Source organism: Methanococcus vannielii SB, from assembly GCF_000017165.1.
Classification (GTDB): Archaea; AGJL01; Methanococci; order Methanococcales; family Methanococcaceae; genus Methanococcus; species Methanococcus vannielii.
The window spans coordinates 1440774-1498070 of record NC_009634.1; the positions used below are offsets into that span (position 1 = coordinate 1440774).

68 protein-coding genes (1 of these 68 cut by a window edge) are annotated in these 57297 nt (G+C 30.1%); 28 read left to right on the plus strand and 40 right to left on the minus strand.

Annotated features, from left to right (window positions below; translation table 11 throughout):
- Positions 1-222: 222 nt before the first annotated feature.
- The 4 genes from MEVAN_RS07265 to MEVAN_RS07280 all read left to right on the plus strand — a co-directional run bounded on the left by MEVAN_RS07265 (position 223) and on the right by MEVAN_RS07280 (position 3465).
- A complete protein-coding gene (locus tag MEVAN_RS07265; RefSeq protein ID WP_012066217.1) occupies positions 223-1191 on the plus strand; it encodes a CBS domain-containing protein in 969 nt (322 codons plus the stop codon).
- A gap of 20 nt (positions 1192-1211) precedes the next feature.
- Positions 1212-2153, plus strand: a complete 942-nt coding sequence (locus tag MEVAN_RS07270; protein ID WP_012066218.1) for a methanogenesis marker 7 protein — start codon at positions 1212-1214, stop codon at positions 2151-2153.
- 78 nt (positions 2154-2231) lie between these two features.
- Complete coding sequence (locus MEVAN_RS07275; RefSeq protein WP_012066219.1) at positions 2232-2663, plus strand: hypothetical protein; 432 nt, start codon at positions 2232-2234, stop codon at positions 2661-2663.
- Positions 2664-2823: 160 nt separating this feature from the next.
- The gene (locus MEVAN_RS07280) at positions 2824-3465 is read left to right on the plus strand and encodes a lactate utilization protein (RefSeq protein ID WP_012066220.1); all 642 of its coding nucleotides are present in this window, start codon (positions 2824-2826) and stop codon (positions 3463-3465) included.
- A gap of 47 nt (positions 3466-3512) precedes the next feature.
- Here the strand turns inward: MEVAN_RS07280 and MEVAN_RS07285 are convergent, their stop codons facing one another.
- The 3 genes from MEVAN_RS07285 to cfbD form a co-directional block, all read right to left on the minus strand.
- Complete coding sequence (locus MEVAN_RS07285; RefSeq protein WP_012066221.1) at positions 3513-4004, minus strand: hypothetical protein; 492 nt, start codon at positions 4002-4004, stop codon at positions 3513-3515.
- 132 nt (positions 4005-4136) lie between these two features.
- Positions 4137-5084, minus strand: a complete 948-nt coding sequence (locus tag MEVAN_RS07290) for a replication factor C small subunit (RefSeq protein ID WP_012066222.1) — start codon at positions 5082-5084, stop codon at positions 4137-4139.
- Between the two features lie 88 nt (positions 5085-5172).
- Positions 5173-6273, minus strand: coding sequence for a Ni-sirohydrochlorin a,c-diamide reductive cyclase catalytic subunit (gene cfbD / locus MEVAN_RS07295; protein WP_012066223.1), 1101 nt, complete (start codon positions 6271-6273; stop codon positions 5173-5175).
- A gap of 318 nt (positions 6274-6591) precedes the next feature.
- Between cfbD and MEVAN_RS07300 the strand changes: the two genes are divergently transcribed.
- Entirely contained in the window at positions 6592-6885 is a 294-nt protein-coding gene (locus tag MEVAN_RS07300) for a DUF211 domain-containing protein (RefSeq protein ID WP_012066224.1), read from the plus strand.
- A gap of 69 nt (positions 6886-6954) precedes the next feature.
- The gene (gene rnp3, locus MEVAN_RS07305) at positions 6955-7650 is read left to right on the plus strand and encodes a ribonuclease P protein component 3 (protein WP_012066225.1); all 696 of its coding nucleotides are present in this window, start codon (positions 6955-6957) and stop codon (positions 7648-7650) included.
- Positions 7651-7740: 90 nt separating this feature from the next.
- Here the strand turns inward: rnp3 and MEVAN_RS07310 are convergent, their stop codons facing one another.
- Positions 7741-9042 (minus strand): MBL fold metallo-hydrolase, encoded by a 1302-nt coding sequence (locus MEVAN_RS07310; protein WP_012066226.1) that lies wholly within the window; start codon positions 9040-9042, stop codon positions 7741-7743.
- Positions 9043-9278: 236 nt separating this feature from the next.
- Here MEVAN_RS07310 and MEVAN_RS07315 point away from each other — a divergent pair, with 236 nt between their 5' ends.
- Together MEVAN_RS07315 and MEVAN_RS07320 are read left to right on the plus strand one after the other, a co-directional pair.
- Positions 9279-10043 carry a TatD family hydrolase gene (locus MEVAN_RS07315; protein WP_012066227.1) on the plus strand — a complete coding sequence of 255 codons (765 nt, stop codon included), beginning with the start codon at positions 9279-9281 and terminating at the stop codon, positions 10041-10043.
- 16 nt (positions 10044-10059) lie between these two features.
- A complete protein-coding gene (locus MEVAN_RS07320; protein WP_012066228.1) occupies positions 10060-10554 on the plus strand; it encodes a flavodoxin family protein in 495 nt (164 codons plus the stop codon).
- Positions 10555-10599: 45 nt separating this feature from the next.
- Here MEVAN_RS07320 and MEVAN_RS07325 read toward each other — a convergent pair whose 3' ends face one another.
- The gene (locus MEVAN_RS07325) at positions 10600-10848 is read right to left on the minus strand and encodes a DUF378 domain-containing protein (RefSeq protein ID WP_012066229.1); all 249 of its coding nucleotides are present in this window, start codon (positions 10846-10848) and stop codon (positions 10600-10602) included.
- 274 nt (positions 10849-11122) lie between these two features.
- Between MEVAN_RS07325 and MEVAN_RS07330 the strand changes: the two genes are divergently transcribed.
- The 3 genes from MEVAN_RS07330 to MEVAN_RS07340 are packed head-to-tail and all read left to right on the plus strand — an operon-like array spanning position 11123 to position 13808.
- A complete protein-coding gene (locus MEVAN_RS07330) occupies positions 11123-11767 on the plus strand; it encodes a RimK-like ATPgrasp N-terminal domain-containing protein (RefSeq protein WP_012066230.1) in 645 nt (214 codons plus the stop codon).
- Complete coding sequence (locus tag MEVAN_RS07335; protein ID WP_012066231.1) at positions 11768-12718, plus strand: ATP-grasp domain-containing protein; 951 nt, start codon at positions 11768-11770, stop codon at positions 12716-12718. It begins immediately after the preceding gene.
- Entirely contained in the window at positions 12705-13808 is a 1104-nt protein-coding gene (locus tag MEVAN_RS07340; protein WP_012066232.1) for a glutamate-cysteine ligase family protein, read from the plus strand. The genes MEVAN_RS07335 and MEVAN_RS07340 overlap by 14 nt, the downstream gene beginning before the upstream one ends.
- A 50-nt stretch (positions 13809-13858) precedes the next feature.
- On the opposite strand, the gene MEVAN_RS07345 is transcribed toward MEVAN_RS07340, so the two are convergent.
- Positions 13859-14632, minus strand: coding sequence for an epoxyqueuosine reductase (locus MEVAN_RS07345; protein ID WP_048059174.1), 774 nt, complete (start codon positions 14630-14632; stop codon positions 13859-13861).
- A 153-nt stretch (positions 14633-14785) separates the two neighbouring features.
- On the opposite strand from MEVAN_RS07345, the gene MEVAN_RS07350 reads away from it, so the two are divergent.
- The 6 genes from MEVAN_RS07350 to MEVAN_RS07375 all read left to right on the plus strand — a co-directional run bounded on the left by MEVAN_RS07350 (position 14786) and on the right by MEVAN_RS07375 (position 17758).
- A complete protein-coding gene (locus MEVAN_RS07350; RefSeq protein WP_012066234.1) occupies positions 14786-15700 on the plus strand; it encodes a dihydroorotate dehydrogenase in 915 nt (304 codons plus the stop codon).
- Between the two features lie 218 nt (positions 15701-15918).
- Positions 15919-16485 (plus strand): DNA-directed RNA polymerase, encoded by a 567-nt coding sequence (locus MEVAN_RS07355; protein ID WP_012066235.1) that lies wholly within the window; start codon positions 15919-15921, stop codon positions 16483-16485.
- A gap of 74 nt (positions 16486-16559) precedes the next feature.
- On the plus strand, positions 16560-16736 hold the full coding sequence (spt4, locus tag MEVAN_RS07360; protein ID WP_012066236.1) for a transcription elongation factor subunit Spt4: 177 nt from the start codon (positions 16560-16562) through the stop codon (positions 16734-16736).
- Between the two features lie 21 nt (positions 16737-16757).
- Positions 16758-17234: a GTP-dependent dephospho-CoA kinase family protein gene (locus MEVAN_RS07365; RefSeq protein ID WP_012066237.1), complete on the plus strand. Its 477-nt coding sequence runs from the start codon at positions 16758-16760 to the stop codon at positions 17232-17234.
- Positions 17235-17238: 4 nt separating this feature from the next.
- Positions 17239-17541, plus strand: coding sequence for a 30S ribosomal protein S24e (locus tag MEVAN_RS07370; protein ID WP_012066238.1), 303 nt, complete (start codon positions 17239-17241; stop codon positions 17539-17541).
- A gap of 1 nt (position 17542) precedes the next feature.
- Entirely contained in the window at positions 17543-17758 is a 216-nt protein-coding gene (locus MEVAN_RS07375; protein ID WP_012066239.1) for a 30S ribosomal protein S27ae, read from the plus strand.
- 136 nt (positions 17759-17894) lie between these two features.
- Here MEVAN_RS07375 and MEVAN_RS07380 read toward each other — a convergent pair whose 3' ends face one another.
- The 6 genes from MEVAN_RS07380 to MEVAN_RS07400 form a co-directional block, all read right to left on the minus strand.
- Positions 17895-18230: a NifB/NifX family molybdenum-iron cluster-binding protein gene (locus tag MEVAN_RS07380; RefSeq protein WP_012066240.1), complete on the minus strand. Its 336-nt coding sequence runs from the start codon at positions 18228-18230 to the stop codon at positions 17895-17897.
- 22 nt (positions 18231-18252) lie between these two features.
- A complete protein-coding gene (locus MEVAN_RS07385; RefSeq protein WP_012066241.1) occupies positions 18253-18534 on the minus strand; it encodes a hypothetical protein in 282 nt (93 codons plus the stop codon).
- 650 nt (positions 18535-19184) lie between these two features.
- Complete coding sequence (locus MEVAN_RS09075) at positions 19185-19313, minus strand: hypothetical protein (RefSeq protein ID WP_269479007.1); 129 nt, start codon at positions 19311-19313, stop codon at positions 19185-19187.
- Positions 19313-19552 (minus strand): NifB/NifX family molybdenum-iron cluster-binding protein, encoded by a 240-nt coding sequence (locus tag MEVAN_RS07390; protein WP_012066242.1) that lies wholly within the window; start codon positions 19550-19552, stop codon positions 19313-19315. The genes MEVAN_RS09075 and MEVAN_RS07390 overlap by 1 nt, the downstream gene beginning before the upstream one ends.
- Before the next feature lie 176 nt (positions 19553-19728).
- Positions 19729-20739 (minus strand): site-2 protease family protein, encoded by a 1011-nt coding sequence (locus tag MEVAN_RS07395; protein WP_012066243.1) that lies wholly within the window; start codon positions 20737-20739, stop codon positions 19729-19731.
- Positions 20740-20869: 130 nt separating this feature from the next.
- Positions 20870-21283, minus strand: a complete 414-nt coding sequence (locus MEVAN_RS07400) for a UPF0146 family protein (RefSeq protein WP_012066244.1) — start codon at positions 21281-21283, stop codon at positions 20870-20872.
- Between the two features lie 153 nt (positions 21284-21436).
- On the opposite strand from MEVAN_RS07400, the gene MEVAN_RS07405 reads away from it, so the two are divergent.
- Positions 21437-21952: a DJ-1/PfpI/YhbO family deglycase/protease gene (locus MEVAN_RS07405; protein WP_012066245.1), complete on the plus strand. Its 516-nt coding sequence runs from the start codon at positions 21437-21439 to the stop codon at positions 21950-21952.
- Positions 21953-22097: 145 nt separating this feature from the next.
- Complete coding sequence (gene taw2 / locus MEVAN_RS07410) at positions 22098-22868, plus strand: tRNA(Phe) (4-demethylwyosine(37)-C(7)) aminocarboxypropyltransferase Taw2 (RefSeq protein WP_012066246.1); 771 nt, start codon at positions 22098-22100, stop codon at positions 22866-22868.
- A gap of 23 nt (positions 22869-22891) precedes the next feature.
- On the opposite strand, the gene MEVAN_RS07415 is transcribed toward taw2, so the two are convergent.
- From MEVAN_RS07415 to MEVAN_RS07455, 9 genes are all read right to left on the minus strand, one after another.
- Positions 22892-23158, minus strand: a complete 267-nt coding sequence (locus MEVAN_RS07415; protein WP_048059175.1) for a hypothetical protein — start codon at positions 23156-23158, stop codon at positions 22892-22894.
- A 221-nt stretch (positions 23159-23379) separates the two neighbouring features.
- A complete protein-coding gene (locus MEVAN_RS07420; protein ID WP_012066247.1) occupies positions 23380-23862 on the minus strand; it encodes a DUF2124 family protein in 483 nt (160 codons plus the stop codon).
- A 152-nt stretch (positions 23863-24014) separates the two neighbouring features.
- A complete protein-coding gene (mfnD, locus tag MEVAN_RS07425) occupies positions 24015-24923 on the minus strand; it encodes a tyramine--L-glutamate ligase (protein ID WP_012066248.1) in 909 nt (302 codons plus the stop codon).
- Between the two features lie 30 nt (positions 24924-24953).
- Entirely contained in the window at positions 24954-25874 is a 921-nt protein-coding gene (locus tag MEVAN_RS07430; RefSeq protein ID WP_012066249.1) for a hypothetical protein, read from the minus strand.
- A 42-nt stretch (positions 25875-25916) separates the two neighbouring features.
- On the minus strand, positions 25917-27569 hold the full coding sequence (locus tag MEVAN_RS07435; protein WP_012066250.1) for an AMP-binding protein: 1653 nt from the start codon (positions 27567-27569) through the stop codon (positions 25917-25919).
- Between the two features lie 32 nt (positions 27570-27601).
- Positions 27602-28009: an acyl-CoA thioesterase gene (locus tag MEVAN_RS07440; RefSeq protein ID WP_012066251.1), complete on the minus strand. Its 408-nt coding sequence runs from the start codon at positions 28007-28009 to the stop codon at positions 27602-27604.
- Between the two features lie 56 nt (positions 28010-28065).
- Positions 28066-28644: a helix-turn-helix domain-containing protein gene (locus MEVAN_RS07445; RefSeq protein WP_012066252.1), complete on the minus strand. Its 579-nt coding sequence runs from the start codon at positions 28642-28644 to the stop codon at positions 28066-28068.
- A gap of 164 nt (positions 28645-28808) precedes the next feature.
- Entirely contained in the window at positions 28809-29702 is an 894-nt protein-coding gene (gene moaA, locus MEVAN_RS07450) for a GTP 3',8-cyclase MoaA (RefSeq protein ID WP_012066253.1), read from the minus strand.
- A gap of 180 nt (positions 29703-29882) precedes the next feature.
- On the minus strand, positions 29883-30560 hold the full coding sequence (locus tag MEVAN_RS07455) for a peptidylprolyl isomerase (RefSeq protein ID WP_048059176.1): 678 nt from the start codon (positions 30558-30560) through the stop codon (positions 29883-29885).
- A 110-nt stretch (positions 30561-30670) separates the two neighbouring features.
- On the opposite strand from MEVAN_RS07455, the gene MEVAN_RS07460 reads away from it, so the two are divergent.
- Complete coding sequence (locus MEVAN_RS07460) at positions 30671-31309, plus strand: molybdenum cofactor guanylyltransferase (RefSeq protein ID WP_012066255.1); 639 nt, start codon at positions 30671-30673, stop codon at positions 31307-31309.
- 365 nt (positions 31310-31674) lie between these two features.
- Here the strand turns inward: MEVAN_RS07460 and gatC are convergent, their stop codons facing one another.
- The 7 genes from gatC to mgtE all read right to left on the minus strand — a co-directional run bounded on the left by gatC (position 31675) and on the right by mgtE (position 36359).
- Entirely contained in the window at positions 31675-31914 is a 240-nt protein-coding gene (gene gatC, locus MEVAN_RS07465; protein WP_012066256.1) for an Asp-tRNA(Asn) amidotransferase subunit GatC, read from the minus strand.
- Positions 31915-31931: 17 nt separating this feature from the next.
- Positions 31932-32801 carry a 4-hydroxy-tetrahydrodipicolinate synthase gene (gene dapA / locus MEVAN_RS07470; protein WP_012066257.1) on the minus strand — a complete coding sequence of 290 codons (870 nt, stop codon included), beginning with the start codon at positions 32799-32801 and terminating at the stop codon, positions 31932-31934.
- 10 nt (positions 32802-32811) lie between these two features.
- Positions 32812-33003 carry a 30S ribosomal protein S17e gene (locus tag MEVAN_RS07475; RefSeq protein WP_012066258.1) on the minus strand — a complete coding sequence of 64 codons (192 nt, stop codon included), beginning with the start codon at positions 33001-33003 and terminating at the stop codon, positions 32812-32814.
- Positions 33004-33072: 69 nt separating this feature from the next.
- Positions 33073-33375, minus strand: coding sequence for a chorismate mutase (locus MEVAN_RS07480; RefSeq protein ID WP_012066259.1), 303 nt, complete (start codon positions 33373-33375; stop codon positions 33073-33075).
- Between the two features lie 99 nt (positions 33376-33474).
- Positions 33475-34194: a 6-hydroxymethylpterin diphosphokinase MptE-like protein gene (locus tag MEVAN_RS07485; RefSeq protein WP_012066260.1), complete on the minus strand. Its 720-nt coding sequence runs from the start codon at positions 34192-34194 to the stop codon at positions 33475-33477.
- 66 nt (positions 34195-34260) lie between these two features.
- The gene (locus tag MEVAN_RS07490; protein WP_012066261.1) at positions 34261-34971 is read right to left on the minus strand and encodes an anaerobic ribonucleoside-triphosphate reductase activating protein; all 711 of its coding nucleotides are present in this window, start codon (positions 34969-34971) and stop codon (positions 34261-34263) included.
- A 44-nt stretch (positions 34972-35015) separates the two neighbouring features.
- Positions 35016-36359, minus strand: coding sequence for a magnesium transporter (mgtE, locus tag MEVAN_RS07495; RefSeq protein ID WP_012066262.1), 1344 nt, complete (start codon positions 36357-36359; stop codon positions 35016-35018).
- A 182-nt stretch (positions 36360-36541) separates the two neighbouring features.
- Here mgtE and MEVAN_RS07500 point away from each other — a divergent pair, with 182 nt between their 5' ends.
- Positions 36542-37324: an MBL fold metallo-hydrolase gene (locus MEVAN_RS07500; RefSeq protein ID WP_012066263.1), complete on the plus strand. Its 783-nt coding sequence runs from the start codon at positions 36542-36544 to the stop codon at positions 37322-37324.
- 42 nt (positions 37325-37366) lie between these two features.
- Here MEVAN_RS07500 and MEVAN_RS07505 read toward each other — a convergent pair whose 3' ends face one another.
- Positions 37367-40027, minus strand: coding sequence for a valine--tRNA ligase (locus MEVAN_RS07505; RefSeq protein WP_012066264.1), 2661 nt, complete (start codon positions 40025-40027; stop codon positions 37367-37369).
- Between the two features lie 368 nt (positions 40028-40395).
- On the opposite strand from MEVAN_RS07505, the gene MEVAN_RS07510 reads away from it, so the two are divergent.
- Positions 40396-40833: a universal stress protein gene (locus MEVAN_RS07510; protein WP_012066265.1), complete on the plus strand. Its 438-nt coding sequence runs from the start codon at positions 40396-40398 to the stop codon at positions 40831-40833.
- A 43-nt stretch (positions 40834-40876) separates the two neighbouring features.
- On the opposite strand, the gene MEVAN_RS07515 is transcribed toward MEVAN_RS07510, so the two are convergent.
- Complete coding sequence (locus MEVAN_RS07515; protein WP_012066266.1) at positions 40877-41575, minus strand: endonuclease III domain-containing protein; 699 nt, start codon at positions 41573-41575, stop codon at positions 40877-40879.
- Positions 41576-41729: 154 nt separating this feature from the next.
- On the opposite strand from MEVAN_RS07515, the gene dph5 reads away from it, so the two are divergent.
- Entirely contained in the window at positions 41730-42497 is a 768-nt protein-coding gene (dph5, locus tag MEVAN_RS07520) for a diphthine synthase (protein WP_012066267.1), read from the plus strand.
- 470 nt (positions 42498-42967) lie between these two features.
- Positions 42968-44497 carry a radical SAM protein gene (locus MEVAN_RS07525; RefSeq protein WP_012066268.1) on the plus strand — a complete coding sequence of 510 codons (1530 nt, stop codon included), beginning with the start codon at positions 42968-42970 and terminating at the stop codon, positions 44495-44497.
- Between the two features lie 3 nt (positions 44498-44500).
- Here MEVAN_RS07525 and MEVAN_RS07530 read toward each other — a convergent pair whose 3' ends face one another.
- The 5 genes from MEVAN_RS07530 to MEVAN_RS07550 all read right to left on the minus strand — a co-directional run bounded on the left by MEVAN_RS07530 (position 44501) and on the right by MEVAN_RS07550 (position 47495).
- On the minus strand, positions 44501-45202 hold the full coding sequence (locus tag MEVAN_RS07530; RefSeq protein WP_012066269.1) for a glycosyltransferase family 2 protein: 702 nt from the start codon (positions 45200-45202) through the stop codon (positions 44501-44503).
- A 27-nt stretch (positions 45203-45229) separates the two neighbouring features.
- The gene (locus MEVAN_RS07535; protein WP_012066270.1) at positions 45230-45868 is read right to left on the minus strand and encodes a hypothetical protein; all 639 of its coding nucleotides are present in this window, start codon (positions 45866-45868) and stop codon (positions 45230-45232) included.
- 9 nt (positions 45869-45877) lie between these two features.
- Entirely contained in the window at positions 45878-46060 is a 183-nt protein-coding gene (locus MEVAN_RS07540) for a hypothetical protein (RefSeq protein ID WP_012066271.1), read from the minus strand.
- Positions 46057-46842 (minus strand): cell division ATPase MinD, encoded by a 786-nt coding sequence (gene minD, locus MEVAN_RS07545; protein WP_012066272.1) that lies wholly within the window; start codon positions 46840-46842, stop codon positions 46057-46059. Before minD ends, MEVAN_RS07540 begins: the two co-directional genes overlap by 4 nt.
- A gap of 77 nt (positions 46843-46919) precedes the next feature.
- Complete coding sequence (locus MEVAN_RS07550) at positions 46920-47495, minus strand: hypothetical protein (RefSeq protein ID WP_012066273.1); 576 nt, start codon at positions 47493-47495, stop codon at positions 46920-46922.
- A 215-nt stretch (positions 47496-47710) separates the two neighbouring features.
- Between MEVAN_RS07550 and MEVAN_RS07555 the strand changes: the two genes are divergently transcribed.
- Positions 47711-49021 (plus strand): ArsB/NhaD family transporter, encoded by a 1311-nt coding sequence (locus MEVAN_RS07555; RefSeq protein WP_012066274.1) that lies wholly within the window; start codon positions 47711-47713, stop codon positions 49019-49021.
- A gap of 173 nt (positions 49022-49194) precedes the next feature.
- On the opposite strand, the gene spcS is transcribed toward MEVAN_RS07555, so the two are convergent.
- Positions 49195-50505 (minus strand): O-phosphoseryl-tRNA(Sec) selenium transferase, encoded by a 1311-nt coding sequence (gene spcS / locus MEVAN_RS07560; protein WP_012066275.1) that lies wholly within the window; start codon positions 50503-50505, stop codon positions 49195-49197.
- A 159-nt stretch (positions 50506-50664) separates the two neighbouring features.
- Between spcS and MEVAN_RS07565 the strand changes: the two genes are divergently transcribed.
- From MEVAN_RS07565 to MEVAN_RS07575, 3 genes are all read left to right on the plus strand, one after another.
- Positions 50665-52137, plus strand: a complete 1473-nt coding sequence (locus tag MEVAN_RS07565; RefSeq protein WP_012066276.1) for a hypothetical protein — start codon at positions 50665-50667, stop codon at positions 52135-52137.
- A gap of 18 nt (positions 52138-52155) precedes the next feature.
- Positions 52156-52848 carry a fibrillarin-like rRNA/tRNA 2'-O-methyltransferase gene (locus MEVAN_RS07570; RefSeq protein WP_012066277.1) on the plus strand — a complete coding sequence of 231 codons (693 nt, stop codon included), beginning with the start codon at positions 52156-52158 and terminating at the stop codon, positions 52846-52848.
- A 165-nt stretch (positions 52849-53013) separates the two neighbouring features.
- Complete coding sequence (locus MEVAN_RS07575) at positions 53014-54303, plus strand: alkaline phosphatase family protein (RefSeq protein WP_012066278.1); 1290 nt, start codon at positions 53014-53016, stop codon at positions 54301-54303.
- Positions 54304-54305: 2 nt separating this feature from the next.
- Here the strand turns inward: MEVAN_RS07575 and cobK are convergent, their stop codons facing one another.
- The 4 genes from cobK to pyrF form a co-directional block, all read right to left on the minus strand.
- Complete coding sequence (gene cobK / locus MEVAN_RS07580) at positions 54306-55055, minus strand: precorrin-6A reductase (RefSeq protein ID WP_012066279.1); 750 nt, start codon at positions 55053-55055, stop codon at positions 54306-54308.
- A gap of 39 nt (positions 55056-55094) precedes the next feature.
- On the minus strand, positions 55095-55778 hold the full coding sequence (locus MEVAN_RS07585; RefSeq protein WP_012066280.1) for a class III signal peptide-containing protein: 684 nt from the start codon (positions 55776-55778) through the stop codon (positions 55095-55097).
- An 84-nt stretch (positions 55779-55862) separates the two neighbouring features.
- Positions 55863-56942: a class III signal peptide-containing protein gene (locus MEVAN_RS07590; RefSeq protein WP_012066281.1), complete on the minus strand. Its 1080-nt coding sequence runs from the start codon at positions 56940-56942 to the stop codon at positions 55863-55865.
- Between the two features lie 118 nt (positions 56943-57060).
- Positions 57061-57297: the 3' end of an orotidine-5'-phosphate decarboxylase gene (gene pyrF, locus MEVAN_RS07595; protein WP_048059177.1), read on the minus strand. Its footprint extends 411 nt past the window's final position; the window shows 237 of its 648 coding nt (coding positions 412-648); its start codon lies off the right edge, out of view; its stop codon occupies positions 57061-57063.

Below are 57297 nucleotides of genomic sequence, written 5' to 3' on the forward strand. Positions count from 1 at the left end.
AATTTTAAAAATTAATTTATATATTTAATTTTAAAATTATATATTTAGTAATTAGTTGATAAAATGAATACTTTGGCCATTAGTTTTTATATTAAATACATTCCTTTTTTAGACGTATTTTGTAGCAGATTAAATTTTAAATACATTGTTTTTATATGTTTTAAAAAATATATGAGTTAATCATTCGATATTTATATTCAAGGTTATCTTTATGGTGGTTTAATGTTATTTAAAAAGCTTTCAACAATTGAACGGGTTTATAATATTGGTTTAGAGCATGAATCATTAATAAATGTCTTTAAATACATTACAACTTTTATAAATGAGTCTGAAAATGACCTTATACGGCTTTACGATTTAAAAATACTTGAAAAGATTTCAGCAAGCGAAATAATGACAAAAAAAGTCATTTCACTAAAAGAAGATGATAGTACTGAGGAATTAGTGCGCCTTATAAAAGAGTACCGGCACATGGGATATCCAGTAGTTGATTCAAATAATAAACTTTCAGGCATAGTTACTTTTGAGGATTTGAGGACTAAAAAACAGAAATTTGGGGCGCTAAAGAAGCTAAAAATAAAAGATATAATGACAAAAAAAGGCAATTTAATAACTATTTCTAACGAAACTTCCGCTTCCGAAGCACAGCGAATAATGGTAAAACACGACATTGGAAGATTAATTGTAGTTGATTCAATGGAAAATTTTGTTGGAATACTAACCAAAGGAGATATTGTAAGGACTTTTGAGATATATGGGGAGAATACAAAGGTAAATGATTGCAGGCACATTACAAACATCTATTTTTACGATGATAATAAATCAAAAGTGGAAAATCTTGCAGAAGACCTCATAGTTTTAATGGGTGCAAGAGGATATATTATTACTGAAAAATCGGATTACATCGAAATATCTGATAGAGAATGGGAGTCCATTGCCAAAATCATGAAAAGAAATAAAAAAATAGACCATATTTCAATAACGACAAATTTATTGAATATTCTTGACCTAAATATCACCAAAGAAATTTTAAATTTGATGGAAAAGCCCAAATTTGAAGAAATAATTATTACTGACCACATCACGTTAGTAGATGAGCGTTCAACTATCCAAAGATTTATCACCGATGTAACAATTTTTGAAAAGAGTATGAAGACTTTTGGGACAATTACTGTCAGGATTGACTTTTAAGTTTCATTTTGGGTGAAAAGATGTATCAGGTAATAAGGTATGAAGGTGGAGTTTATAAAAACAACGTCTTAAAGGAATGGATTGAAGATACGGGCGGATTTATAATACAAGAGCACGTAATGCAACTTGATGTTTACATGACTGTTGCAATTCCGGGAAGTGAAATCGAGAATTTCAGGGAAGAGGCGAAAAAATACAAGGGAAAAATCGTTGAAACCCCGCTAGCAGGGATTGAAATTGCAGTAGTTTCCCCAAGTCTTTCGAGGCATCACTTACCCCATATTGCATGCGATGTTTCAGAATACGTTAGAAAATTTGGTGCAAAGCCAAACATGATAGGTTTAGCACATGGGGCAGGAAAAAACATAAGTCAGCTCCGTGAAAAAGAAAAAAGATTAATTCAAGAGCATGATATTGCAATATACGTTATGGGAAACTTTGAAAGCTGCATAAAAGATAAAATACACCTTTTTAACGTAGATGTACCGCTTGTAGTTACCGGTGGCCCTGAAAAAATAGATATACCTTATACATACGTTGGAAACCTTGGAAGGAGGTCGCATCGACTAAGGCATGGTGAAGAAATAAGGGCATTAAGACAGATGATTGACGAAGTAACAAAGAAAATAGCAGATAAACGTGCTGAGCTTTCATATGACCCGCCAATTATTCCCCCAGTTGTTGTAAAAGATGAAATAGAAAAGAAAGTTGTTGTAAAAGATGAAATAGAAAAGAAAGTTGAAGAAGTAAGGGGACTTTTAGCACCAATGCCGATTGTAACCCAATTGGATGGCCTAAGGATTAAAATGGATTACGATAGGAATTTTGAAGAGATAGAAAATTTAAAAGTAGGAAAATACCTTTTAAAAGATATATCATATATTTCAAAATCAGAAATGAAAAACTATATACTTATAAAATTAAAATCAACATCAGAAGTTAAAAATTTAAATAAATATTAATCTATAGTAACATTAAGTCATATTTAAATAATATTTTAAAACTAACAACCGTGTTAAAAATAAAATCGGGCGAAAAAAATGGAAAACGAGAGAAATTTTGAAAATGAAAACATTGATATTATTGAAATACCCCTTCCCCCAGGTATTCCTCAGTCAGTTATAGGGCGTCTTTCATGTATAAATGGAATAGGCTATGAAATAAGGAAAAATGAAATGATGGATAAGGAGTATCCCGTAATTACTGGAACAAAAGAGCAAATTGATTATGTAAAAGAATACATGGCCCTTTTTACCGAGTTAAAACTTGCATTAAGAGATATTTCAAGGCTTGCAAGAAGATTTAAAACAGAAGTTAAACTTTATTGTGAAGAAGAGGAATTAAGATACATTCTTTCCTTTGCAGTTTCTGATGTTTCTGGAAAAGAACGATTTTTCGTTTTAGATGAAAAACCAGAAGGCGAATATGAAAAAATTGTTATATTAGATAAAGAAATTTTTGTTTACATCTAAATTTTTTATTTTAATACATTTTTTAAAATTTTTTTATTTTAATTTAAATTCATAAATTCAAAAAAAATCTTTTTAAACTAAATCTAAAAATTTTAAAATTACATAGATTATTTACGGAAGTTTTTCTAAAGTATTATACAGAACTTTTTTAGGTGGTTTTATGAATGAAGTTCACGAGTGGCATAATGAACTTATTGGAAAAAAACTCATTGAAAATTTAAAAAAAAATCTTTTTGATGCGTATTACTTTTCCAGCGAAAAAGAAGTTTCAGAATTTATTTTAAACTACATTGGAACCGGGACTAAAGTTGGATTTGGGGGATCAGTTACTGTAAACTCGTTAGGAATTTTAGAAAAAGCAATTGAAAAAGGGGCGGTAATTTTAGACCATAACACACCTGAAATTACAATTGATGAAAAAATGGAAATAATGCGACAGCAGTTAACATCGGATTTGTTTATTTCAAGTACAAATGCAATAACTGTTGATGGAAAACTTGTAAATGTGGATGGCGTTGGAAATAGGGTTTCAGCAATGTCATTTGGCCCAAAAAAAGTAATTGTTGTAGTTGGGTTAAATAAACTTTGTAAGGATGTAAAAACCGCATTTGAAAGGATTAAAATGGAAGCGGCTCCAAAAAATATGAAACGATTGGGATTTTTAAACCCATGTATAAAAACAGGTTATTGTGTAAATTGTGATTTAGAAACCCGTGCATGCAGAATTTATTCAGTAATTAAAAAAAGACCAATGCTTACTGATATTACTGTAATCGTTGTACAAAAAAGCCTTGGATTTTAAATTAAGATGTAATACATAATCTAAAATGAACTACCTCTTTTTAATAATTATTTTTGGATAATGAGACATTCTGGCCCGTTATATCCGTTTACTGAATCTAGAAATGCTAAATCTGTAAGTTTTAATTCGTTAATATTAACTGTTTTTGTGGTTTTTAGTCTATCATCATTTAGCCAGATATTCCATACTTCTATTTCAATTACGGCATTAATCTGATTAGCGATATACTTAAAAAGATGTTCTGCTCTTAATTTTGTGTAATGAAACTTTAATTCCGCAAAATACTGCTTTTTTGAATATTTTTTACAGTATTCTATAGAATAATACGTATTATTTGTAATTTTTAATTCCCCTAAATAATCTTCTGATTCAAAAAAAAGTATGTTTTTTTCATTCCGATTTATTTTCGTATCATTTAATATAAAATCCGCTATTTTTATCTTCTTTTCAAGAGCTTCGTTTATAGATATAACCTCCTTAAATGGGTTATCTAATTCGTCTAATGGGTTATCACTTGCTAAAAATTGAAATAGACTCATATTTATCCCTCTTGATGATAATATTTTAAAATTGCTAGAAATAATTCTAAATTTGAAAGCTTTTAAACAAAAAATTTAAAAAGAACTTTAAATAATTTAAATAACTTAAAAAATAATTTTTAAAAAGTATTTTCACTCTAAAATTCCCATCTTTGCAAGTAGTGCACTTAACTGTATCCTTTCATTTGCACCTTCAACAATTCTAAAATCACATTCTCCGATTGCTTCAACTAAATGCACTTTTTCTTTTTCAGAAATTTCTAAATTTGGAACTTCTCTAAATATCTGTATTATTATATCTTCTCCACTCATTCCCCAGTCAATCATAAGCTTATAAAGCTGTTCACGTGCTTCAACGAATTTTCCATTTAATGCAAGTTCAGTCATTTTTTTAATTTCATCAGGCCTTGCCTTTGATGCGACTTTATAAATTACTGTTTCATTTATATTTTTTGAAACCGCAGCACCGGTTTGTAATACATTAATTGCTTTTCTCATGTCCCCTTCTGAAACATAGATTATTGCATCCATTCCACTTTTTTCAACATTTATACTTTCTTTTTCAGAAATTTCCTTTAAATTTTTAACAAGGTCTTCGGTTTTTAACGGTGAAAATCTAAAAATTGCACATCTTGACTGTATTGGGGGAATAATTTTACTTGGATAGTTACAGCTTAATACGAATCTACATATATCAGAATACTTTTCCATCGTTCTACGAAGTGCATTTTGCGCATCTGATGTTAATGCATCACTTTCATCTAAAAATATTACTTTAAATGGCGCATCTCCAATTGGTTTTGTCCTTGCAAAGTCCTTTACTTTCGTCCTAATTACATCGATTCCCCTTTCATCAGAACTGTTTAATTCAAGGAAATTTTCTTTCCAAGTATTTCCGTAAAGGTCTTTTGCAAGGCATAATGCAGCAGTGGTTTTTCCAACACCGGGGGATCCACTAAATAATAAGTGGGGCATTGATTTTTTTTCAACATAATTTTTGAGTCTTTTTATTATTTCTTGATGCCCAACAACTTCGTCAAGGTTTTCAGGCCTGTACTTTTCAACCCATGGTTTTTGCATAATTTCCCTCGCAAAATTCAACTTGTAAAAATTTAATTAAAATATCTGCTTGATTTTATTAATATCTGTCTATTTAAAAAGAACACCGTTAAAAATTTAAATAACTTAAAATTTCCCCAAGCCTTGACTTTACAATTTTTTCATTTCCCAATACTTTTGCATGGGCATCAAGTTCGATTATGCAAAAGTCGTAAACTTCTTTTATCGGATGATAAAGCCTTGGGCCGTCACTAATTCCTACTGTTATAACATTTGGGTTCATATCCTTTAATTTTTCAATTAAGAGTGCATGTGGAACCCCTGAAACAATTACAATATCAGGATTTAATTCTATTAAATAAGATAGTGCATTTTCACATGCTATTGGGTATTCATCAAGTCCTCCAGTTATATAATCAATTTTAAACCCATTTTCATTAAATTCTTTAACAATGTTTTTAGCATCTTTTCTTATTTTATCGAATCCGATATTTTCATCGAGGTTTGCAATGTTTATGCAATTAAAATGTTTGTTTAATTCCAAAAGTGGGTTTGAAAATAGATACGCAGTTTCTTTTTTAGCATTTAAAATACAGGCTAATTTTAAATTTTTTCCATTTTTAATCTCTTTTTTAGCGTTTTTTAATATTTCAATAAATTTTTCAAGGTCATCGTCGTAATTTGGTTTTAAATATTTATTTTTTGCCATTCCACGTGCTTTTTCAATTTCAGTTGCTTTCAAAAGCATTTTTTTCTGTCTTTCATACTCACGATTAGTAATTAGCCCCGATAAAAGGGCTCCTTCCATTGCACGCACTGCGCCAATTGTGTTGTCATTTAGCCCGCTGTGAATTTCAACAGGAATAATAATATCTTCAAATTCTTCTACAGCACTTTTTAAGTCTTCACCAATAATCATGCTTGCACATGTTCCAACAACTCCTATTTTATAAGGTTCTTTTTTTGGGCATTCTTTTTTTAAGTATTCTAAAACTTCGTTAATTACGTTCCTTAATTTATCCATTGCACCAAAAATAAAATCATTTTCACTCATTGAACTTGTAAATACCCTTATTCCATCGATTTCAAGTAATCTTGCGGTTCTAAAACAGCAACCACTTGGGCCGTGAAGAATTATTGCATCAATTCCAATGTCTCTTAACTGGTACATCGAAGCAGCAATTGGGGAAGGTCTTGGGTGTAATATCATGCTATCACGCTGTTTTAATTTCTTTTACAGGGTCATTTTAAATTAAAGTATTAATCAAAGCATTAATTCAATAATTTTAGGTTTTATCTACTTTAAAATAAAATTTACTTTAAAATAAAAACCGTAAATTTTTCAGACTTATAAGTCAACTATTAATAAATTGTAATATAATCATGTATTACAAATAAGATATATATTATTTGAGATACAACTATAAATATAAATAATACCTTCTTTAAATTAGGGAAAAAGAATGTAAATCGATTTAAATCTTAAAATGTATTTTTAGTATTATCCTAAGGTATATGGAGGAATATTTTGACAAAATTACGTAGGATGGTTCTAGATGTTTTAAAAACACATGAACCTAAATTGACAGATTTGGCACTTAAATTGTGTTCTTTAGATGGCATAGACGGGGTAAATATCACCGTTTATGAAATTGACAAATCGACTGAAAATATTAAAATTACAATTGAAGGGTATAATTTAGATTATGAGGCAATTAAGTCAATTATTGAATCAATGAATGGAGTTATTCACAGCATCGATGAAGTTGCAGCAGGCAAAAAAATTGTTGATGAAGTAAAAACTCCTCAAGATAGGTATTAATTCAGATTTACTTCTTTTTTTATATTATTACTATTATTTTACGTTAATTTTAATTTACAGGGGATTTAAATGCTTGAAAAAGTTTTTGATATAAATCAGATTTTTGATGAAAAAGGAATCATGACTTTAAAACGGTTTGGTTGGGACGGCAGTGTTGCATTTCAGAACCATACGGATTTTTCTGATGAATTAATAGATAATGCAAAAAAATATGGTGAAGAAAATGGAATTTTGGTGTATTCTGGATTAAAAATTTTATCTAACAACCAAAATGAAATTGACAAAATAGTTAAAAAATATAGGAATCGGGTAGAAATGATTTTTATTGAAGGTGGCGATATTAAAATAAACAGAAAAACGCTTGAATCAAATGAAACAGATGTATTATCTACTCCTGAATTAAATAGGGCGGATAATGGACTTGACCATGTTTTAACAAGATTGGGTAGTACTAATCGAGTTTCTATTGAACTAAATTTATCAAATCTGATTAAAAATAAAAATTACGACCGTGCAAGAGTTTTATGGGCATTTCAAAGAAATTTAATGCTCTGTAAAAAATATGATACTCCAGTCGTAATTTCAAGTGGTGCAAACGATATATACGGAATAAAGGCCCCTGATGATGTAAGGGGATTTTTAAATACGCTAGTTGACCAAATGTATGCAAAAAAGATAATGGAAACAACATCGAAAATTGTAAATTATAGATTACACATGAAAAAAAGCAATGTTTTAATGTATGGACTTGAAATTGTGGAATAATATTTTCTTTTTTAAATAAAAGTATTTAACATTTAAAAAATAAACTAAAAATTAATTTTAAAATATTAGTTTAAGATTTTAAATGAATTATTACCTTAAAATTTCATTTAAATTAATTTTATCCCCTACTTTAGGAGTAAATACTTTATTTTCACTAAATCCTTCTAAAACTGCCCAGTTTTTAAAAGATTCAAGTGAACTAGCTTCTCCATGCTGAATAATTAATGTTTCAGGGTTTACTTTTTTTACGATATGCCTTAATTCGCCCATTTCCCCATGGGCAGAAAATTGAAACGCCATAACTTCAAATTCAGGAGTTACATCAAGTTCTCCCATTTTTACTTTTCCAGTTTCAAGTAAATATCTTCCAGCAGTGTCTTCTACTTGGTAGCCAGTAAAAATCAGGGAACTTTTTTTATCTTTCATAAATTCAAAAATATATGGAATTATTGGCCCCCCTTCAAGCATTCCCGCAGTACTGACTACTATTCCCCCATTGTTTTTCAGGTCTTTTATAATCTGTTTTCTGTCTTTTGGGTTCACTTCAATTACCTTAAAAAAGGCATCTTTTAATTCATGGGGATAATTTAAGTATTCTGGATAATCAAGCATTATTCGAGTTATTTTTCTACCCAGTCCATCAAAATATACTGGAACTTTAAAATCGTACTTATTAAGCATCATAATAATTTCTTGGCTACGGTCAACTGCAAAAACTGGTATTAATGCAACTCCCCCTCTTTCAACAGTCTTTTTTATTTCTTCTACAAACTTCTTCTCGGCTTCTTTTCGATCTTCCTGATTATTTCCCCCGTAAGTTGATTCAATTATCAAACAATCAATATTTTCCTTAGAATATGATAAATCTGCCCCCTTTACAAGTTCTGTGTCATTTACTTTTACATCTCCAGTATAAACTATTTTTTTACTTCCATAATTTAGTAAAATTGTTGAACTTCCAGGAATATGGCCGGCATTAAATAGTTCAAATTCAAAATCTTTAAATTTTTTCGGTTTATTATATCCTGCTTTTCTAAATAGGCTTAATGAAGTGTTAAAATCCTCTTTATCGTACGGAAGTTCATGACCTTCTACCTGTGAAATTTTTAAGGAATCCCTTAAAAGCTCTTTAGTAATTGCCTTTGTAATTGGGGTTGCATAAATTGCGGGAACCATGCCTTTTCGAATTAAAACTGGAATACTTCCAACGTGATCAAGGTGTGAATGAGATGGGAAAACGCAATCTGCATTTAAATCATCTAAAATTGGATATTCAATTCCCTTGGGGGATAATTTTACACCGCAGTCAAATAATACTGTACTTTTATCTGATTTTACTTCTACACAACTTCTTCCAACTTCAAAAGCCCCTCCTCTAAAATAGAGTTCCATACATATACCGCCTCCCTTATTTTACATAACTTATATCTTACAAAATATATAAAGAGGTAAAAATAAAGTTAAAATAGAAAGTTATTAAAAACGAAGAAAATGTTTTTGAACAATTTAAAAAAATAGAAATATAATAATAGAAATGCAATATAACTTAAAAATTAACTTTAAAAAAAATAGCATTCTAAAAAATAGGCTTTAATTATAATAACACTTTTAATGATAATGGTGCTTTAATGATTGATTCACATATTCACTCTGATTCAAGACCTTATGAAGATTTTGAGATAATGGCGGCAATTTTTGACTGCGTTATTACTCATGCACACGATCCATTGAAAATGAGGTCTTTTGACGTATTATTAGACCATTTTGATAGAATTTTGGAAGTTGAAATAGAAAAAGCCAAAAAAAACGGTCTTAAAATGTATGCATGCATTGGAATTCATCCAAGAGCAATTCCTAAAAATATCGACTATGATGTTTTAAAAAGTTATTTTAAAAAAGAAGGAGTTATTGGGGTTGGGGAAATAGGGCTTGAAAAATGCACTAAAAACGAAATTGAAATTTTCTTAAATCAGGTATCTATTGCAAAAGAAATGAATTTACCCGTAGTTATACACACTCCAAGAACTAATAAAGAATATGTTACAAGAGAAATTTTGGAAAATTTAGAAACACTATCTCTTTCTTTAGAATTTAAGAAAAAAATAGTTATAGAACACGTTACAAAAGAAACAATACCCATTTTGTGGGATACGGACTATAATCTCGGGCTTACAGTTCAACCTCAAAAATTATCTTCAAAAGATGTTTTTGAAATAGTTTCTAACTACTGCGAAAAAAGATTTTTATTGAATAGTGATAGTTCGTCTGCCCCTTCAGATATTTTTTCTGTTCCAAAAACAGCTTCAAAATTAAAAGCAAAAGGAATTTCAAATTCAATAATAAAAGCTATATCTCATGAGAATACAGTTAGAATGTTTAATTTAAAAATATAATTTTGGAGGGGAAATTTTGAGAGAAGAAAAAAAATTAGTAATATATTATTCTCTTACAGGAAATACTGAATTTGTTGCGGAAATGATTTCAAAATACGCTTCTGCAGATATTTTAAAAATTGAGCTTTTAAGAGATATCTCTGAAAATAAGGTTTCAAGATTTTTAGAACTTTTAAGGTTTATATTGTTTAGGAAAAAGCCGGAAATTAAGGATATTTTAATAGATATTGATGAATATGACACAATATATATTGGAACTCCCGTATGGGCTGGAAATATGGCTGCTCCAATAAGAACATTTTTTTCAAAATATAAATTCTCCAAAAAAAAAGTTGCAGTATTTTGTACGGCAGATAAAAATATTGGAAAAACCCTAGAACGTATGAAAAATGAACTTTTAGACAATAAAATTATTGGCGGAACGATTTTTTTAGATGTATTAAATAAAAAGGAAGAAACAAACGATTACGTTAAAAATTGGGTTGATGGAATGTACATGTTAAAAGAATAAATATAGTTAGTTTTTAAGTATATTTTTAAGTTCTAATTTTTAAAGTTATTTTTTTGTAGCAAAGTAAATCATGTAGACGGCAGCAAGTCCAACTAAAATATAAATTATTCTTGCAACCATTGGAAATCCACCGAATAATAGTTGCACAAGGTCGATATTAATCGCGCCAACTAATCCCCAGTTTAAACCCCCAATTATAACAAGAACAATCGAAAGCCAGTCCAAATAATCCTTCTGAGACTGTGAATGGGTAGTTTTATGTGCTTTTTTTTCAATTGTATGTTCTGTTTCCATATTTTCCACCCCATAATGCCAAGGCTTTTTAGCCTTAATATATTTTATTTTCAAAAGACTTAATATACATTTACTAAACTATCGTTTTTATAAACTATCGTCTTAATATCTTACTAATATTTTTCAAAATCCATTAAAAATCCTGTTTTTTATAAAAATCATTCAATACGCTCCAGGTTTTAAAAAAGAATAGATTTATATACTGGAATAGTAGAGGAATTCATGATACTTCGATTATCATGGGGGGTATCGAACCTTTAAAACTTATTAAAAGGTGACTTTTATTCCTAAAAAAGGGTTTTTTTTAAATAAAGGTTCATATACTGTTGTAAAAGACGGAATAGACTGTGTAATAAGCAAAGATTATTTTTACAAAACAGAAAGCTACTATGAAATAATTTTAAAAGAAATTAATGGGGAAGACAAAGTATTTCCAAATAGTAAGGATGTTTTAGATGCTTATGTAGTTCCAATTGCATTGAAACGTGCGGAAATTTCAGGAATTCCAACATGTAATTTTGAGATATCCTATGGATACGTCCCATTTCCATCTATAGTTTATTCATTAAATTATTTTTCAGACCCTTCAATTTATTACGTTGTTAAAAACTGCGATGAATCAAAAAAAGCCTCAAAACACGTGACAAACTGTGGTAAGTACCCACTTTGCTACCAGAATATTTCGGAAGATTCAAGCATTGTTGATTTTTCAGTAATATTTGGGCAAACTGACGTGGAAAATGAACAGTTAAAATATATTGCAGGTAAAATATACGAAATTTTCAAAATCCCCCTATTAAAGGTATTGTGTGTTAATAAGGATGGCAAAATGCTTCTTTCATCAATATCTCCACTTAATACTTCAAAACTCACTAAAAAAGAAAAGGAACTTATTGAAAAGACCTTGTTGGTGGATTAAATGGGAAAATTAGGAGTTTTTGTAGATAGGCAAACTTTAAGTAGTTCAAATCAACTCCGCTCACTTATTCGTTTTAGAGATATTGCTGAATCGATGGGACATGAGTTTTATTTTTTATTTCCAAATGAAATTAATAAAATAAAGACTTTAGATGGTCTTTTTATACGCTGTAAAACAGATCCCATGAATATAAGTTATGTAGCATCGAGAATGGCAGAATTACATGGGGTAAAAGTAATAGATGATTCAAAGTCGATTAGAATATGTGCGGATAAAATAAATATGTATTCCCACATGATTAAAAATGGAATTAATATTCCAAAAACTATATTTATGAAAAAATCAGAAGTAAATGAAGGAAATGCGGAAAAAATAATAAGTGAATTAGGGCTCCCACTTGTACTTAAGGAACCTTCAACATCATTTTCAGTTCGTGTTGAAAAAATTACGTCTCTTGAAGAATTTATGAAAGTTGCAAACCGATTTACACGTCTTTCTGACATTTTTGTCGTCCAAGAATTTATAGGAAGTAAATTTGACTGGAGAATTGGCGTTATAAATGGGGAAATAATATACACATGTAAATACCATCTTCCAAAAGAAAGTTTTAAGATACAAGACTGTATTGACGGGCATATGGTTTTTTGCACTGTTGAAAGTATTCCATTAGATGAAGTCCCAAAAAAAGTCCTTGAACTTGGTTTAAAGGCAGCAAATGCTGTTGGGAACGGACTTTATGGGATAGACTTAAAAGAAAGAAATGGTGAAGTTTACGTAATAGAGGTAAATGATAATCCATCTATGGAAACAACGGAAGATGAATTTTACCCTGAAGCGTATTTAAAAATAATTTCGTACATAATGAATACAGATAAGTCTAATTTCCACAAAAACGAATTAAATATTTCAGAAGCTTTGGAAACAAATGGTGTGGTTAATGATAGGAACTGAGCATGAATATTCTATCAATGACTTTAATTTTAAAGCAATGCCGATTTCAGATGTAATAATTAAAGAAATTACTGGAAAAATACAAAATGAATTCTTTTTAGATACAATTGGAATTTCAAAAGAACTTCAAAAACACGTAATTGAATTTAAGCCGAAAATGCCTTCAGGAAGCATTAAAGACTTGGAAAAAATGCTTTATGACGGCATGAAAGACTTTCACTCCCGTACAAATAATTGTTATAATTTAATGGGTCTTGGAATGCACCCTTTACTTGATTTAAACGGAACTGCATTCTGGGATCATGATGAAAGGGAAGTTTTCGATACATATGACCGTGTATTCAATTTAAAACAGCATGGATGGTTAAATATACAGTCAATACAAGTTAATGTATCATATTCAAGTGAAGACGATATGGTTTTAAAACACAATAAAATTAGGACCATGATTCCATATCTTGTTGCTTTAACCGCATCTTCCCCCATGGTTGAAGGAAAACTTACTAAATACGCAGATAACAGGCTTATATACTATAAAGAAAACCAAAAAGAAATTCCTGAAATTACTGGAAAAATAATTCCTGAACCTCTTTTAAAATCTTCAGATTATGAAGACCTACTTGAAAAAATGTATATGGAACTTAAGGAAAAAGAAGCTCAAGTTTTATGTCAGGAATGGGTAAATTCAAGAGGTTTAATAGTAAGACGAGAAAGAAAATGTGTTGAAATAAAAGCAATGGATGAACAAGAGTCTATTCATGCAGATATGGCCATTTCTGCATTGATAAATTGTTTAATTCGTGTGGATGACTTAAATCTCCCTGATGATGAAGAAGGAATATTGGAAGTATTTGAAACAGCAAAAAAATCTGGAACTAAAAATTTAAAGCCCGAACTTGAAGCAATATATAAAAAAGCGCAATTAATTGCAACCAACGAAGAAAGACATTATTTAAAGCATATTTTTAATCGGATTGAATATGGTTGCCTTTCTGAAATTATTACTGAAAAATATAATGAAGAAAAAGATATTTTAAAAATTATGAATGAAGCAAAATTGTGTTTAAAAGAAAACAAATTAATGTTTTAACAGTTTTAAATTTTAAGCAAACCAAAATGCATTTAATTTACATCCAATTTTTAATTTTTTAATTTTTTACTTGGATTTTCAAACGAACAAGGAATATTTGATAAGCATTTTCCGCAAACATCGGAAATTCCAATTTTTTCATAAATTTTTGCATTCAAAAGGCATGCTTTATAGCACTCTTTTCTATTAAATTTATTTATTTTTAAGGCTCCTTTTTCACATTTTTCAATGCAAACACCACATGAATAATTGTACTTATATAAACAATATTCATAACATGGTTTTTCAGTTGGAATTAATTTAATATCGGTAACAATGCTTCCAATTCTCCCACTACATCCCTTTTCCGTAATTAACATGTTATTTATTCCGAAAGTTCCCAAACCTGAGATATATGCAACATGCCTATGCGACCAATTACTTATAAGTTTTTCAGTATCAAAATTATGCGTTGGTGGAATTTTAGCACAAACATGCCCAAACTTACCTAATTCCACAGATAAATAACTATTTAAATTCTTAATCATATTATTAGTTTCAACATATGCCTTAGCCCATTCTTTAGATGCAATTCCTGAAAAATCGTTACTTTTGACGATATTTTCAGCAAAAGGTAAAAAATAGCAAACAACACTTTTTGAAGTTGGTAAAATTTCTTGAGGAGTTAAATGTTCTTTTGAGATAATTTCCTTTAATTTTATAAATTCTGGATTTTCGGCATCTGAATATCCAACAATTGGCTTTTTCCATGCAGTTTTGGTATTATTTTCTAAAGGATAATTTTTTACAAAATTAACGATTAAATCTCTTATAATCTGTTCCATTTTTCCACCCCACATTTAATTTAATTTTATTCTTAATTTACTTTTGCTTTGATTTAATTATCCTGACTAACATGGCTACTTTTAATACTTTATTCTTTAGTTTTTTATATGTCCTTTTCTAAATATCTTTTAAAATATCTTGGAGATTTTAAAATGTTAAAAACAAAACTTTGGAACATCGAATTTAAAAATCCCGTGTTTTTAGCAGCGGGCGTTATGGGTGAAACTGGAAGCGCTCTAAAAAGAATGGCTAAAAATGGTGCAGGTGCAGTTTGCACTAAGTCTGTTGGAATTGAAAAAAAGGAAGGACATAAAAATCCAACAATGGTTGAAGTTGAAGGCGGATTTTTAAATGCAATGGGTTTACCAAACCCGGGAGTAGAAGAGTATATCTTAGAACTTGAACGGATAAAATCAGAAATGAAAAGAATGAATGTAAAAATTATTGGTTCAATATATGGTAAAAATGAAACCGAATTTCAAAAAGTTGCTGAAAATTTAATACCTCATGTAGACGTTTTAGAACTAAATATTTCATGCCCTCATGCAGGCGGAGGGTATGGTTCGTCAATTGGTCAAGATAAATGCCTTTCAAAAAATGTGGTTTCAGCAGTAAAAAGTGTTTCAGATATACCTGTTATCGTGAAATTAACGCCAAATGTAACTGATATAAAAGAAATTTCAAATTCTGTTGTAAATGCAGGAGCTGACGGAATAGTTGCAATAAATACCCTTGGCCCAGGAATGGTTATAGATATAGAATCAAAAAAACCAGTTTTAGCAAACAAATTTGGCGGAATGAGTGGAAAAGCAATAAAACCAATTGCAGTAAAGAATGTTTACGATATATGTTCAACAGTAGAAGTTCCAGTAATTGGCGTAGGGGGAATTACAACCGGATATGACGCTATTGAATTTATGATGGCAGGAGCGTCGGGAGTTCAGGTTGGAACTGGAGTCTATTATCGTGGATATGATATATTCCAAAAAATAAATCAGGAAATTGAAGAATTTTTGAAAAATCGGGATTTAAATTTAAAAGATATTATTGGAATTTCAAGAAAATAATGTATAGTTAAAAAAAAACAGTTAATTTGTAAAAAAATAGGTTAAATAGTATATATCTACGTTTCATCGGTTTTCCATAAAGTATATTTCTAATCCATAGATTTTATATATTAAAAACAAGATATATATACTGAAACTGTTTTACTATTTTGAGAAAACAATTTTTAATTATTTTAACTGTTTTACAACATTAATCAGGTATAATCCGAGGTGGTTATTTGTACAAAATTTTAACAATTTCTGATACCGTAAGAGTTCCGCCAAAAATGTTTGGAACGCCTTTAAACGATAACGTGAAAAGGGTTTTAATGGATAAATACGAAGGAATTCTCGATAAAGATGTAGGATACGTTCTTTCAATAGTTGACATAAATCAGGTAAGTGATGGAAGCATTATATATGGGGACGGTGCAGCTTATCACGAAACAAAATTTGACGTTCTTACATACGTTCCAGAACTTCACGAGGTTGTTGAAGGGGAAATCGTTGACGTTGTTGAATTCGGTGCTTTTATTAGGCTTGGGCCCCTTGACGGTTTAATCCACATTTCGCAGATTATGGATGATTTTGTAAGTTTTGACCCAAAAAGAGAAGCAATTATTGGGAAAGAAACAGGTAAAGTTTTAGAAAAGGGAGATTTTGTAAGGGCAAGAATTGTTGCAGTAAGCTTAAAAGAAGAAAAAAAGAGAGGAAGCAAAATTGCACTTACAATGAGACAACAAAGCCTTGGAAAATTAGAATGGCTTGAAGAACAGGTAGTAAAAAATAAAAAGGAAAAAAATTAGTCAATAATTAGTTATTTTTTACTTTCAATATCTAATGTACTTATTCTGATTTTTTATTTAACGAGGTGAATTGAATGAAGGCATGTTTAAGATGCAAATACGTCACAAAGGACGATACTTGCCCAATATGTGGATTTGATACTTCCGAAAACGTGAAAGGTCTTTTAATTGTTTTAGATCCGAATAATTCAGAAGTAGCAAAAAAAGCAAGAATTGATATTAAAGGAAAATATGTTCTTAGTGTTAAATAATTTTTACATATCGTGAAAATCATGTATATACTCACGGATAAGGTTGCAACCGAGTTAAAAAAGCCTTTTGGAAAAGTATATAAGGAACTTAACAGTATAGAAGGAAAGGTTATTTCTATTGGTGATGTTACTACAAAACATCTTTTATCTAATGGTATTGTACCAGACTTATCAATTTTAGACTTTAAAACTAAGAGAAACGTGCCTGTTGAAATACCTCATAAATTTAAAACTGTTTTTGAGGTTTATAATCCTCCAGGATATATTTCTGATGAAGCCATAGAAAGAATTAAATACCTTTCCACCATAGATGATAGAGACATGGCTTTAATCGTTAAGGGTGAAGAAGACTTACTTACACTTCCTGTAATAAAGTATTTCCCCGAGGATACCTCAGTCATTTATGGACAGCCTGACGAAGGCATGGTAGTTTTAAAGATTACAAAAGAACTGAAACAGAAAATCGAAAAACTTCTAAAAGATATGGAAGAACGGTGATATGATGGACATAAAGATTATCTCAGACAAAAATAACCCGTTATTACACAGAAGGGAAGTAAAATTCTTAGCTACGTTTGACGGCGCTACACCTTCAATTAAAGATGTAAAAGTTAAACTAGTAGCAATTTTAAACGCTAAAAAAGAAATGCTTGTAATTGACACATTAGACCAAGAATTTGGTAAATTGGAAGCAAAAGGCTACGCAAAAATCTACGAAGATGAAAAAATCATGAATACCGTAGAGAAAAAATCCGTTTTGGAAAAAAACAAACTTGAAGAAGCAGCAGAAGTAGCGGAGGAATAATATGGCAGCAGCTAAAGGTAAAAAAGGCGCAAAAGCACCAAGTACAAAAAAATCAGACTACTATAAAGTAGAAGGAAACAGTGTAACAAGAACGAAAAAAGCATGCCCTAAATGTGGTGCAGGTGTATTCATGGCTGAACACTTAAACAGATACGCATGCGGAAAGTGCGGATTTTTAGAATACAAAAAGAATGAAAAAACTGAAGAACAAGAATAATTTTCTTTTTATTATTCTTTTTTAACTTAACTAATTTTTGACTGAAAAACGATTTTTAAATTTTTTAGATTTTTTTAAAAAAAGAAATGTATATAAATGTAAATTAAAGTTATTTATGCATTTTTATTACTCGTGTTTAGTACCTATTTTCTAAAAACTGTTTTAACGCAGATTCAACATCTTTTAGATCTGTATGATGGAGTTTAATTCTATTTGAAAGTGCATTTATACTTTTTTGCCCCATATTAATGAAAATAACTGCATCTACATTTTCAGAAAGTAGTGTTTCAATAGTTGAACCATTTCCAGCAGTATGTTTCTGCCCCCCATCATGGCCTTCACAAGGGGAATTTTCTATTTTTTTAGCATTTATTACTTCTTTGTTTTCGTTTATTTCAAAAATGGTGAAAAAAGGAGTTTTACCAAAGTGCGAGCAGATTTTATTTTCAATTGTAGGTATTGCTATTTTCAAATTATCGCCTTGTTAATTTTTATTATTGTATTCCAAATTTTCTTCCGCCACGGAACTGGGATCCAGAACCCCTGAATGAATTCATTCTTCTCGCATCTATTATTTTTTCATCTTTAAGCATTTCTTTTGATAATTTATCTAATTCTTCCTCAGGTACTTTTAATCCAGTCTCCTTTTTAATTACATGTTCAATTTCTTCAGAGCTAAGTACCATTCTAAGAAGTCGCCTTATTCCCGTACCGGAATATCTGGCATTACCAAATAATTTTTTACATATGCAGTTTTTATGCATTCTAAAATCCATTTTATCAACCTTTTCATCAATGATAATTTATGCACATATGTGCATAATTATTCTATTGGATAACTAATATATAAAATCTTTGCTTTTACGTGAGTAAATATTTTTGAGAATAATAATTATAGTATAATTTTTGAATGTAATTTATTCCACATACCCATAATTGCAAGTCCTGTAGGACTTTTTTATAGTTTAAAAGAGGAATTCCTTCTGAAATGATCTAATGACAGTACTTCCTGAAGTGATTTAATGACAGTATTATCGAATAGAATTTTTCTAAGAACTTCAAAACCGGATTTTTCACAATAATCTATGATTTCCGTGATTTTTTCAGGATTTATGTCGTATTTGTTTACTATCACGTAGCATTCGATTTCAAAATATTTTAAAAGATCTAAAACCCGCACCAAATCATCAAGGCCAATTTTTTGGTTCAGTTACTAATAATGCATAATCACAGCCCGTAACTGACGAAATTACGACATAACCAATTCCCAGAGATCCGTCAATTAATATCGCCTCTCATTTAATATTTTTTAAAGCATTTTTTCTAACTTCAGTTACGATTTTTCCTGCACACTCTGCCCCAATGTTTAAGTTCGTATAAGATAAAACCTTTTTTCAATTTTACCACTGAAGACTATTCCGGTAAATTATTTAACCAGTGTTACATTGAAGGGGTTTTTAGGTGTAATTATTTCTTTCAATTCATTTTTTTCAAATAATAGGATGTTTTCAAGAACCGTATTTCCAATGCCTTCATAAATTGATATTTTTTTCATCAAACTTCTATTTTCACATTTGGCCCGATATTTCCGCTTATTACTACATTAATACCTTTGGAAAGTACGGCTTGTGACGCACCAATTCCCGCACCGTGTGCGGAATCTCTTTTTAAGTTATCCAAGGTTTCAAATTCTTTAGTTTCTGTATCATAAATTATAAAATATGGGCTTCTTCCAAATTTCTGTTCAAAACCGCTTTCAAATGAGTTTCCGGTACTTGTTACACATATTTTCATTTTTTTCACCATTTTTATCAATACTTTTAGCTTATTTGAAAACTATATATAATTATCCCCATATGTGCGATATGTATTTAGTAGTTGAAGAAGTATTATGGCCTAATCGCATAGTGATATACTTTATCCATTTAATACTTAAAATGCTAAAAAAATAATATTTTTTAAATTTATTTTTACTTATTATTTTTTAATCCAAGGACGCTTAAAGTTCTTACAATATCTGTTTTTGAAATTATTCCTAAAGTTTTGTCATTTTCAACCACATAAACCCTATCGGCTTTACCCATTCCCCTTAAAAGCTGATTTAAAGCTGCATTTGGAGGCACCATTACCGGAGGTTCCATTAAATCCTTTATTTTATCAGATTTTTGGGCTGAATTGAGTTCGTTTATTGTAATGGTACCTACAATTTTTTCATCTTCAACTACTGGATATCCTAAAAACCTGTGTTTTAGCATTAAATTTAAAACGTCGTCCACAGTTTCGTTTGAATTTACATATATAATATTTTTAGACATTATATCTTTTGCAGATACATTTTCAAATAATGTATTTGCAACGAGGGCACGGTATTCTTGCGATGCTCCAAAATAGATAAAAATAGATATTAAAACTAAGATTACATTGAAATTTATCAATCCAAATAGTAAAAGCAAGAGTGAAAAGTACTGGCCAATGGTTGATGCGATTTTTGTTGCTTTTACATAACTTAAATTTGATAGTTTTGAAATTAATGCCCTAAATACTCGTCCTCCATCCATTGGAAACGCAGGAATTAAGTTGAACAATCCTAAAAGAATATTTAATGCACCTACGGTCTGAAAAAGAGAATAATCTGCTAAAACATAATCTTTTACGCTTGATAGTAAAAGAAGCACGGTACCTAAAACTAAACTTACTAATGGGCCTGAAAGTGCAATCTTTAACTCTCCTTCTCTTGAAATTTCGTCCATCATTGCCATTCCCCCTATTGGAAGAAGCAGTATTTTTTCTATTTTTACACCATACTTTTTTGCAACGTATGAATGCCCTAATTCATGTAAAATTACGGATGTAAACAAAGATACATATAAAATAAATCCTTCAATGCCCCAAAAATAATAAACAACTATTAAAAGCAGTATGAACGTTATGTGAAGTTCAATTGGTATACCCATTATCTTAGCAATTTTAAATGACTGCAAAATTTCCCCTCTTTAAAATGGTTAATATTTTATAGTTATGTAATAAATCCCTTATAAACTTTCACGTATGGCCATTAAACGATAAAGCTAGTAATAGTAATTATGATTTTAGCTTTTATCGTAAATATAATCATTTTTTCCAGATATAAAGTGGCTTTCCAAAGTAGTTTACGAGTTTTAGCTCCGAAATTGGTTCTTCACCGCTAAGGGGTTTTATTACAAGATCACAATTTATATTTTTGGAAAGATTAAGTAAATATGGCTGTAAATCCCTTGGGGGCCTTATTGAATATATTAATTTTATATTTTTATATATTTTAAGGTCAGGCTTAAAAATATCATCCATTTTAGAGTTTAAACCATGTTGAAAAGCTTCAATAACTGCTTTTTCATTTGAATCGATTGCAATTACGTTAAATCCTGACTTTTGCATTTTTTTTGAAATTTCAACATAAAATCCAATTCCAATTTCAGCAACAACTATTTTTGAGTTGTTTTTAAGGTGAGAATAGTTATTCAAGAGGTATTCAAAAATGTAGTCCATAATATCCCTAAATTTTAATGATTAATTTAATATTCTTAAAATCATTACATAACTTAAACTCTTTAGTTTTTTATAAGTTAAATACAATATTATTAAATGCTATCGATAAGGTCGGTATTCTAATTTCACTTTAACTTCCTGGAGGGGATTTTTTTGGCAGTTTTAATGGTAATTGCACCTGAAAAATTTAGGGATGAAGAACTTTTTGAGCCGCTACAGGTATTTCAAAGTAAAAATATTGGAACACAAGTTGTATCTTTAACAACGGGCCAACATACGGGGGTACTTGGTAAACGTATTACTACTACAAAAACTCTTGATGAAGTAAAGACAAGCGACTTTGATGCAATAGTTATTGTTGGTGGAAGCGGTTCAAGGAAGTATTTATGGAATAATAATAAACTAATTGACCTTTTAAAAGAATTTAATAACGAAGGTAAAATAACAGCTGCAATATGTATTTCTCCTGCAATTTTAGCACAAGCGGGCCTTTTAAAAAATAAAAAAGCTACTGTATTTCTAGATGATGAAGCAATATTGGAATTACAGAAAAATGGGGCAATTTATATTGATGAAAATGTAATTATTGATGGAAAAGTAGTTACCGGTAAAAATCCAGAGTCTGCAAGAGAGTTTGGAAATGCAATCTTAAAATTACTTGAAAAATAGTAATTATAGCATAAATAATAGGTATACTCCATATGATATAATATATAATAGGTATAACACTTAGAATAAAAAAATAATTTTTAAGATACTATTTTCTTTTTTTATTTTTTATTCATCATAAATTTAATACTTTTACGTGAAAAAAATGGACACTATGCCAAAATATCAAAAAATAGGGAATATTTTAATAGTTAAAAGAAACCTCAATGTTGAAGAAATCGACTATCTTTTAACTAAAACAAACTGTAAAACAATAGTAAAATACAGCACCCACATTACTGGAAGCTTGAGAATTCCTAAAATAAAGATAATCTATGGAAAAGAAACAGAAACAGTACATAAAGAACACGGATGCATGTTTAAAATAGATGTGTCAAAATTAATGTGGAGCATGGGCAATTTAAAAGAACGTGAACGAATAAGCACGATTTCAAGCGATACTGAAACTGTTGTCGATATGTTTTCAGGAATAGGATACTTTACAATTCCTCTTGCAAAATATTCAAATCCCAAACTACTTTATGCTCTTGAACTTAATCCTGATTCGTATAATTATCTACTAGAAAATATAAAACTGAACAATTTAAAAAATGTAATTCCCATTTTAGGAAATAATCAAAAATTCCCTTTAAAAAATGTTGCAGACCGCATTTTGATGGGTTATGTTTTAACAACCCATAAATTTTTAGATAAGGCATTTGAAATTTTAAAAAATGAAGGTGGATTTATTCACTATCACGAAACAGTTCCAGAAGGGATAATTGAAGTTAGGCCAATAGAGCGTTTAAAGTATCACGCAGAAAAAAATGGTTACGTATTAGCTGATTACAAAATAAATAAAATAAAAACTTATTCTCCAGGCATTTTTCATGTAGTTATTGATGCCCATTTTTTAGAATTAAAAAAAGAAAAGTAATTTAAAGAATATAAAAACACTTTTTATATATAAAGAGATAGAATTCCACGATATTTTACTACTAAAAGAATCACTGTAATTACCACTCCTAAAAATGCGTAGTATGTTAATATTTTATCTTTCAAATGCTTAGCACGTTGTTTTTTTGAACATATTTTATTTTGAAGATGTCCTATAATCTCTCTTTTTTCAAAAATGCTCCGTCTTTCGTCGTTTATTATATTTATTATTTCTTTATTTAGCTGATAAGTTTCGTCCCTTAATAGCAGGTATTCTATAATTGCCCCCATAAATACCCCCTAAATACTTAACGTATTATTTTAATTGAATATTACTACATGGGATATATCGTGTAAAATACCATTATTTAAACTAAATATCCCATATTATATTTTTTTAAAGCTAATATACATATTTTTTCATCTATTTAAAAAAAGGATTATTTTTTAGGTTTATTTTATAAATAGTTTCAAAATAAATAGTCTTAAAAAAATTAAAAACTACTTTAAAACTATTTTTTATATACTGTTACAGGGTCAAGGGTTCCGTCAATAATTATATCAAAATCGATTTTTTCAGCCCATCCAGAAGTTTTTAAAACGTTACAAATGCTTATACCAACTATTTTTTCAGGCACTATCTTTTTAATTAATAAGCGAGCATCTTCAGGCGTTGAATTACTATGTTTTGTTGCGATACCCCCCATTATTATTAGATAATCTGGATTATTCAATTTTTTAATGTTGGAAATTCCAAAAAATCGATATCCAATGTCAGTTAGTTCATATTCAACTGATTTGTTTATTTCCGTTTCAGGAATAAAATACTGATTTTTTACGAAATCTCTAACTGAATAGCCGAAAAGCTGAGCCATTGAAAAACAAACGCCTTTTGAACCCATATAAACTATTTTTTCAGGTTTTTTAAGCTGTAATTCTGATTTAAACGATTCTACAAAGTATGAAAGGCATTTTCCAGATTCTGATACTTTCATGATTCCACCTAAAAAAATTTAAATGAGTATGTAACGTAAAATACAAATTAACTTATCCAAATTAAATTATCTAAAATAACTATACAAAATAAAATATTTAAATATTAAAATAGAATATTAAAATAAAAATTTTTTATTTAGATTATTTCAATTTAAAAAAATTCAAAACCGTTATTTTTTCGTTTAAACTTTACAGTATGTTCTAATGTAATTTTTAATGAATTAACCCTCAAATTATCGATTAATAATTTTCCAATGCTCGGGTTAGATTTAATTCCACATATTGAAGTTGTGATTCTTGGATTAATTTCAAGTATCGAAATCTCTTCAAAATCTATCATGAAGTCTACCCCCACATATCCATTAAGTCCTGAAATCTGTTTTAGTGTTTTTTCACACTCTATAATGGCCTTTTCTTTAAGTGGGTGGCATATATTTATCTCTCCTCCACAGTATCTCTCCTCAATGTACTGCTTGTTCATGCAAACCGGATAGAATTTGGAATTATTTACTATAAAAATCATGGAATATGGCTCTCCATTTATAAACTCCTGAACTATGTAGTTTTCATCAAACGTTGAATGGGTGCTATCACAGCCCAATCTATGCTTTACAACATATTTTTTTGGAAAATATGTTTTTGGAGTATTTACTACATTTTTTATTGCTTCATAAGTTAAATATTTGTCCCCTGCAATTTTTACTCCTTCTAAATGACATCCAAGATTTAAAACTCCTTTTTCTTCTATAATTTTCGTCAAATTGTAAAGGTGCAACTCTTCTTCAGGGGCAATTACAAGGGCCATATCTGAATCATCAAGCGCATTTTTAAAATCTTCAAGGTAGTTTTTGGAGGTAATAACTTCTAAATTTTTAATATTTTTGTATTCAGGGTATTTATTTACTATTTTTTCACATAAAATAGTTTTTACAACATAATTTTCATTTAAAAATTGATTCAAAAGAGTATCAAACATTAATTTACCTTCAAAAAGTAATTCTTCAGAAACGATTCCTGTACCGACTGTAAATTCGAAAAAAAATATCTTTTTAGTGTTCAAAATTTCCCTCGAAAGCTTCTGTTTAAAAATTTAATTTATAAATTTCATTATTTCTTTTGAACCTTCTGTAGGTTCGATGTACCCACCATACACTTTTTCTACAACATTTTTTATTTTTTCAAATTTTATATTCTTATTTCCCCTACAAGACTGAATAAGTAGCGGACAATCAAGTGATTTTTCGAGGTAATTTAATGTATTTAAATTAACTGGAAATAATTCTAGGAAATTTAGGACATGAATTCCATTAATTAAACTGTATTTACTTTCAAAATGATTAAATATTACAGTATCGATCCCGTTATCCCTTGCAAAATGGACAATTTCAGGAATTAACGTATTACAGACGGTTTTACACGGGTCTTTTGAACTTAATAGTTTTATATCTTTGCCATTCATCAAAAAGGGCGATAAAATTTCATGTTTAATATTTTTTTCAGCAAGGGCTTTTTGTATTCTATTTTTGTTTTTATGGGGTAATATAACCGTTCCAAGATCAAAAGATAAGCATAGCGGGTTAAAATATTTTTTTATAATTTCAAGCATTGAAAGGTCGTATTCGCACTGTATTAATACAACTGCTTCTTTTTTAACATATTTATCTGTTAAATCAATTCCTTTATCATATAAAAATTTAATAGAGGAATTAAAATGTTCTAATTTTCTTTTATGATCAATATAATTTTCAACCCTTATTATTACGTTTTCTTCAAATTTCTCGTTTAGTTCTTCACGAAGCTTCCCAATTACCCAGCCCCCTGGACCAATTATTGCAGACTTATCAGTTCGAATTGGAGTATAAATTTTTATTATAAGGTCGTTTTCCCTTTTTTTAAATTCAAAGTCCACAATACTAAAATTTGTAGCTTTTAACCCGATTTCAGCACGTATCTTTTTAACCCGTTCATAGATTTCTGATAAAAATTCGTTTTTATTGTTAATGTACTGCATGCTTTTTGCCTTAAAAAGGTTAATATAAAAAATAGTCCGTAATTATAATTCTTCTAATTTTCGCTTTTTAAGTAGTTCTAATCCAAGATTACTCAGTTTAAACTTTTGAATTTTTCCACTAGCAGTCATTGGGTATTCATTTACGAAGAAAACATGTTTTGGAACTTTATATCTTGCAATTTTTAAAAGTGCAAAATCTCTTACGTCTTCTTCTTTAAGTTCGCATCCTTCTTTTACTATTACGAATGCACCAACAATTTCACCGTATTTTTCATCGGGAATTCCAACAACCTGTACGTCTTTAATTTCGGGCATAGTATATAAAAATTCTTCAATTTCCCTAGGGTAGATATTTTCCCCGCCACGTATTATCATTTCTTTTATTCTTCCAACTATTTTATAGTATCCATCACTGTCTTGAACTGCTAGATCGCCACTATGTAGCCACCCTTCTTTATCAATTACTTCAGAAGTTTTTTCAGGCATCTTATAGTATCCTTTCATTACATTATACCCTTTACAGCAGATTTCGCCTACTTGGTTTGGCAAACATGTTTTCCCTGTTTCAGGGTCTACTATCCTTACTTCACAATTCGGCATTGATTTTCCAACAGTTTGAACCCTTTTTTCAATTGGGTCATCAACACTAGTCATGGTAAATACTGGAGATGCTTCTGTAAGGCCATAAGCGATTGTTACATCCTTCATATTCATTTCAGAAATTACTTTTTTCATCGCTTCAACAGGACATGGGGATCCAGCCATAATTCCAGTTCTAAGGCTTGATAGGTCAAACATATCAAACATAGGATGTGAAAGTTCTGCAATAAACATTGTTGGAACCCCATAAACTGCAGTACATTTTTCTTTTTGAATTGCAGCAAGAGTTAATAGTGGGTCAAATAATTCAAGCATTACCAAAGTTCCCCCGTGAGTTAATATTGCAAGTACTCCCAAAACAATTCCAAAACAGTGAAATAATGGCACGGGTAGGCACAAACGGTCTTTTTCGGTGAATTTTTGTTTCTCACCTATATAAAATCCGTTATTTAGTATATTTTTATGGGTAAGCATGACTCCTTTTGGAAATCCGGTTGTTCCAGAAGTATACTGCATATTTATTACATCATTAGAATTTAATTCCGATTTAATTTTTAAAATTTTATCATCTGGCGTATGTTTTCCAAGGAGCATTAATTCGTTAGTGTTGTACATTCCACGATGTTTTTCTTGACCGACGTAAATCACACTTTTTAAAAATGGGAATTCGGAACTATTTAGATTACCCCGTTGACTCGTTTTTAGTTCTGGAAGGAGTTCATAAACAATATCAAGGTAATTTACATCTCTAAATCCATCAATTATTGCAAGGGCCTTCATATCTGACTGTTTCATTACGTATGCAAGTTCATGGCTCTTATATGCAGTATTTACCGTAACTAAAACAGCACCAATTTTTGCAGTCGCAAACATGAATGTAAGCCAGTCTGGAACGTTTTTAGCCCATATTCCAACATGATCCCCTTTAATAATTCCTATTTCAAGGAGCCCCTTTGAAAGCATATTTACTCTATCGTTAAATTCGCCATATGTAAATTTGAGGTTTCTATCTGGGTACACTAAGAATTCTTTTTCAGGGTTTTTTTGCACCTGTTTTTCAAAGAATTCACCAATAGTATCGTTAGTAAAAAGCATGTACATCCTCTCGATACAGGTTTTTTAACTTTTTAATTAATATCTTCAATTAAATGTAGGGATAGTTTTTTTCGTATTTCGTCAGGAATTTTTACCGGACTTTGCTTTAAAAAATCATAATGTACAACAACGGCTTTTCCCTTAACTGCTAGCTTTTCTCCCTGCCAGGCTTCCTGATATATCGTAAATGATGTATTTCCTATTTTTGAGATATATGACCTTATTTCTACATCTTTTCCATAGTACATCTGATATAAAAAATCATATTCAGTTCTTACCATTATTAAATTCCATTTTTCATAACTTAAGTCAAGGTCGGGTACGAAAAATTGAAATATTGGGTTTCTAGCTTGTTCAAACCAAATTGCAGGTACAATGTTATTCACGTGTTTTAATCCATCAATATCTCCAAATCTTGGAGTTACAATCGTTTTAAACATTTTTATCACTATATCTTATTATCCTATGTTTTCTTATTTTAAACTAAACTAACGAATTAAAATGGAGCGTAGATTACGGCAAGTATTTTTGCAAGGGAATTTCCAAAAGCGTGTAAGTCGTGAGGTACTACTGAATCATAATAAATACTATCTCCTGTTTTAAGCAGGTATTTTTCGCTACCATATAATATTTCTATTTCACCACTTATTACAAAGATAAATTCTTCACCTTCATGGGACGATAACTTGTATTCGTTTGTTTCAAATGGGTAAACATCAATTAAAAATGGTTCCATATGCCTATCTTGTTTTTCAAAAGCAAGAGAATAAAAGTTTAATTTACTATCAACTGCCCCATTTAATTTTCCAGAAAACCTGACAACGCTTTCGTAATTTCCTGATTTTGTTATAACTGGCCCATTTTGTGGGGCATCATCAAGAAAAGTACCAAGTCTAACTGAAAGTGCCCTTGCGATTTTTAAAAGAGGAGTTAATGAGGGAACTAAATTTCCCTTTTCAAGACATTCAATAAGTTCAATACTACTATCACTCGCTTTTGCAAGGTCTTCAATAGACATGCCTTTTGATTCTCTTAATTGAGTTATTTTACTACCTAACTGATTCTTTTCTGTCATAATTGCCCTCGTTTTGCTGTTTTTTAAACAGTTAACTTTAAAAGTTTTTCAATTTTAATAGACTTTCAACTTTTAAAAAATTATCTATTTTTTTATGGGCCTTTTAAAAATAATGAAAAAAGCTATGGTTTTTTAAAACTTTAAATATACTAAAATTAATAATTTTATTCTGCTTTACAAAACGGTTCTCTATTTTTAATACACTTTATAAAATAACTACGAATACTTTCTTCATTTCGTAAAGGAGTTACTACATCAACCAAATTATCGTCTCTTAAAAGACAGGGCTTTAAAAACCCATCATAAGTTAATCTTATTCTTGTACAGTGTCCACAAAATTCAGTATTATCCATGGGCCTTACAAATTCAATTTCAAGCCCGTCTAAGATATATTTTTTTCGGTTTTGCATGAATTTTCTTGTAACTACTTTTTCAGACTTTTTTGCTATTTCTTCTTCTATAGGGGTTATATCAATGTGATGATGCTTAAGATTTGGATCTACTGGAATGAATTCTATTATCTGGAGTATTGCGCCGACTTTTTTACAGTAGTCCATTACTTCTGAAAGGTCGTTTAATGTAATGTCCATTGCTAAAAAATTAACCTTTAAAGGGGTTAATCCTAAGAAAATTGCTTTTTCAATCCCTCTTTTTACCTTTTCAACGTCACCGCCCGTAATTTCTTTATATTTTTTAGGGTTTAATGTATCAAGGCTTACGTTTACCCTATTAAGACCTGCCTTTTTTAGGTCTTCAGCACACTTTTCAAGGAGTATTCCATTTGTAGTAAGTGAAATATCTTTAATCTGGTCATTTTTTATGTTTTGAATAATTTTTGGAAGGTCTTTTCTAACAAGCGGCTCTCCACCGGAAATCTTTATTTTTCGAACTCCAAATTCTAAGGATGCACTAACAATTTTACCAATTTCATCAGGCGACATTAATTTACCATTTTCTTCAGTTCTTCCTTCTCTATGGCAGTAGAAACATTTTAAATTACATTCTGGAGTAATTGATAATCTAAAAGACCTGATTTCTCTTCCAAATTCATCTTTCATCAGTATCACAGCGTTTTAAATTATATGTTCATGTAAATTAAAATTATATGATAAAGTTAACACTACTATATATCAGGTAATTTAAAAAAGTTACTATTTTAAATTGAAAGTAATATTTAAAATACTTAAATATTTAAGATACTTACACTACTTAAATATTTAAAAAAAGAGAATTTTTATTTATTGGGTTTTTTTGACAAAGTTGTCGATGAATGAAACTTTTTTAGCATCTAATCTTTTTATTAGTTCGTTTGCAATTCCCATTTTTATCATTTGGAGGTTTTGCATAAATGCAGTGTTTTCTGGAAGGTCGATTATTACATTTTCACTTTCCAATGTTATTTTCAAGTTTTCTTCAGATACTCTTGGAACAAATAACTTTACAACTTCTAAAGCAACGTCAGTTGGAGCTTCAACAACTTCTTCTAATTTTAATTTATAATTCAATGTTTTTCCTGCAAGTTCATGGTTAAAATCAACTAAGATTCTTCCACCGTTTGCACTTACAATTTTACCAATTTTATTGTCGATGTTTACTGGCATTCCAGGGATAGGCCTTACGTTATGCTTTTTAAAGTCGTTCATAGGAACAATTTTCACTTTTGAAGCATCTCTTTTACCAAAAGCTTCCTCAGGTGATAATTCAAGTTCCTTTTCTTCACCAACGTTCATTTCAGTAATTGCCTTATCAAGTCCAGGTATTAACATTTTTTCGCCAACTGAAACAGTAACGAAACCGTATACCATGTTAGGGTTAAGAATTCCTTCCTCTTTAGCTAATTCCTCGTTTGTTGTGTCAAATAATTTTCCTTCGACATAACCATCGTATGAAATTTTTACGAGCTTTCCAGATTCCATTGTTTCACCAAAAATTGTTTCAATGCCAAAATCGCATAGGTTATCACAACAAGTATAAATAAAAGAGTATATAAACCTTGTCAAAATACTTCTATAAAATCAGGATAGTTATGATATCAGCAGTAATATTATCGGGCGGAAAAGCAGAGCGAATGAATGGTGAAAAGTCTTTTAGGACTTTTGGTAACAAATATTTAATAGAGAATATTGCAGATATATTAAATAGCTTAAAAATTCCTTTTACAACGGTTTTTAAAAATCCTGTGTTTTTAAAAGATTCGTCAAGTGAAATAGAAAAACAGGTTTATTTTTATAAAAAATATAACCAAGCAATAACATGGGATATGATACCCGAAATGGGCCCTTTAGTTGGAATGTTATCTGGAATGATTAACTGCGATTCTTCTTGGGTACTTTTAGTTCCATGTGACATGCCTTTCATTACTGAAAAATCGATAGAAAATTTAATAAATTGCATTCCTATTGCAGAATATAAAAATTGTAATGCAATAGTTCCAAAACATGAAAATGGATTTATAGAGCCCATTTTTGCACTCTACCACAGGTCTACAATTAATGCCCTTCAAAAAATAGTTCTTGAAACAAAAGAAAAAAAGTGTTCATACCCAATAAGGAGATTAATTGACGAAATAAATCCATTATTTATGAATATTTCAAAAATAGACCCTACTGGAAATGTATTTTTAAATATTAATACTATTGAAGAATTAAATAGTAATATTTTTTAATTTAAAATTAATATAATTTTATTTATCCATGTTTTAGGTATTTTTCATCAAATAAGTGAAATAAAGAGGACTTTTAAATAGATAATAGGTATTTTTATCGGTTTAAAGTAGTAAAGTTAATTAAAATTATATTTAGACTAAATGGGCAATACAAAATAAACTTTTAAAACTTGAAATTACTTTAAACATTTAAACATTTGAAAAAATTATATTTATAAAAAAATAATTATTTATTTAATTATTTATTTTCTCTCTTTTCTCTCTTCATTCTTCTAATTCTCTTCTTGTAGTGTTTCCATCTCATCTGTCCTTTCTTTTTCCATCTTCTTGAACTTCTTTTTATAGTCTCACGCTCCATTTTGGTTTTACTGGCTCCACTTACTTTTTTCAACAATGATTACATCATCTTTTGTTTTAGGTGCCACGTTTAATGCATTTGATTTAAATGATTCATCAAGAACTGCTTCATCATCGCTTCTTAATACATTTTTTGACTCAAGGATGTAGTACTCACCTTCATTTTCAAACTTAAAGTTTTCTAAAACGTCAGCGAGTTTTGAAACGATTTCTTCAGCCTGTTTTTGAATTTTTTCAATATCAATCATATTATCACAAACCGTGATTATTTAAGTAATCCCAATGTATTTAATGCATTTTGCAATTTTAATTTATTGCTTTGCGCCATTTCACAAAGGGGTAACCTTAACTCACCGGAAGGCATTCCAAGCATATTCATTGCGGTTTTTATGGGTATTGGATTTGTTTCAATGAACATTAGTTTCATTAGTGGGAATAATTTATAGTGAATTTCTTTTGCCTTATCAAACTTGCCCTTTTCAGCGAATTCAACCATCTGAACGAATTCCTTGGGGGCAATATTTGCAATAACGCTTATAACTCCCTTTCCTCCAAGTGACATTATTGGTAAGGTTAATTCATCATTTCCTGACAAAACATCGATATTACATATATCCAATATTTCAGAAACCTGCGATAAATTTGGATTTGCTTCTTTAATGGCTGTAATGTTACTATATTCATCAAATAAGTATTTAATAGTATCTGGTTCTATATTCAAGGCAGTTCTTGAAGGAACATTATATAGAACAATAGGAACGGTTATTGAGTTTGCTACTTCTCCAAAGTGTCGTTTCAAACCTTCCTGAGGTGGTTTGTTATAGTAGGGAGTTATCAGTAGTACTCTATCAGCACCTACATCTTCAGCATATTGGGAAAATTCAAGTGCTTCCAAAGTAGAGTTTGAACCAGTGCCTGCAATTACCTCGACTCTACCGTTTACGAAATCTACGACCTTTTCAATTACCTTTTCATGTTCTTTTGGAGTTAATGTAGGTGATTCACCTGTTGTTCCAACTGGAACGACGCCCTTAACACCATTTTCAATTAAAAAGTCTATATTCTTTCGTAAACCTTCGAAATCTACGCTACCGTCTTTGAACGGGGTAACAATTGCAGGATATACGCCTTGCATAAATTACACCTTAAGCGTTCATTTTTTTTACTTTAGCAGTAATGTATCCTGCGATTCTGTTTCTCAATGTTTTTGTTGAGATTCTTGCAACTTCTTCAACAGCTTTCTTGTTTGCTTCAAAATCGCTTGTGAATTTACCAGCAAACTTCTCAATGAGTTCTTCACCAGTTCTTTTAATAAATGTCTGTCTTATTCGTCCCAATTTATCACCTTATTTAGCACGGGTTTGAATCTTTTTAGTCTTTAATGGTAATGTCTATTATTTATATACCTATTTAGAGTCTACTTTTCGGAAAAACTCTGCCTGAACTTCTTTGTTGTATTCCATAAGAATCTTTATAATTTTTAAAGCCACACTGCATTCAATACAGTGTTCTTCACATAATATTCGTGTTTGTTCACAAATGTCCTGTTCTCTTTTAGAGTCAGTTACTGAAGCTCCAAGTGAATTTTTTAAAGACGCTATTTCGGGCGCAAAACCAGTTCTTTCGGCAATTAAGGTTATTAACTGCTCATCGATTTCGCTAATTCGCTTCCTAATTTCTTCAAGCCTTTTTTCCGAAGAAGATGACATAAAATATCTCCACGAGAATAATAAAAATTATCAAAACAAGTATTGAATATATATTATTTAAAGTTAACTGTGGGTTTTTAAAACATCCAAGTAACGTACTTAGCCCATAAACCGAATTGGAGTTTTTCCATTTTCCTTAAGCCAATTTACAAGGGTTTCTGCATATTTTAACTTTTTAACTTTTATCGAATCAGCAATTTCAACGTCTTTTTCAATATTTGGACGAGAATATTTGGTTACATAAATCCCAAAGTCCATTCCACAAAGAATCATTTGTTTAGCGCCAAATTCTTCGGCTAAAAAACAACACCTATCTCCATCTGTAAACCCACCGTAATTTGACAGATTTTTAAATTTTTTTGGAACTTGGGTCGTTCCAAAGATATTTTTAAGGTTATTAACGTATTTTTCAAGTCTATCAATATTATCTCCATGGGCATGAACTACTACGATGGAGCCAAATAAATTACTTTTAAGAATATACTCCATATCTCCATCTAAATCAGATACTATAATGTCCGGAATGATATTTTCTTCCAATAATGCTTTTGTAGCCCCATCTGCGGTAATTACTACTTTTTCAATATTATCATTTAATTTTTTAAACTCCATTACGTGTTTTTTTAATGAAGGGCCGGCACCAAAAATATATGCATCCTTTCCAGCTATTTTTTTTGAAATTTCATTCGATGCAACATTATTTTTATAAATTTCAATCATTTTTTCAAGTACTTCTGAACTTAAAATATCCCCTTTAATCCCGTACCCAAAATCGTGAATTATTTTTTCATAAAATTTTTTCCAGACAAAAATATCCATATTTTACCCCGATTTCAATAATTCTTTATTTAAAGGTTCTTATTTAGGCCCGTACTATATTATTCATTATTTTATTGATATTTCGTTTACAAAAGTCCTTACAATCACGTTTTTTACATGCTCTTTAGCTATTTTTCCAAGTTCCATCATTTCTACATCGCTTAATGGCTTAATTTTCTGCATTTCTTCAGAATGGGCATGTTCAGAATCATATTTTTGTATTGAATATAAATCACAATCTTTTACGGTTTTTGAAATTTCTGTAATGTCTAATTTATCCATTAATCCCGGAATAAATGTAGTTCTGCATTCTATGAATATTCCTTCTTTTTTACATGCACTTATTATTTCAAGGATTTTTTCATTGATTTTTGTAGTATACCCCGTAATTTGGCCATATTTTTCAAAAGAACACTTTACATCAAGTGCAACATAGTCTATTAATTTTTCTGAAACAAGTTTTTTGATAACCTCCGGATTTGTGCCATTTGTATCTAGTTTTACTGGAAAATTTTTTTCTTTTGCTAATTTACATAGCTCTTTAACGGCTTCTGGTTGAAGTGTAGGTTCTCCGCCACTAATTACGAGGGCATCCGCAAACATTAAATCCATGCTCTCAAAAACTTCTTTTGCACTCATTTCAGAAATGTTTTTTGTAATAAATTCGTAATTTTGACAGTAACCGCAATACATGTTACATTCTGCTAAAAATACAACAGCAGATGCATGTTTTGGATAATCTATCGTGGATAATTCTACAATTCCTGATACCTTCATTTTTTCACCTTCTGCTTAACGTAGAGATTGATTTTTAATTAAATCTAAAATCCAAGGATTTTGCTTGCAATGTAGAAATATATTAAAATTCCTCCAAGGTCTGCAACGGTCGTTATAAGTGGCCCAGACATTAGTGCGGGGTCAATTTTTAACATTTTACCTAAAAACGGAAGCATAGCTCCTACAATATTTGCAAAGACTATGATTATCAATACTGAAATACCTGCAGCCAAATTTACAAACATGTCCGAAGAAATGAGGAATCCACGTATAAATAATATGATTCCAAGCACCAGTCCAAGAATTAACCCGATATATAGCTCCTTAAGAAATACTCTCCACCAGTCTTCTAAATCAACTTCACCTAATGCAAGACTTCTTATTAACATGGTGCTACTTTGACCGCCCGTGTTACCGCCTGCATCCACCATGGTGACCATGAATGCTGCTAGTATCGGTATTGTTGTTAAAATATCTTCATAACCTTGAACAATAAATGAACTTAAACTCTGCACCAAAAGTAAACCAACAAGCCACGGTAATCTATTTTTTATAAATGAAAATGGCGATGTATGGAAATAAGATGTTTTTATCGTGCTTATACCTGCCATTTTATGAATGTCTTCCGTAAACTCTTCTTCAATAACATCTACTATATCATCAATAGTAATAACACCAACAAGCCTAAAATCATTATCTACTGTTGCAATAGCATTTAAATCAAGCTTTTTCATAATAGTTGCAACATCTTCTTGGTCAGTAGTGGTTCTTACATAAGGAGAATTTGGCGTATATATCTCTTCAATAAATGTTTTTGGCTCTGCAAAAAGAAGTTCCTCTAAATTAATTGTTCCAATTAGAGTACGGTTTCCTTCAGTAACAAAAATCGTATATACCATATCAACGTCTTTTCCATACCTTCTAATTTTTTCTAAAGCCCCTTCAACAGTCATATTTCGTGTAACATAAACAAAATTCGGAGACATTATTCTTCCAGCAGAATCCTCTGGATAATTTAGTATTTCAAGAGTCTTTTCTCTGACATCTTTTGGCAGAAGTGTCAATATTCTTATTACTACATTGTCAGGTAATTCATCTAGGAGTTCTGCACGGTCTGAAGGATCCATATCTCTTATAATGGACTTTACTTCCTCATCAGTAAAAAGTTCAACAAGTTCAAGTTGTTCATCTGGTTCAAGCATTGAAAAAATTTCTGCTGCAACTGATTTTAAAAGTAACCGGAAAATAACGACTTTTTCTGCGGCCTTAAGTTCTTTAATGGTTTCGTAAATAATGACGGGGTCTTGGTCCTCTAGTAAGTGTTTAAGTGTTTTAAGATCCCCATTTTTTATGTATTTCCTAACATCAATCTGTAATTCTATAATCATAATCCCTTCCTCCGTCATTTTTTAGAATTATGGCGGTTTATAGATGTAACACACTAAAAAACACCTTTAAATTGTTTGATTTTTCGTTATTTTTATCAGTAATTTTACAAATAATACCATTATTTATGAATAAACTAAATGTAATTTAGAATATAATACTATAAAAAAATATTAGTGAGAGTATGGAAGTTAAAATTTTAGTTGACAATACTGCAAGTTCTAAATATCTTGCACAATCAGGATTTTCTGCAATTATTAAAGATGAGGGCCAAAAAATACTATTTGATGCAGGACAAAGTAAATACGTACTTAAAAAAAATCTAGAACTAATGAATGAAAACGATAAATTTGATTCGATAATATTTAGTCACGGGCACTACGACCATACTGACGGTTTTAACTATTTTATTGAAAAATATGGGAAAAACATGGATATTCCCGTATATATTCATAAAGATGCTTTCAAAAGCCCATTTATTGATGATAGGTATATTGGAATTGATGAAAAAATTAAAGAATTTTTAAGACGCTATGAAAATACAGTATATGTTGAAAAAAAAGTAAAGATTTCAAAAAATCTGATTATTTCTGGAAGTGTTGAAAGAAACTTTATTTATGAAAAAGAAAAGTTTTACACGATTGAAAATGGCGAAAAAACTGAAGATGTAGTTTTAGATGACATGTTTTTAGTTGCAAATAACACCATAATTACTGGATGCTCCCATAGTGGAATTATAAACTGCATTGAGAATGGAAAATCGATTAAAGATATATTTGGAGTTATAGGTGGATTTCACATGCATAGTGCATCTGAAAATTACTTAAAAAAAGTTAAAGAATACATTTCAAAACAGAACTTTAAGCTAATTTCGCCAATGCACTGTACAGGTTTTAATACCACAAAAGAATTGAGTAGTTTAAAAGGATTTAAGTTTGGAATGGTTGGAACAGTATTTAAAATATAAGTTAGAATAATTTAAAATTTTAGTATTTTAAAATTAAATAGATTACTGGATTATTGCAATAGTATCCATTAAACTATCGATATCTATTGTTTCAACGATTTCTCCATTACTAAATACGGCTCTTTTTACTTCTTTTATATGTTCCTTATTTAATCTTCCAAATTCAGTTTCAATTCCCGTATCGAGTATTTTTTCAATCATTTCAGAATCGGCATCTTTAATAAATGCAGTTACCTTTCCAGCGTTTTGTTTAAATTCTGGCCCAATTCTGGACTTGTTTGGAACCACTTCTGCAATTTTTTGTTCAAGTGAAGGCTTTCCAATTATTACTTCAAATTCCTTGATTTTCATTGAGCCTTTTACATCGTTTAAAACATTCAAAAGTGCATTAAAATCTTTTTCGCTACCTACATACATTTTTACATTATTTATTTCTGCGTTAAGTGGCATTCCTTTATTTGATTTATATCTCCTGATTGAAGCAACCGTATTTTTAGCAACTTCTCCAATAAATTCATTTTCCAAATTTATAAAGCTTTCATTTATTGTAGGCCATGAGGTATTTAAGTCATCTACTTCATAAATTTCCCCGACAATTTCTGCAAAATGAGGCGTAAATGGGGCTATTAGTTTTAAAGTTTCAGTTATTACCTTATAAAGTGAATATTGGGCCATTAGCTTGTCTTTTTTTGCAGATTCTGAAGTTTCTTTTGAATAAAGTCTGTGTTTTACCATTTCAATGTAGTTATCGCAGAATTCATGCCATAAGAATTTTTGAATTTCTACAACGGTATTTATCCTGTAATTTTCTAAATCCGTTGAAACTCTTTTAATTAAATCGTTTAATTTACTTAATATCCATAAATCAATTGGATTTTCAATTTCAAAGTTTTCAATAGATTTTAAATTTGAAATTACTTCATCGGGAATGTTCATTTTAGCAAATTTGCATGCATTCCATATTTTTCTTAAAAATCTGCTTCCATATTCTACTTCTTTCCATGCAAATGGAACGTCTTTTCCAATCGTACTGTTTGAAGCCCAAAGCCTCAATGCATCAGCGCCATAAGTTTTTGTAATTTCTCCCGGTTCTACAACGTTTCCACGGCTTTTACTCATTTTAAATCCATCTTCACCAAATACCATTCCGTTAACAACGATTTCATTCCATGGTTTTTCAGAAGTAAGTGCTAAAGACCTGATAATCGTGTAAAATGCCCACGTCCTAATAATGTCATGCCCTTGAGGCCTTAATTGTACGGGATAGTGTTTTTCAAAGAATTTTTCGTCTTTTAGCCATCCTGCAACAACCATTGGAGTAATTGAGGAGTCCATCCAAGTATCCAAAACGTCAGTTTCAGGAGTGAGATTTAAATTTCCACACGCACATGTATATGGACTTTCCTTTGTAGGGTCGATAGGTAAGTCTTCTTCTTTTGCAACGATAATATTTCCACATATTTTACAATGCCATACTGGAATAGGTGTTGCAAATATCCTTTGCCTTGAAATACACCAGTCCCAGCCCATATCTTCAATCCACTTTAAAAGCCTTGATTTCATATGTTCCGGAACCCAATTTATTTCATGAGATGCTTTTTCAACGTCATTTAATAATTTTCTAACGTTTACAAACCACTGGTCCCCCACAATTATTTCTATTGGCGTTTTACATCTCCAGCATGAGCCAACGTTTTGTTCAAGCGGGTCTTGTTTTATCATGTAATTTTCAATAATTAAATCTGAAATAATTTCATTTCTAGCATCATCAGACTTTTTACCGCTATATTTACCGCAAATAGTTGTAAGGAGCCCTTTTTCATCAATTGCTTTTTTAACTTCTAAATCGTGCCTGTTTACCCATATAACATCTGTTTTATCCCCAAATGTACATACCATTACTACTCCGGTACCAAATTCTTTTTCAACGTCAAAATCAGGGAATACTTTAACCTCATGATTAAATAATGGAACTTTAACGGCCTTTCCAATAACGTCACTATATCGTTCGTCTTCAGGATGTACCACTATCCCAACACATGCAGCCATTAATTCAGGCCTTGACGTTGCAATTTCAAGATATTTGTCACTGTTTTCAGCGTAAGGGAATTTTATATAATTTAATTTAGATTTTCGCTCTTGGTACTCTACTTCTGCAAATGCAATTGCAGTTTCACACCTAGGACACCAGTTTACAGGATGTTTCCCCCTATAAATTAATCCCTTTTTATACATTCGCAAAAATGCAGTTTGTGATTTTTTAACATATTCTGGCATCATTGTAATGTATTCTTGGTCCCAGTCAATTGAAATTCCAAGGGATTTTACTTGATTCCTCATTTTTTCCACGTTTTCTTCAGTTAATTCAACGCAGAGTTTTCTAAATTCATGCCTATTTATATCGGATTTTGTGATATTATTTACCTCTTCAACCTTAACTTCAGTTGGAAGGCCGTGGCAATCCCATCCTTGAGGAAATAACACATCATACCCATTCATTCTTTTAAATCTTGCAATAATATCCATATATGTCCAGTTTAATCCATGCCCAAGGTGCATTTTTCCAGTAGGATATGGTGGAGGCGTATCTATAATATATGGTGGCCTTTTTTCGTCTTCTAAAAATTTGAATATTTTTTCATTTTCCCATTTTTTTTGAACTTTAGATTCAAGTTCTATCGAATATTCCTCTTTTATTTCCATTATTTCCCTCATCAAACTAGTCTTTAACATTTCAAACGCTAATATACTCGGTATTATTTTAAATTGCTAATACATTTACTAATACATGTTAAATTGAATATTATATTAAAACTAAAAGCCTTAGAAGTGTTTTAAAAAAGAAATGGATTCAGCTATTTAGAAATATCGTCATTAAACACACGTTTTTAGATAACCCTCTTTTCATCATTATCCATTTATTTTTTTATAGATTTTAATCGTTGACATATATAAAAGTAATTTCTAAGACTTAATATATTTCTATTGTTTAATTCCTATTGTATAATTAGAATAAATAGTAATATATATACTAAAAATTAATATTATTTTAATTATAACGGGGTGAATTCATGGTTTATAAAAAAATTGTGATACCAACAGATGGATCAAACATCTCTATTGAAGCAGCAGAAACCGCAATAGAAATTGCAAAGTGTTCGGGCGGTAGAGTTTATGGAATATATGTAATAGATATAGTTCCATTTGTAGGCCTTCCTACTGAAGGTCTTTGGGAGAGTATGAAAGAAATTTTGGAAAAAGAAGGGCAAACGGCACTCAAAAAAATAGCCGATATTGCAAAAGAAAAAGGTGTTGATATAAGGACTGAAATTTTGGAAGGCACTCCTGCAAAAGAAATAGTTGATTACGCAGAATCAAAAAATGCAGATCTTATTTCTATGGGGACAACTGGAAAAACAGGACTTGATAAATTGCTTTTAGGTAGCGTTGCAGAACGTGTTTTAAAGAAGACAAATTGTCCAGTACTTTTGGTAAAAAGTAAGGAATAACTTTTAAAAATAAATTGGCACTATTTTAAAAAGCTAATAACCATTAAATTATTTTTAAAAGAGGGCATTTTGAATAATTTTCTTTTTTCTTATAATAATTTTTACCGTGCTCCACTAAAAGTGCATGGTATTCTTGATAAATTTCAAGGCTTTTTGGAAGACTATTTTCAAATAATTCCTTTATGTCGTTATATTTTGCATTTTCGTTAATTAACTTTAAATTAAGCAATATTCTTTTAGTGTATGCATCAACCACAAAATTTGGTATTTTAAACCCGTAAAGAAGCATTGAATCAGCAGTTTCAGGCCCGATTCCTTTTATAGATAGAAGTTCGTTTCTAGTGGGGGTTAGTTTACAGTCGATAAAAAACTCTGAAAATATCTTTAAATATTCTGATTTTTGATTGTAATAGCCACTTGGTTTAATTGCTCTTTTTAACAGGTTAATATCTAAATTAAGCATATTTTCAGGAGTAATTTCCATTAATTCGTTTATATTTTGTATTGATTTCTCAACAGAGGTGTAAACGGTATTTTGGGTTAAAATTGCACATATACATATCTCAAAACACTGATTTCTTGTTTTAGGATATGAATAATCATTTGGATGGTACCTTGTTACTGAACCAGTTTTAGTTAAATTTATACTATTGACACTTAAAATTGGCCACCACCCTTGAGGCCCATATTTGGCATATAAATGTTTATAAATTTCAAAAATTAAAGTTTTCATATTAACCATGCAATTATATTGGTATTTATGCTAGGGTTTAGGGAGAATAAAGAAAGTACTATAAAAAATAAAAAATAACTATCCCTATCTACACCATCAGTACTTAAGTATAAATTATTGTAAACTGTTATCTGTTATATTTGTATTTATTAAAGGTGAAAATATGCTTGTAATGGCAGGTCTTGGACTTTACGATGAATTAGATGTTACCCTTAAAACAGTTGAATTTGCAAAGAAAGTTGATAAAATTTACGCTGAATTTTACACCGCAATTCTAACTGGAACAACGATTGAAAAGATAGAAAAAACGCTTCAAAAGGAAATTACTGTTTTAAACAGGGAAAAAGTTGAGTACGAAACAAATAAATTAATTGAAGAGGCAAAAGAAAAAGATATAATGTTTTTAACTGCTGGAGACCCCATGGTTGCAACAACTCATGTTGATATCGCAGTTGAAGCAAGAAAAAAAGGAATTGAGGTTATAATTTTAAATGCACCGTCAATTTATTCTGCAATAGGAATTACTGGTTTACAACTCTATAAATTTGGAAAAACAACGTCAATTGTATTTCCAGAGCCGAATTATTTTCCAGAAACTCCTTATGATGTAATAAAAGATAATTTAAGTTTGGGATACCACACATTGTGTCTTTTGGACATTCAGACCGACAAACAGAAATTCATGACCGCAAACGAAGGTTTATCTGTACTTTTAGAAATCGAGGAGAAAAGAAAAGAAAAAATAATAGATGAAAATACGAAAGTATTAGTTGTTGCAAGGGCAGGAAGTATTAAACCAGGGCTTTTTTATGGTAAAATTAAAGATTTAATAAAACACGACTTTGGAACTCCACTACACTGTGTTATTATCCTTGGAAAACTTCATTTCATGGAAACTGATGCTTTAAAATATTTATTTGAAAATATTTAACCATGTTTCATAAATTTCCCAATTTCAGAAGAGGTTATACATAAATAATCTCTATTAGTAAGTGCTAAGATGTAAAAAAAGTGCATAAGGTATTTTACGTTTGAATCAACGTTTAAATAATATTTAAAAGATAATTTAACACCTAAATGGTAAATGTTATCATTAGTAGATAGACAATTTTAATATGCTCTTTCATTTTTTCTAAAAACCTATCTTTTTTCTTTATATAATTCTTATTTTTAAAGTTAATAAAAAAATCTGTTTTTAGACAAATGTTTTAAAAATTCAAAAGAATTTTTCAGTCTCAGAGCTCATACGGTTCGTCATTATTGAATCGAGTTCAATTCGGAGCTGGTTATTTTCATCATCGACTGAGATATTAAAACAATCAAAATAATTTAAAATACCTCTTTTATATATTTAATTTAAACATATGCATTATAAGTTAAAATTTTAATTTAGTGATTTTTATGAAATTTTTAATTCTTGATGGATACACTGATGAACCCGCAGGACTTGGGGTACCCCCATACATTGGCACGTATCCAAGATATACTGCAGGAGTGCTTTATAAATTTAAACATGAAGTAGATTATATAACAATCGATAAAATAAGAAAAGAAGTTAAAACTGGATATGATTTCAATAGATACGACTGTGTAATTGCAATTTGTGGGTTTCATACTCCGGGAAAATATTTGAATGCAAATCCTGCAACTTTAAGAGAATTCGTATCTTTACTTTACAACTTCAAAGGTTTAAAAATTTTAGGAGGCCCCGTTGCAACTAAATTTGGTTCATCCCTTGAAGGCGGGAAAATAAAAGATGAATCCAATTTAAAGTATTTCTTTGACGTGGTATCTGAAGGGGATTTAGAAGCAGTACTACATGATTTAGCACTAAATAATTTTAATCCTGAAAAAATCGATAATAAAAGGCTTAGAACTTATGAAGAACTTGATGATTTCATAAAATACGGGACGAAAATTGTAAAACTTCACCCCAATTACCCAAATATTATTGCAGAAATAGAAACTGCAAGGGGTTGTTCTCGTGCACATAGTGGTGGATGCAGTTTTTGTACCGAACCAAAACGATATGGAACTCCAAAATTTAGAAATTCTGAAAATATAATTTTTGAAGTGAAAAACCTTTATGAAAATGGTATAGAATATTTTAGAATCGGAAGACAGCCGTGTATATTTTCATATATGGCAAAAGATGATAGTGAAGAGATTCCTAAACCAAATGTATTTGAAATTGAAAAATTATTTAGGGGAATAAATGCAGTTTCAAAGCCAAAAGTTCTACATATTGATAATGCAAACCCTTCTGTTATTTCAAGACATGAAAAGGAAGGAAGGGAAATTGCAAAAATTTTAGTAAGATACTGTACTCCAGGAAATGTTGCAGCATTTGGCGTTGAAAGCTTTGATGAACGAGTAATTTTGAAAAATAATCTTTTAACTGAACCAGAGGATATTTTAAATGCAGTTAACATTTTAAATGAAATTGGTGGAATGCGTGGAGAAAACGGTATGCCATATTTGCTTCCTGGAATAAACCTACTTTTTGGATTAAAGGGCGAATCAAACGAAACTTTTGAAATAAACTATAATTATTTAAAAGAAATATATAACTCTAAAAATTTAATTCGAAGAATAAATATAAGGCAGGCAGTTCCATTTTTTGGAACTGATTTAAATCTAAAAGACATTGAAAAAGCAAAAAAAAGAAAGAATCTCTTTGTAAAATTTAAAGAAAGAATAAGAACTGAAATTGATAATCCGATGTTAAAACGAGTACTTTTTGAAGGTACGGTTTTAAAGGATGTATTTATCGAATTAAAAGAAAAAGAAAATCTGTATTTTGGAAGGCAGTTTGGAAGCTACCCAATATTAGTTGGAATCACTGAAAAAAACTTGGAAATTGGAAATTTTGTTGACATTAGGGTAACTGGCTATGGTAGGCGCTCAATAACTGGAAAAGTTGTAAAATAGGGTTTATTTATTTTTTTTATTGAATATATATTTTACAACCTCTTTCATCACGTCAATAATTTTTTTTGTTGTGATATATGATATTGCATTTTGGTGATAGTCAATTGATACATATTCTTCAGCGATTTTTGCATTTTTCTGGGCAAGCTGTAGTGCAACTAAATGTTCTACACTGTATCCTTCCCCAAAATAAATTCCGTGCAAGAAGCTACTTTTTATTACTCTAAATCCGCACTGTATGTCTTTGAAGATATGGGCCCTTCTAGAAAATGCTGAAACTGTAAGTGACATTATAAAACTTGCTAAAAAATTTGAAAACTGCCTATGAAGTGGAATGTTTTTATATTTTCTAACTCCAAAAACAGCATCAGCATTTTCAGTTTCCATTTTTTTAATTAGTAACGGAATGTCTTTTGGCTTATGCTGGTAATCCCCATCCATATAAATTATTGTATCATATCCTAACCTAATTGCATAATTAGTCCCCTCTTCAAGAGCTTTAGACTTTCCTTCATTTTTTCTTTTATATATTGGAAAAATTTTATTTTTAAATTCGTTTTTTTCTAAAAATTCTTCAATTATTTTTCTTGTTTTATCCAAACTTCCATCGTCTACAACAACTGTATCAATATCTAAATTACTTAGTTCCTTTAAAACAGAAATAATGTTTTTTTCTTCGTTATATGCTGGAATGACCGCAATCATCTTATCACATTAAAAAAGTAAAAATAATTAATCTTTTGCGTATGCAATAACTGCACCAAATACTATACCGAGAATAAGCCCCCCTAGTATATAATATATACTACCATGCCTTATTAGTGGCTTTTTTGCAGTCTTTTCTAAAACTTCAGTACTATTTTTGTCGATTAAATTATTCAGTGGATCGGATGTTTCATTTTTTAATATCTCAATAATTGTTTCATTCTGAATTTCAACTGAGTTTACTTCTTTTTGAATTTCTTTTGAAGTGACGTTTTGAATTACTATTTTTTCAATTATCCTAACTCCCGCATCAGGAACTACGGATATTTCAAAAATTTCAACTGAACCAATCAATTGCCCGTTTTGGAAGTGTCTTTTTAATAGTTGAATTTGGTAATTTCCAACTTCTGTTGCAGTACCCTTAAAAACTTTGAAAATGGATTCCCCTTTTTTTATACTACTTAAATTATATTTGTAGCTATCAAAAACTATTTTATCATCTGAAAGTATGTTTGTACTGAAATTTTCGACATTTTCAGGGGCAGTCCACTGAAATATCAAGTATACGCTATCATTTACTCTAATTTCACTAGGTATTAATTCTGAAGCACAAACGTTCATAACCATTATTAAAAAAAGTACTGAAAAGGTAATTATTTTTTTCATAGTCCCCCTCTACTGCGTTTTGATTTTCTTGAGTCGCTCTTGTAATTTGCTGACTTCATCGCTAGTTAACCGGGTTGATTGCCTAATACCTTCAAGTTCAGTCTTTAAAACAACGAGTTTCATGAACAAAAAAACGTTTAGAACAATGCTCAATAAAACTAAAATTGTTAGTACTGCGGGATCTAAAATCATTTTTTCCGGCCTCCAAATACGCCTTTAAAGAATTTTTTAACAAAAGACTCTTTAGCTTTCTTTTCGGGAATATATTTTTTACCAACCAGTTTTGCAGCAAGTTCAATTATCGCTTGTGATGCTATTGAATCGCTATGTTTTAAAATAATTGGGACTCCAAAGGCAGAACTTCTTCTAACATTTGGATCTTCAGGCACTATGCCAATGATTGGAACTTCTAAAATTGTTTCAATAGACCTTGCACTTAATTCTGAACTATCTTCAGTAACTCTATTTACAATTGCACCTAAAACATTAGTTTCAACACGGTTTGCTATAGATACGACTTTTAACGCATCAGATATTGATGAAATTTCAGGGTTAACAACGATTATTAGCTGTTCTGCCGCAGAAATTGCGGTTAACGCTTCTTTTCCAATTCCAGCAGGGCAGTCAATTAAAAGTATTTCACACTCTTCTTCTAACTTACTAAGTACTTCAAGAAGTCTTTCAGGTCTTGCTTTTTTAAATGAATCAAGGGAAACTCCGGCAGGGACTACTTTTACGCCTGCAGGGCCCTCATAAATAGCACTTTTAATGTCATGAGTTCCTGCAAGAACGTCATTTAATGTAATTGGTCGCCCTTCTATACCCATTACAAGTTCTAGATTGGCCATTGAAATATCCGCATCAATTACGGTTACTTCCTTACCAAATTGGGATAGTGCAACAGCTAAATTTGCACAGGTTGTTGTTTTTCCAGTTCCCCCTTTCCCTGACGCTACTGCAATAGTTATTGCCATGCTTTCACAACCTTTAAATTAATCTTTCTTTAGTTATAATAGCTTAAAACATTATATATGACATACTATATACGTTTTTATGTTTTATTAGGATGTATATTATTTAACGAATTTAAAATCGACAAATATCTATCTTCAATGCGTTCAACAGTACTTAAACCATATTTATGTGTTTTCAAAACAATTTTTAAGTCAAAATTTGAGGCATTTTTTAAATTTAAATCATAATCTGGAACAATTAATATATTTTTTTCAAAAGGGTATCTATTAAATCCTAAGTCATTGATTATTTTTTCAATAAATTTTGAATTTGAAGTTACATTATATCCAAAATTTAAAATAAAATCTCGATTTTTAGTTTTTAAATCTAAATCTTTCTTTTTTAAGTAATTTATGGATTCATCAATCGTTTTTAAATCTCCGATTTCTAACCTTTTAAAATTTTCAAGAGTTTCAATTAATTCTAAAAATGTGGCAGATTTTACTTCCATTATTTCTGAATCCGGATTAAATAATCTAACTTTATCAAAATAGCCGTTCGATATAATTAAAATATCACTATTACAGTAATTATTATATGGTTCTACTATTTTAAAATCAGAAATTCCTAAAAAATTAGGAATATCAAAATACATTTTAGAAACTCCAATCATTTACCACACCAGGCAATGTTTTACATTAATCAATATACTAAATAAAACTAAATAACTATTAGTGTTTATTAAATATCTACTAAGTTATAATATTTCTGATTTTATTAAAAATACAAAATGGCAAATTCAAGTTTTAATATGGATATAATAAGTTAAATCTCAAATTAATTTTATACCTTTTAAATTACGGATTTTATTGACACAAAGGGGCTAAAATGGTTCAAAGTTTCCATAGTTTTGAGAAAATAGTGGCATCTTTTGTAATAATATTCCTTATTGGATTTTTAATGCTGCGGACAAAGCAATCAAAAACGCCAGTATGGGTAGTAATGGCTTTATCATCTTCAATAATGGTTTTTTCAAATTTAGTTCCACCGGACGAGATAATAAATTCAATAGACTTTGAAGTGATTTTATTTTTATTAGGGATGTTTTCAATTGTTGCAGTTATTGAACAAAGCGGGCTTTTAGCTTATTCAATATCAAAAATCATCAAATTTGCAAAAAATAATTCAGTATATAAAATTTCGATATTTTTATCATTGGGAGTTGGAATTTTCTCCGCATTTTTAATTAACGATACACTTGCATTTATGGGGGCACCAATAATTTTTGCACTAGCAAGAGTAATTAAAATTGACCCAAAGCCATTATTTTTCGTAATGGCATTTGCAATAACGATAGGTTCAGTAATGAGCCCAATTGGAAACCCTCAAAATATGCTGATTACAACACAATCTGGTTTAAAAGCTCCATTTTTAGAATTCTTTTTATATCTTGGAATTCCAACACTATTGAACCTTTTAATAACTCCGATTATTATTCTAAGAAGTTACCGTATAAAAAATGATAAAAAAGTAGAATATTTAAACACTTTTGAAGGAGAGATTAAAAATAAAAATGATGCTGTTTTAGGCGTTTTAGCGCTTTTGGGAATTATAACTGCTCTTATCGTAAACGATATTTTAAGTATTGGTGGAAATATTTTATTTTCAAATCGGGGCGTTATACCGTTTGTTGTTGCAACTTTAACATATTTCTTCCTTTCAAATCCTAGAAACGTACTAAGGGGAATTGATTTTGGTGCAATAATATTTTTCATTACAATGTTTATTACAATGAACGGCGTTTGGAAAAGTGGATTGTTTCAAGGACTTTTTAACACGCTGGTTCCCGGCCCAGAAAACGTTTTTGAAAGCTATTTTGCAATAGTATTTTTATCATTGACAGTAAGCCAATTTATAAGTAACGTTCCATTTACGAAACTTTTTACAAGCTACCTAATTTTGGCAGGTTACACATCAAATCACACTTATGCATGGCTTAGTCTTTCAATGGCAAGTACTATTGCAGGAAATTTGACGATTCTTGGTGCCGCATCAAATATAATAATTCTTGAAGGGTTAGAATCAAGATACCGGTTTACAACTTCATTTTTTGAATTTTTAAAACTTGGAGTAGTTGTTACACTGGTTAATTTGGCAATATATTCTCCATTTTTAATTTTTGGAGCGTATATCAGTTGAATTTTTAATTTAATGGCTATCCAATAACCATTATTTAAAATAATTTTGGATAAAAATAATAAATAAATAAATAAATAAATAAATAAATAAATAAATAAATAAATAAATAAATAAATAAATAAATAAATACTTTTAAATTTTTCGAGTTTAATATATTTCAAAACATATACTCATTATAAAATTATTTTTTCAAGTTTATCGACTGCATTTACTACATCTTCTGTTTTTACACCTATTGCAGCATTCATTACAATATAATCATAGATGTAGTTTCCAGTATAGCAATTTCCAAATTTGTCTGTTTTTGTTACGCCTCTTGGGCCCGTTACTCTTAAATTATATAGTTTTGCAGCAATTTCTACGGGGTTAGAATTTACTGAAATACATGACGCAATTGGGCTTTCTGAATCTAACAATTTATTCCCTGTTTTTTTTGATAAATCATACAATAAATCGTCCAATAGCTTTTTACTGCTTTTTTGATTTTTCATAAGTTCGATATAATTTTTAGATCCTATCGAAAGTAGTGAAACTAGGGTACTTACAATTGGCGTTGCAGATGCCCTTCCAGGATAGCAGTGAGAAATTTCTTTTAAAAAGTCCTGATTTTTTGAAAATATAATTCCTCCGCCAATTGGGGTAAGTAAGTTTTTATCACTCGAACTTACAACTGCATCGATTCGGTATTTAAATGCTTTTTTCAGCTTTTCGATGTAAAAATTATTCTGTAAAGCGTAAGCCCCATTAACTATATGGGGAATGTCATAAATTTCGCAAATTTTTGATATTTCTAAAATATCATCGCTATTTCTTGGCGGAAAAAATGTAAGTGTACTTAAAATGCAAGGATTATTCCCTAGCTCAATTTCTTTTTTAACCGCACTTTCTATCTCCTCAACCGGAACATATACTTTATCTCCATCTAAAACCGTTTCAACAAGTCTCATCTTCATACCTGCAAATGAAACGGCTTTTATTGGACTTTTATGTGCAGCATAAGGATAAATTACAACATTTGATGCATATTTTTTTCTAGCTGCACATAAACATAGTGAAATAGACATTCCAGTAGATACCGGTGTTGAAATTCCATATACGTCTATTCCAAGCGTTTTTAAGAAGCTTTCAAGGATTTTATTTGTAAGCGAATACATTATACTTGCACCGGGTGCTTTTGGCTGAGGATCTATTAAATTTCCGCTTCTACCAACCCCGTGACAGAATCCATATGATAGTTCATCATGAACACTTGAAACAATTCTAGCTTCTCTTTCACCAATTCTAATAGATTTTGGGTCTTTATCTGTATCCATCATTGAAAGAAACCGTAAAAAAAGTCTTATTTTTTCATTGCTAAGCCCATTTTCCGGAATTTTTCGATGGTTAAATATATCTTCAATTTCCTTTAAATTTTCGGAAAATACCAATTCCCCTCTTTTTTCCATATTTTTTGGAATCAATCCGCTAACATTAAAATCAAGCATTCTATCACTTTTTAAATTAACTGAGTAATTAATATATCCCTTAGCGATTTTTTCGATTGTAATTAGTATTAAATACCCGAATGATTAAATAGTTTTAGATTAACTACAAGTTTAAAATTACATTTTTTTATGGATTTATATAATTTTTCAGGTGATTTTATGTTGTTCATTGCCTTTGCACCCTTTGGAGCATTTGCATTTGAGGAAACTTCGAAAAACGGCGAATACTCAATAGAAGATATTAAATACTATAAAATATTTGATAATGTCGAAATTCCAAAAATTATGTATGATTTTAGGCAGGCTAATTTCGAAATTATTGGTGAAATAAAAAAAGAATGGGAAATTGAAGAAGTAGATGTGAATGTTGAATACACTAGTTCAAAAATAAATCCTACGGGGGAGTTTATTAGGAACAACCTATTTGAAATTGGGAAACATTACGGGATTTTTGAAGATAATGAAGACTTTTTAATAAAAATGAATGAATGGGGAACCCAATTTACAAAGTTAATGATGAAAAAATCATCGGAACAAAAAGATAAATTGATAGTACAGACAGTAAATGCTCTTGATAACCTTGATGAAACATTAAACTTGTTTTCTGAAAGACTTAGGGAATGGTATTCACTGTATTTTCCAGAAATGGATAGTTTAATTAAAAAACACGATATTTACGTTAAATTAGTTTCTGAATATGGTGACAAGGAAGAATACACGAGAACAAGTCTTAAAAAAACAATGCCTTCAAATATTGCAAGAACGATTTCTCTTGCGGCAAAAGAGTCAATGGGGGCAGACGTATCAGAATACGACCTTGAAATAATGAAAAACCTTGCAAATGAAATAAATGGAATGTATGAATACCGTGAAAAGTTACAAGAGTACTTAGAAGCTTCAATGAAGGAAATTGCGCCGAATTTAACTAAACTTGCAGGTGCTTCAATTGGTGCAAGATTAATAAGCCTTGCTGGGGGAATGGAACGGCTTATAAAACTTCCAGCGTCAACTATTCAGGTAATTGGTGCAGAAAAAGCATTATTTGCACACTTAAGGGAAAGAGCAGCACCTCCAAAACATGGTATAATATTCCAACACCCCCTTATTCAGGGAAATCCGTGGTGGATTCATGGAAAAGTTGCAAGGGCAATTTCATGTAAAATTTCTATTGCAATAAGGGCGGACGTTTTTGGAAATGACATTTCAGAAATGCTTTTTGAAGATATGAATAAAAAAGTTGAAATGATAAAGGAAAAATTCCCAGAACCGACCAAAAAGAGAAGACCAAGGCCTGACACAAGAGACTTTAAAGGTAAAGGCGGGCCTAAAAGAGATGATGGAAGGCCAAGAGATGGAAAGCCATTTAATAAGCCAAAAAGTGGTGAAAAAGATGGAAAACCACGAGATGGAAAACCACGGGGAAATAAGCCGTTTGGTGAAAAGCCAAGGGGAGATCGGAAAAAAGATGATGGAAGGCCAAGAGATGGAAAGCCATTTAATAAGCCAAAAAGTGGTGAAAAAGATGGAAATAGGCCAAAACCACAAAATGAAAGAACAGGCGAAAAAAGAGGCGGACCGCCAAAACCTAAAATGGAAAGAAAAGTAATTGGAAAAACTTCTTCACAAAATTAAGAACTGGTGGTGAATTAAATGGAAAAAATAAAAGTAAAAGAAATATTTAGTAACGTTTACGGCGTAGACCTTGGAGACGGATTAAAAAGAATTGCTACAAAATCTTTAGCTCCTGGAAAACGAGTTTACGGGGAAAAATTAATTTATTCTGAAAATAAAGAATATAGGATATGGAACCCAAATAAAAGTAAGCTTGGAGCGGCAATAATAAATGGTTTAAAAAAAATGCCTATAAAAAAAGGAACAAAAGTGCTGTATTTGGGGGCTTCTGCAGGAACTACTCCTTCACACGTTTCAGACATTTCTGAAGATACAATAGTTTATGCAGTAGAATTTGCACCAAGAATAATGAGAGAATTTATAGATTCATGTAATGAGAGAATAAATTTAATTCCTATTTTAGGGGATGCAAATAGGCCTTTTGAATATTCGAATATCGTTGGAAAAGTAGATGTAATATTTGAAGATGTTGCCCAGCCAAATCAGGCAGAAATTTTAGTTAAAAATGCAAAATGGTTTTTAAATAAAGATGGATATGCAATGATATCAATTAAGGCAAGAAGTATAGATGTTACTAAAAATCCAAAAGAAATATTTTTAGAACAAAAAAAGATACTGATTGAAGGCGGATTTGATATAGTTGATGAAATAAACATTGAACCCTTTGAAAAAGACCATATAATGTTTGTTGGAATCTGGAAAGGAAATTAATATTTTAATACCTATTTTTTTAAAATTTTTTTACAGTTATTTTTTAACGCTATTAAAAATTTCTTTTTTAATCAATATATAGATAATCTATCAGTTCTTTATTTTTAGCTTTATATAGTTAGATATTAATAAATTATAATATTGACATAATTGGGGCGTGGAATTTTGAAAACTATAGTATTATCACTCGATGGACTTTTAGATGATGTTTACGAAGAATTGGGGAATAAGACGCCATTGGAATATGCAAATACTAAAAATTTAGATAAAATACTGCAAAATGGTTCGTGCGGATTGATGAATTCTTACATGGCAGGAGTTCCAAAAATTTCGTATGAAGATACGTTCGTAATTTCTGGATATCCTAAGGAATTATTTCCAGGTATGGGCGTTATAAAGGCACTTGGGGAAGATTTAGAAATTAAAGATAATACTATATATATGGAATGTTTTTTTGTACCTGTTTTAAAGGATGAAGATGGATTTAGAGTTATTAATCGGGTTAATAATGATATTTTAGAAGACGACCTCAATAAAATTAGGGACTGTATTCCAAATTACTACGAAGGATACGAATTTCACTTACAAAAATGCAAAAATAGCACTTGTGTAATTTCAATGTCAGACAAAAGTGGCTGGATATCGGATAAAATTTCTGATAGTGACCCGTATTTTCAAGGCAGGCACGTACAAAAAATAGTTCCAGTTAAGGAATTATGCAGTACTGAACCAGAATACCGCCGTGCAGAAAGTACTGCAAATGCTTTAAATAAATTTTTATTAAGAATACATAAACTGCTTGACTCAAACGAAGTAAATGAAAAAAGAAAAAGACGTGGAAAATACCCAATAAACTTTATGCTTACAAAATTTGCAGGTAAGCAAGTTGAACTTCCTTCGTTTCAAGAAAAAACAGGAATGAAAACAATTTCAATTTCCGACTTTAGTCAGGCAAAAGGTTTTTCAAAACTTTTAAAATGGGATTATTTAATTGTAAATGATTCAAAAGAAGTTTTTCAAAACTCTATTAAATATTTAGAATATTATGACCTTATTTATGCAAAAACAACATATTTAAAAGACTCTTGTTTAAAATATGCTCCTTTTGAAAAAGTTTCCGAAATAGAAAAACTCGATTCATATCTTGAGCCATTTACTAACCTTGAGAATGTATTAATTATTATAACTTCAAATAAAGTTTATCCATTTTTAGGAACACTTGTAAATTCTGGTGACCCTTATTCCATAATAGTTTCTGGGAAAAATGTAAGGCGGGACGATACTCCAACTTTTAATGAAAAGAATTGTTATAAAGGTAATTTAAGAATAAAATATGATGAATTATTGAATATAATATTAAATTATACCAATAAGGCACTACTAAATGGCCTTAGGCCTGGCCCAAATTTAATAAAATATATACCAAATGATGAAGATTTAGAGCACTTACAGTGACCTTAATTAAATTTTTTTAAATAATTTATCAAATCTTCCACTTTTTCAAATTTTAACGGGTAATCAATTTTTGGACGGTTTACAATTATTGGGATTGCCCCTGCTAGCAGTGCACCAGAAACTTTTTCATAAATTCCGCCAGTTTTACCGCTATCCTTAGTTATAATTACATCACAATTATAATCCTTTATTAAATTATAATTTAGTTCTTTAGAAAATACGCCTTGCATTGCAACTATATTTTTTGAAGGAACAATTTTTAAAGCATCAATTATCGATACAGGCAGTATTCTAACAATTAATCTTTCTAAAGGGATTAATTTTGAAATCGATTCTAAATTTTTTATTCCTGCCATATAAAATATATTTTTTTTAGAAATACTTAACGCTAATTTAGATGCTTTTTCAAAACTATCCACATAATATGCGTTTTCAAAAGTTTCAACGGGTCTTTCATAACGAATATATGGAATATTTAATTCTTTGGAAACATTTATGCCCGTTTCACTTGCATTCACTGAAAAAGGGTGCGTTGCATCCAAAAAAATAGATATTTCGTTTTCAACAAGCATTTTTTTTAAATTTTCACGAGTCATTTTTTCTGAAATTACGTAATCAGCATAACTTTTCGCAATTTCCCCGCCAAGTTCTGTTGTTGTTGTAACGATTAAAAATACATTTTTAAAATTTCTTTTAATTTCTTTTGAAATTTTTTCTGCATCGCTCGTTCCGCCTCGAATCCATATCTTCATGATTTTCACGTAAAATACTTTAATATTTTAGTATGACTTTCAAATTTCAACAATACTAATACTCCCATCAGCATTATTTATTAGTGTATAATATACTGAACCGCCACCACCTGCTTTAATAAGTGTTATATTTACATCATTGCCTTTAAAATCAACTAATAATTGTGAAGAGCTTGGATTTTTAGAATCCTTTGAAACACTGTATTTTATTGGATTTTTTTCAGGATTATTTGCCGATATTATAAATTTGTTAATGTATTGTGGGATTGGTACTTCAGTTCCCGTATTTAATAATAATGAATTAAGATTACTTGTCCTAAATGTAACTTCGCTAGCGTATCCAGTAACTGGATCGGGATAAACACTTACATGCGTACTTTTAGTTCCATTTATAAGTATTAGTCCTTTATCGCCTTTTTCAATATTGTACCTATATTCGATGTCTTTTCTTGTGTCATTTATATGAAGTTCAAAGTTTTGAATAGATCCTGTTGGGGTAATACTAAGCCCTGAAATATTTAATGAAAATCCAAATTTTTCATCTTCAGTAGTAACTCCCCCAATAGTAATTGCTCCAAAAACGTTTTTTCTAACTTCATTTATTGGACTTGATTCAAAAGTAGATTTGGTCATTTGAACAGAAACAAGAGTTCCAACAAGTAAAACTGCCATCAATAAAATAATAAATTCTATGGAAATTTGGCCCCTTAAAAGTTTTGCCATATAAATCCCCTCTTTAAAATTAAAATAATATCCCGTATAAAAATAGAATTTTAAAGAATAAATATTTAATTAAAAGAATTTTAGTTATTGAAAAGTAATATCTACATTATTTGTTGTAGCACCATATCCTGTAGTTCCTGCACCTGCATCATAATGAATAGTAATTTTATATCCAGAATTTTTACTTCCGGAAACCAAAAATCGTATACCTTGAGGAATGTTTGAAACAATTTTAATTTGTTTATTTGCCATTTCAACTGGAACTTTTGAGTATATCGTTTCTGAAAGGTTAGATGTTCTTAATAAAAAATGACTAAAATGGTAGTCTAATGGGGTACTATCGCCAATAAATTCAATTTCTTTTGCGTCATACCAAGTATCGGTCTTAGGATTGTTTATTTTTTTTCCAGAAATATCTAATCCTGTAATATCTTTTATATCTGTAATTTTTAAGTTATCGACATATATATTTACACTCGAATAGGTATCTTCATCATTATCGTCATCTTCATCAACGTTTATTTTAACTCCTGTCGCATTAAGTTCAATATTAAAATTGTTTCCATTGTCTCTTCTAATTTTTATCAGCATTGGGGAAATTTCTTTAACTTCTACCGTGAATTTTTTACTATTTTTATCAACAGGTGTTTCATTTACCAATAAAGTTGTTTGTGAAGGTTGTTTTATTCGTATAATTAATTTTGTTATATTAAATTCAACGGTATTCCCCCTAATAATTGGGTAATCTTCACCGCCAATATACAGCCCCTTGTCAGAACCTTTCTTTTTTAATTCAATTACTCTTCCATCTTCTAAAACTGCACTAAACTTGTTATTTTTTTCAGAACCCGTGGGATTTACCGGTGCATTAATATATATTCTAGTATATTTTAAAGATTCATCTTCCCCAGTATCTTCTTCTTCTTCTTCGGATTCATCTTCATTACCCTCTTCTTCAGTATTTTCATTATTTCCAGATTCTGAAGTTACCGTACCTTCCGAATTTATAAATGCAGAAAATGTAGATTTTTTTACATTTGAAATTTCATTATACTCCCCACTATCCGAAAGCATGTTTGAAGTAAGAAGTGCGCCTCCAAGAAGTACTGCAAAAATTAGTACTATAAGCTCAATTGAAAGCTGGGCTCTTTTTTTAAATGGCATAATTATCATCCTAAAAAACATTTTTAAAATTTCAACACCCTTATTAAATTACTATTCTATACTAAATATATGTTTTCAAAAATATAAAAATGTTATGTGGCAATTTATTAAAAAAAAGCTAAAATGTTGATATTTGCATTTTATAATTTTTAGCACTTTCTTTTGGATTTTCACTTTCATATATTGCTCGTCCAATAATAACATAGTCATTTTCATCTAAAACATTTAAAACTTCTTTTAAATCTCCACCCTGTGCACCAACGCCCGGAGAAATTATAAATAAATCTCCAACAATTTTTTTAAGCTCTTTTAACCTTTCTACTCTTGTTGAAGGTGCAACAATTCCATCAACCTT

Coding starts and splice junctions, on each gene's coding strand:
- MEVAN_RS07490 (WP_012066261.1), bottom strand. CDS start 34,971: ATGAAGGTATCAGGAATTGTAGAATTATCCACGATAGATTATCCAAAA.
- cfbD (WP_012066223.1), bottom strand. CDS start 6,273: ATGATATTACACCCAAGACCTTCCCCAATTGCTGCTTCGATGTACCAG.
- MEVAN_RS07335 (WP_012066231.1), top strand. CDS start 11,768: ATGGGAAAATTAGGAGTTTTTGTAGATAGGCAAACTTTAAGTAGTTCA.
- MEVAN_RS07275 (WP_012066219.1), top strand. CDS start 2,232: ATGGAAAACGAGAGAAATTTTGAAAATGAAAACATTGATATTATTGAA.
- MEVAN_RS07440 (WP_012066251.1), bottom strand. CDS start 28,009: ATGTTTAAAACGATTGTAACTCCAAGATTTGGAGATATTGATGGATTA.
- gatC (WP_012066256.1), bottom strand. CDS start 31,914: ATGATTGATATTGAAAAAATTCAAAAACAGGCTGAAGAAATCGTTTCA.
- MEVAN_RS07350 (WP_012066234.1), top strand. CDS start 14,786: ATGTTAAAAACAAAACTTTGGAACATCGAATTTAAAAATCCCGTGTTT.
- MEVAN_RS07390 (WP_012066242.1), bottom strand. CDS start 19,552: ATGAAAATATGTGTAACAAGTACCGGAAACTCATTTGAAAGCGGTTTT.
- MEVAN_RS07420 (WP_012066247.1), bottom strand. CDS start 23,862: ATGAAAGTATCAGAATCTGGAAAATGCCTTTCATACTTTGTAGAATCG.
- MEVAN_RS07515 (WP_012066266.1), bottom strand. CDS start 41,575: ATGGTTAATATGAAAACTTTAATTTTTGAAATTTATAAACATTTATAT.
- spt4 (WP_012066236.1), top strand. CDS start 16,560: ATGAAGGCATGTTTAAGATGCAAATACGTCACAAAGGACGATACTTGC.
- MEVAN_RS07435 (WP_012066250.1), bottom strand. CDS start 27,569: ATGCTTTTTACTAACGATACTATTGGTGAATTCTTTGAAAAACAGGTG.
- cobK (WP_012066279.1), bottom strand. CDS start 55,055: ATGAAGATATGGATTCGAGGCGGAACGAGCGATGCAGAAAAAATTTCA.
- dph5 (WP_012066267.1), top strand. CDS start 41,730: ATGCTTGTAATGGCAGGTCTTGGACTTTACGATGAATTAGATGTTACC.
- MEVAN_RS07555 (WP_012066274.1), top strand. CDS start 47,711: ATGGTTCAAAGTTTCCATAGTTTTGAGAAAATAGTGGCATCTTTTGTA.
- MEVAN_RS07325 (WP_012066229.1), bottom strand. CDS start 10,848: ATGGAAACAGAACATACAATTGAAAAAAAAGCACATAAAACTACCCAT.
- MEVAN_RS07485 (WP_012066260.1), bottom strand. CDS start 34,194: ATGGATATTTTTGTCTGGAAAAAATTTTATGAAAAAATAATTCACGAT.
- MEVAN_RS07270 (WP_012066218.1), top strand. CDS start 1,212: ATGTATCAGGTAATAAGGTATGAAGGTGGAGTTTATAAAAACAACGTC.
- MEVAN_RS07345 (WP_048059174.1), bottom strand. CDS start 14,632: ATGGAACAGATTATAAGAGATTTAATCGTTAATTTTGTAAAAAATTAT.
- spcS (WP_012066275.1), bottom strand. CDS start 50,505: ATGCTTGATTTTAATGTTAGCGGATTGATTCCAAAAAATATGGAAAAA.
- MEVAN_RS07375 (WP_012066239.1), top strand. CDS start 17,543: ATGGCAGCAGCTAAAGGTAAAAAAGGCGCAAAAGCACCAAGTACAAAA.
- MEVAN_RS07315 (WP_012066227.1), top strand. CDS start 9,279: ATGATTGATTCACATATTCACTCTGATTCAAGACCTTATGAAGATTTT.
- dapA (WP_012066257.1), bottom strand. CDS start 32,801: ATGCAAGGCGTATATCCTGCAATTGTTACCCCGTTCAAAGACGGTAGC.
- mgtE (WP_012066262.1), bottom strand. CDS start 36,359: ATGATTATAGAATTACAGATTGATGTTAGGAAATACATAAAAAATGGG.
- MEVAN_RS07510 (WP_012066265.1), top strand. CDS start 40,396: ATGGTTTATAAAAAAATTGTGATACCAACAGATGGATCAAACATCTCT.
- MEVAN_RS07285 (WP_012066221.1), bottom strand. CDS start 4,004: ATGAGTCTATTTCAATTTTTAGCAAGTGATAACCCATTAGACGAATTA.
- MEVAN_RS07565 (WP_012066276.1), top strand. CDS start 50,665: ATGTTGTTCATTGCCTTTGCACCCTTTGGAGCATTTGCATTTGAGGAA.
- MEVAN_RS07280 (WP_012066220.1), top strand. CDS start 2,824: ATGAATGAAGTTCACGAGTGGCATAATGAACTTATTGGAAAAAAACTC.
- MEVAN_RS07445 (WP_012066252.1), bottom strand. CDS start 28,644: ATGACAGAAAAGAATCAGTTAGGTAGTAAAATAACTCAATTAAGAGAA.
- MEVAN_RS07590 (WP_012066281.1), bottom strand. CDS start 56,942: ATGCCATTTAAAAAAAGAGCCCAGCTTTCAATTGAGCTTATAGTACTA.
- MEVAN_RS07525 (WP_012066268.1), top strand. CDS start 42,968: ATGAAATTTTTAATTCTTGATGGATACACTGATGAACCCGCAGGACTT.
- MEVAN_RS07430 (WP_012066249.1), bottom strand. CDS start 25,874: ATGCAGTACATTAACAATAAAAACGAATTTTTATCAGAAATCTATGAA.
- MEVAN_RS09075 (WP_269479007.1), bottom strand. CDS start 19,313: ATGAAAAAAATATCAATTTATGAAGGCATTGGAAATACGGTTCTTGAA.
- rnp3 (WP_012066225.1), top strand. CDS start 6,955: ATGCTTGAAAAAGTTTTTGATATAAATCAGATTTTTGATGAAAAAGGA.
- MEVAN_RS07480 (WP_012066259.1), bottom strand. CDS start 33,375: ATGTCATCTTCTTCGGAAAAAAGGCTTGAAGAAATTAGGAAGCGAATT.
- MEVAN_RS07265 (WP_012066217.1), top strand. CDS start 223: ATGTTATTTAAAAAGCTTTCAACAATTGAACGGGTTTATAATATTGGT.
- MEVAN_RS07505 (WP_012066264.1), bottom strand. CDS start 40,027: ATGGAAATAAAAGAGGAATATTCGATAGAACTTGAATCTAAAGTTCAA.
- MEVAN_RS07310 (WP_012066226.1), bottom strand. CDS start 9,042: ATGGAACTCTATTTTAGAGGAGGGGCTTTTGAAGTTGGAAGAAGTTGT.
- MEVAN_RS07550 (WP_012066273.1), bottom strand. CDS start 47,495: ATGATTGGAGTTTCTAAAATGTATTTTGATATTCCTAATTTTTTAGGA.
- moaA (WP_012066253.1), bottom strand. CDS start 29,702: ATGAAAGATGAATTTGGAAGAGAAATCAGGTCTTTTAGATTATCAATT.
- MEVAN_RS07400 (WP_012066244.1), bottom strand. CDS start 21,283: ATGGACTACATTTTTGAATACCTCTTGAATAACTATTCTCACCTTAAA.
- MEVAN_RS07570 (WP_012066277.1), top strand. CDS start 52,156: ATGGAAAAAATAAAAGTAAAAGAAATATTTAGTAACGTTTACGGCGTA.
- MEVAN_RS07365 (WP_012066237.1), top strand. CDS start 16,758: ATGTATATACTCACGGATAAGGTTGCAACCGAGTTAAAAAAGCCTTTT.
- MEVAN_RS07370 (WP_012066238.1), top strand. CDS start 17,239: ATGGACATAAAGATTATCTCAGACAAAAATAACCCGTTATTACACAGA.
- MEVAN_RS07540 (WP_012066271.1), bottom strand. CDS start 46,060: ATGATTTTAGATCCCGCAGTACTAACAATTTTAGTTTTATTGAGCATT.
- MEVAN_RS07530 (WP_012066269.1), bottom strand. CDS start 45,202: ATGATTGCGGTCATTCCAGCATATAACGAAGAAAAAAACATTATTTCT.
- MEVAN_RS07500 (WP_012066263.1), top strand. CDS start 36,542: ATGGAAGTTAAAATTTTAGTTGACAATACTGCAAGTTCTAAATATCTT.
- MEVAN_RS07455 (WP_048059176.1), bottom strand. CDS start 30,560: ATGGAATCTGGAAAGCTCGTAAAAATTTCATACGATGGTTATGTCGAA.
- taw2 (WP_012066246.1), top strand. CDS start 22,098: ATGGACACTATGCCAAAATATCAAAAAATAGGGAATATTTTAATAGTT.
- MEVAN_RS07415 (WP_048059175.1), bottom strand. CDS start 23,158: ATGGGGGCAATTATAGAATACCTGCTATTAAGGGACGAAACTTATCAG.
- minD (WP_012066272.1), bottom strand. CDS start 46,842: ATGGCAATAACTATTGCAGTAGCGTCAGGGAAAGGGGGAACTGGAAAA.
- MEVAN_RS07460 (WP_012066255.1), top strand. CDS start 30,671: ATGATATCAGCAGTAATATTATCGGGCGGAAAAGCAGAGCGAATGAAT.
- MEVAN_RS07385 (WP_012066241.1), bottom strand. CDS start 18,534: ATGGATTTTAGAATGCATAAAAACTGCATATGTAAAAAATTATTTGGT.
- MEVAN_RS07585 (WP_012066280.1), bottom strand. CDS start 55,778: ATGGCAAAACTTTTAAGGGGCCAAATTTCCATAGAATTTATTATTTTA.
- MEVAN_RS07535 (WP_012066270.1), bottom strand. CDS start 45,868: ATGAAAAAAATAATTACCTTTTCAGTACTTTTTTTAATAATGGTTATG.
- MEVAN_RS07340 (WP_012066232.1), top strand. CDS start 12,705: ATGATAGGAACTGAGCATGAATATTCTATCAATGACTTTAATTTTAAA.
- MEVAN_RS07290 (WP_012066222.1), bottom strand. CDS start 5,084: ATGCAAAAACCATGGGTTGAAAAGTACAGGCCTGAAAACCTTGACGAA.